This is a genomic window from Streptomyces sp. NPDC036813, from assembly GCF_055609245.1.
This window is the reverse complement of record NZ_JBVJPV010000029.1, coordinates 6,434-57,786: the sequence shown is the minus strand read 5'-3', so window position 1 is coordinate 57,786 and position 51,353 is coordinate 6,434. Positions and strand designations below refer to the sequence as shown.

The 51,353-nt window shown below is 68.1% G+C and carries 48 protein-coding genes, 2 pseudogenes and 1 CRISPR repeat array; of the genes and pseudogenes, 26 read left to right on the top strand and 24 right to left on the bottom strand.

Annotated elements, in window-relative coordinates:
• Window positions 1–95: 95 nt before the first annotated feature.
• From ACZ67Q_RS38005 to ACZ67Q_RS37995, 3 genes are all read right to left on the bottom strand, one after another.
• Complete coding sequence (locus ACZ67Q_RS38005) at window positions 96–2,057, bottom strand: hypothetical protein (RefSeq protein ID WP_471191773.1); 1,962 nt, start codon at window positions 2,055–2,057, stop codon at window positions 96–98.
• 149 nt (window positions 2,058–2,206) lie between these two features.
• A complete protein-coding gene (locus ACZ67Q_RS38000) occupies window positions 2,207–4,213 on the bottom strand; it encodes a hypothetical protein (protein WP_471191770.1) in 2,007 nt (668 codons plus the stop codon).
• Window positions 4,210–4,866, bottom strand: a complete 657-nt coding sequence (locus tag ACZ67Q_RS37995; protein WP_471191767.1) for a hypothetical protein — start codon at window positions 4,864–4,866, stop codon at window positions 4,210–4,212. Before ACZ67Q_RS37995 ends, ACZ67Q_RS38000 begins: the two co-directional genes overlap by 4 nt.
• A gap of 472 nt (window positions 4,867–5,338) precedes the next feature.
• Between ACZ67Q_RS37995 and ACZ67Q_RS37990 the strand changes: the two genes are divergently transcribed.
• Window positions 5,339–5,824: a TrmO family methyltransferase domain-containing protein gene (locus tag ACZ67Q_RS37990; protein ID WP_471191764.1), complete on the top strand. Its 486-nt coding sequence runs from the start codon at window positions 5,339–5,341 to the stop codon at window positions 5,822–5,824.
• A gap of 893 nt (window positions 5,825–6,717) precedes the next feature.
• Here ACZ67Q_RS37990 and ACZ67Q_RS37985 read toward each other — a convergent pair.
• The 3 genes from ACZ67Q_RS37985 to ACZ67Q_RS37975 all read right to left on the bottom strand — a co-directional run bounded on the left by ACZ67Q_RS37985 (window position 6,718) and on the right by ACZ67Q_RS37975 (window position 10,192).
• Window positions 6,718–6,939, bottom strand: a complete 222-nt coding sequence (locus tag ACZ67Q_RS37985; RefSeq protein ID WP_471191761.1) for a hypothetical protein — start codon at window positions 6,937–6,939, stop codon at window positions 6,718–6,720.
• 228 nt (window positions 6,940–7,167) lie between these two features.
• A complete protein-coding gene (locus ACZ67Q_RS37980; protein WP_471191758.1) occupies window positions 7,168–8,853 on the bottom strand; it encodes a hypothetical protein in 1,686 nt (561 codons plus the stop codon).
• A 142-nt stretch (window positions 8,854–8,995) separates the two neighbouring features.
• Entirely contained in the window at window positions 8,996–10,192 is a 1,197-nt protein-coding gene (locus tag ACZ67Q_RS37975; RefSeq protein ID WP_471191755.1) for a DGQHR domain-containing protein, read from the bottom strand.
• Between the two features lie 586 nt (window positions 10,193–10,778).
• A CRISPR array of direct repeats spans window positions 10,779–11,051; the repeat unit is 28 nt; unit sequence GTCGTCCCCGCGCCCGCGGGGGTAGCTC.
• Window positions 11,052–11,177: 126 nt separating this feature from the next.
• Between ACZ67Q_RS37975 and ACZ67Q_RS37970 the strand changes: the two genes are divergently transcribed.
• Window positions 11,178–11,492, top strand: coding sequence for a MazG-like family protein (locus ACZ67Q_RS37970; protein ID WP_471191753.1), 315 nt, complete (start codon window positions 11,178–11,180; stop codon window positions 11,490–11,492).
• A gap of 245 nt (window positions 11,493–11,737) precedes the next feature.
• Complete coding sequence (locus ACZ67Q_RS37965) at window positions 11,738–12,217, top strand: GNAT family N-acetyltransferase (RefSeq protein WP_471191750.1); 480 nt, start codon at window positions 11,738–11,740, stop codon at window positions 12,215–12,217.
• Here the strand turns inward: ACZ67Q_RS37965 and ACZ67Q_RS37960 are convergent.
• The 7 genes from ACZ67Q_RS37960 to ACZ67Q_RS37930 all read right to left on the bottom strand — a co-directional run bounded on the left by ACZ67Q_RS37960 (window position 12,201) and on the right by ACZ67Q_RS37930 (window position 18,569).
• A complete protein-coding gene (locus ACZ67Q_RS37960; protein ID WP_471191781.1) occupies window positions 12,201–13,031 on the bottom strand; it encodes an IS5 family transposase in 831 nt (276 codons plus the stop codon). The genes ACZ67Q_RS37965 and ACZ67Q_RS37960 overlap by 17 nt on opposite strands.
• A 56-nt stretch (window positions 13,032–13,087) precedes the next feature.
• Window positions 13,088–13,291: a hypothetical protein gene (locus ACZ67Q_RS37955; RefSeq protein WP_471191747.1), complete on the bottom strand. Its 204-nt coding sequence runs from the start codon at window positions 13,289–13,291 to the stop codon at window positions 13,088–13,090.
• 685 nt (window positions 13,292–13,976) lie between these two features.
• Window positions 13,977–14,267: a hypothetical protein gene (locus ACZ67Q_RS37950; protein WP_471191744.1), complete on the bottom strand. Its 291-nt coding sequence runs from the start codon at window positions 14,265–14,267 to the stop codon at window positions 13,977–13,979.
• A 36-nt stretch (window positions 14,268–14,303) separates the two neighbouring features.
• Window positions 14,304–15,638 carry a replicative DNA helicase gene (locus tag ACZ67Q_RS37945; RefSeq protein ID WP_471191741.1) on the bottom strand — a complete coding sequence of 445 codons (1,335 nt, stop codon included), beginning with the start codon at window positions 15,636–15,638 and terminating at the stop codon, window positions 14,304–14,306.
• Window positions 15,635–16,759, bottom strand: a complete 1,125-nt coding sequence (locus tag ACZ67Q_RS37940; RefSeq protein ID WP_471191738.1) for a hypothetical protein — start codon at window positions 16,757–16,759, stop codon at window positions 15,635–15,637. Before ACZ67Q_RS37940 ends, ACZ67Q_RS37945 begins: the two co-directional genes overlap by 4 nt.
• 245 nt (window positions 16,760–17,004) lie before the next feature.
• Window positions 17,005–17,760, bottom strand: a complete 756-nt coding sequence (locus ACZ67Q_RS37935; protein ID WP_471191735.1) for a glycosyltransferase — start codon at window positions 17,758–17,760, stop codon at window positions 17,005–17,007.
• Window positions 17,760–18,569, bottom strand: a complete 810-nt coding sequence (locus ACZ67Q_RS37930) for a GntR family transcriptional regulator (RefSeq protein ID WP_471191732.1) — start codon at window positions 18,567–18,569, stop codon at window positions 17,760–17,762. Before ACZ67Q_RS37930 ends, ACZ67Q_RS37935 begins: the two co-directional genes overlap by 1 nt.
• Before the next feature lie 621 nt (window positions 18,570–19,190).
• Between ACZ67Q_RS37930 and ACZ67Q_RS37925 the strand changes: the two genes are divergently transcribed.
• The 12 genes from ACZ67Q_RS37925 to ACZ67Q_RS37870 all read left to right on the top strand — a co-directional run bounded on the left by ACZ67Q_RS37925 (window position 19,191) and on the right by ACZ67Q_RS37870 (window position 30,027).
• Entirely contained in the window at window positions 19,191–19,538 is a 348-nt protein-coding gene (locus tag ACZ67Q_RS37925; protein WP_471191729.1) for a hypothetical protein, read from the top strand.
• Between the two features lie 182 nt (window positions 19,539–19,720).
• On the top strand, window positions 19,721–19,870 hold the full coding sequence (locus ACZ67Q_RS37920) for a hypothetical protein (RefSeq protein ID WP_471191726.1): 150 nt from the start codon (window positions 19,721–19,723) through the stop codon (window positions 19,868–19,870).
• 6 nt (window positions 19,871–19,876) lie between these two features.
• Complete coding sequence (locus tag ACZ67Q_RS37915) at window positions 19,877–20,056, top strand: hypothetical protein (protein ID WP_471191723.1); 180 nt, start codon at window positions 19,877–19,879, stop codon at window positions 20,054–20,056.
• Window positions 20,057–20,090: 34 nt separating this feature from the next.
• Complete coding sequence (locus tag ACZ67Q_RS37910) at window positions 20,091–20,321, top strand: hypothetical protein (protein ID WP_363269000.1); 231 nt, start codon at window positions 20,091–20,093, stop codon at window positions 20,319–20,321.
• 28 nt (window positions 20,322–20,349) lie between these two features.
• A complete protein-coding gene (locus tag ACZ67Q_RS37905; protein WP_471191720.1) occupies window positions 20,350–21,543 on the top strand; it encodes a hypothetical protein in 1,194 nt (397 codons plus the stop codon).
• 226 nt (window positions 21,544–21,769) lie between these two features.
• Window positions 21,770–23,401: an FtsK/SpoIIIE domain-containing protein gene (locus ACZ67Q_RS37900; RefSeq protein ID WP_471191717.1), complete on the top strand. Its 1,632-nt coding sequence runs from the start codon at window positions 21,770–21,772 to the stop codon at window positions 23,399–23,401.
• Between the two features lie 180 nt (window positions 23,402–23,581).
• Entirely contained in the window at window positions 23,582–24,589 is a 1,008-nt protein-coding gene (locus ACZ67Q_RS37895) for a C40 family peptidase (protein WP_471191714.1), read from the top strand.
• 2 nt (window positions 24,590–24,591) lie between these two features.
• Window positions 24,592–24,876 (top strand): hypothetical protein, encoded by a 285-nt coding sequence (locus ACZ67Q_RS37890; RefSeq protein WP_471191711.1) that lies wholly within the window; start codon window positions 24,592–24,594, stop codon window positions 24,874–24,876.
• A 10-nt stretch (window positions 24,877–24,886) separates the two neighbouring features.
• Window positions 24,887–26,149 (top strand): energy-coupling factor transporter transmembrane component T family protein, encoded by a 1,263-nt coding sequence (locus ACZ67Q_RS37885; RefSeq protein WP_471191709.1) that lies wholly within the window; start codon window positions 24,887–24,889, stop codon window positions 26,147–26,149.
• 143 nt (window positions 26,150–26,292) lie between these two features.
• Window positions 26,293–27,369, top strand: a complete 1,077-nt coding sequence (locus tag ACZ67Q_RS37880; RefSeq protein ID WP_471191706.1) for a hypothetical protein — start codon at window positions 26,293–26,295, stop codon at window positions 27,367–27,369.
• Window positions 27,369–29,597 (top strand): hypothetical protein, encoded by a 2,229-nt coding sequence (locus ACZ67Q_RS37875; protein WP_471191704.1) that lies wholly within the window; start codon window positions 27,369–27,371, stop codon window positions 29,595–29,597. Before ACZ67Q_RS37880 ends, ACZ67Q_RS37875 begins: the two co-directional genes overlap by 1 nt.
• Window positions 29,598–29,796: 199 nt before the next feature.
• Window positions 29,797–30,027, top strand: a complete 231-nt coding sequence (locus tag ACZ67Q_RS37870; protein ID WP_471191701.1) for a hypothetical protein — start codon at window positions 29,797–29,799, stop codon at window positions 30,025–30,027.
• Between the two features lie 801 nt (window positions 30,028–30,828).
• On the opposite strand, the gene ACZ67Q_RS37865 is transcribed toward ACZ67Q_RS37870, so the two are convergent.
• The 3 genes from ACZ67Q_RS37865 to ACZ67Q_RS37855 all read right to left on the bottom strand — a co-directional run bounded on the left by ACZ67Q_RS37865 (window position 30,829) and on the right by ACZ67Q_RS37855 (window position 31,941).
• Window positions 30,829–31,194 carry a hypothetical protein gene (locus tag ACZ67Q_RS37865; protein WP_471191698.1) on the bottom strand — a complete coding sequence of 122 codons (366 nt, stop codon included), beginning with the start codon at window positions 31,192–31,194 and terminating at the stop codon, window positions 30,829–30,831.
• The gene (locus ACZ67Q_RS37860; RefSeq protein WP_471191695.1) at window positions 31,191–31,454 is read right to left on the bottom strand and encodes a hypothetical protein; all 264 of its coding nucleotides are present in this window, start codon (window positions 31,452–31,454) and stop codon (window positions 31,191–31,193) included. The genes ACZ67Q_RS37865 and ACZ67Q_RS37860 overlap by 4 nt, the downstream gene beginning before the upstream one ends.
• 88 nt (window positions 31,455–31,542) lie before the next feature.
• On the bottom strand, window positions 31,543–31,941 hold the full coding sequence (locus ACZ67Q_RS37855; protein ID WP_471191692.1) for a hypothetical protein: 399 nt from the start codon (window positions 31,939–31,941) through the stop codon (window positions 31,543–31,545).
• A gap of 35 nt (window positions 31,942–31,976) precedes the next feature.
• Between ACZ67Q_RS37855 and ACZ67Q_RS37850 the strand changes: the two genes are divergently transcribed.
• Together ACZ67Q_RS37850 and ACZ67Q_RS37845 are read left to right on the top strand one after the other, a co-directional pair.
• Window positions 31,977–32,855 carry a hypothetical protein gene (locus ACZ67Q_RS37850; protein WP_471191689.1) on the top strand — a complete coding sequence of 293 codons (879 nt, stop codon included), beginning with the start codon at window positions 31,977–31,979 and terminating at the stop codon, window positions 32,853–32,855.
• Window positions 32,856–33,195: 340 nt separating this feature from the next.
• Window positions 33,196–33,390: a hypothetical protein gene (locus ACZ67Q_RS37845; RefSeq protein WP_471191686.1), complete on the top strand. Its 195-nt coding sequence runs from the start codon at window positions 33,196–33,198 to the stop codon at window positions 33,388–33,390.
• Here the strand turns inward: ACZ67Q_RS37845 and ACZ67Q_RS37840 are convergent.
• Window positions 33,380–33,478, bottom strand: a pseudogene (locus ACZ67Q_RS37840) (IS5/IS1182 family transposase); the annotation flags it as partial. The gene ACZ67Q_RS37845 and the pseudogene ACZ67Q_RS37840 sit on opposite strands and share 11 nt — an antisense overlap.
• Window positions 33,479–34,016: 538 nt before the next feature.
• Between ACZ67Q_RS37840 and ACZ67Q_RS37835 the strand changes: the two are divergent.
• Window positions 34,017–37,667 carry an NACHT N-terminal helical domain 7-containing protein gene (locus ACZ67Q_RS37835; protein WP_471191683.1) on the top strand — a complete coding sequence of 1,217 codons (3,651 nt, stop codon included), beginning with the start codon at window positions 34,017–34,019 and terminating at the stop codon, window positions 37,665–37,667.
• A 134-nt stretch (window positions 37,668–37,801) separates the two neighbouring features.
• Here the strand turns inward: ACZ67Q_RS37835 and ACZ67Q_RS37830 are convergent, their stop codons facing one another.
• Window positions 37,802–38,404 (bottom strand): DUF6000 family protein, encoded by a 603-nt coding sequence (locus ACZ67Q_RS37830; RefSeq protein ID WP_471191680.1) that lies wholly within the window; start codon window positions 38,402–38,404, stop codon window positions 37,802–37,804.
• 936 nt (window positions 38,405–39,340) lie between these two features.
• Here ACZ67Q_RS37830 and ACZ67Q_RS37825 point away from each other — a divergent pair.
• From ACZ67Q_RS37825 to ACZ67Q_RS37810, 4 genes are all read left to right on the top strand, one after another.
• Window positions 39,341–40,015 carry a hypothetical protein gene (locus tag ACZ67Q_RS37825; RefSeq protein WP_471191677.1) on the top strand — a complete coding sequence of 225 codons (675 nt, stop codon included), beginning with the start codon at window positions 39,341–39,343 and terminating at the stop codon, window positions 40,013–40,015.
• On the top strand, window positions 40,015–40,515 hold the full coding sequence (locus ACZ67Q_RS37820; protein ID WP_471191674.1) for a hypothetical protein: 501 nt from the start codon (window positions 40,015–40,017) through the stop codon (window positions 40,513–40,515). The genes ACZ67Q_RS37825 and ACZ67Q_RS37820 overlap by 1 nt, the downstream gene beginning before the upstream one ends.
• 603 nt (window positions 40,516–41,118) lie before the next feature.
• Window positions 41,119–41,607 (top strand): lamin tail domain-containing protein, encoded by a 489-nt coding sequence (locus ACZ67Q_RS37815; protein ID WP_471191671.1) that lies wholly within the window; start codon window positions 41,119–41,121, stop codon window positions 41,605–41,607.
• A 198-nt stretch (window positions 41,608–41,805) separates the two neighbouring features.
• The gene (locus ACZ67Q_RS37810; RefSeq protein ID WP_471191666.1) at window positions 41,806–42,432 is read left to right on the top strand and encodes a DUF6417 family protein; all 627 of its coding nucleotides are present in this window, start codon (window positions 41,806–41,808) and stop codon (window positions 42,430–42,432) included.
• Window positions 42,433–42,481: 49 nt separating this feature from the next.
• Here ACZ67Q_RS37810 and ACZ67Q_RS37805 read toward each other — a convergent pair whose 3' ends face one another.
• On the bottom strand, window positions 42,482–42,685 hold the full coding sequence (locus tag ACZ67Q_RS37805) for a hypothetical protein (protein ID WP_391691550.1): 204 nt from the start codon (window positions 42,683–42,685) through the stop codon (window positions 42,482–42,484).
• Window positions 42,686–42,788: 103 nt separating this feature from the next.
• Here ACZ67Q_RS37805 and ku point away from each other — a divergent pair, with 103 nt between their 5' ends.
• On the top strand, window positions 42,789–43,730 hold the full coding sequence (gene ku / locus ACZ67Q_RS37800) for a non-homologous end joining protein Ku (RefSeq protein ID WP_471191662.1): 942 nt from the start codon (window positions 42,789–42,791) through the stop codon (window positions 43,728–43,730).
• Window positions 43,731–44,127: 397 nt separating this feature from the next.
• On the opposite strand, the gene ACZ67Q_RS37795 is transcribed toward ku, so the two are convergent.
• A complete protein-coding gene (locus ACZ67Q_RS37795; protein WP_471191657.1) occupies window positions 44,128–44,310 on the bottom strand; it encodes a hypothetical protein in 183 nt (60 codons plus the stop codon).
• Window positions 44,311–44,710: 400 nt separating this feature from the next.
• The gene (locus ACZ67Q_RS37790) at window positions 44,711–44,929 is read right to left on the bottom strand and encodes a hypothetical protein (RefSeq protein ID WP_471191652.1); all 219 of its coding nucleotides are present in this window, start codon (window positions 44,927–44,929) and stop codon (window positions 44,711–44,713) included.
• A gap of 180 nt (window positions 44,930–45,109) precedes the next feature.
• Here ACZ67Q_RS37790 and ACZ67Q_RS37785 point away from each other — a divergent pair, with 180 nt between their 5' ends.
• Together ACZ67Q_RS37785 and ACZ67Q_RS37780 are read left to right on the top strand one after the other, a co-directional pair.
• Complete coding sequence (locus tag ACZ67Q_RS37785; RefSeq protein ID WP_471191649.1) at window positions 45,110–45,790, top strand: HNH endonuclease family protein; 681 nt, start codon at window positions 45,110–45,112, stop codon at window positions 45,788–45,790.
• A 61-nt stretch (window positions 45,791–45,851) separates the two neighbouring features.
• Window positions 45,852–46,221, top strand: a pseudogene (locus ACZ67Q_RS37780) (alkaline phosphatase); the annotation flags it as partial.
• 689 nt (window positions 46,222–46,910) lie between these two features.
• Here the strand turns inward: ACZ67Q_RS37780 and ACZ67Q_RS37775 are convergent.
• Entirely contained in the window at window positions 46,911–47,297 is a 387-nt protein-coding gene (locus tag ACZ67Q_RS37775) for a DUF4396 domain-containing protein (RefSeq protein WP_471191778.1), read from the bottom strand.
• A gap of 1,025 nt (window positions 47,298–48,322) precedes the next feature.
• Between ACZ67Q_RS37775 and ACZ67Q_RS37770 the strand changes: the two genes are divergently transcribed.
• Complete coding sequence (locus ACZ67Q_RS37770; RefSeq protein WP_471191776.1) at window positions 48,323–50,002, top strand: chloride channel protein; 1,680 nt, start codon at window positions 48,323–48,325, stop codon at window positions 50,000–50,002.
• Window positions 50,003–50,344: 342 nt separating this feature from the next.
• Here ACZ67Q_RS37770 and ACZ67Q_RS37765 read toward each other — a convergent pair whose 3' ends face one another.
• Together ACZ67Q_RS37765 and ACZ67Q_RS37760 are read right to left on the bottom strand one after the other, a co-directional pair.
• Window positions 50,345–50,914: a hypothetical protein gene (locus ACZ67Q_RS37765; RefSeq protein ID WP_471191646.1), complete on the bottom strand. Its 570-nt coding sequence runs from the start codon at window positions 50,912–50,914 to the stop codon at window positions 50,345–50,347.
• A 199-nt stretch (window positions 50,915–51,113) separates the two neighbouring features.
• Window positions 51,114–51,353 (bottom strand): SpoIIE family protein phosphatase (locus ACZ67Q_RS37760; protein ID WP_471191643.1); only part of this gene is annotated, 240 nt, incomplete at its 5' end.

The window sequence follows — 51,353 nt, the reverse complement described above, 5'->3', positions numbered from 1 at the left end:
TTCACGCGCCCACAGCCTGACATCGGAAAGGTCCCCACCCATAACCACACCAACGACCGACCTGGCCATCAGTCACGACAAGCACCGTTGCAGTACTAACGCGCTACGCGTAGTGCGCTCGGGGTTGGTCGTGCGGTCGGAAGGACGCCGGCCACGATCAGGCGGGGAATTTCCGTCGCGCTCCGGGCGTGCCGGATGATCCAGATGCTGTCATCAATGTCGCGGTATCCGGCGGAGTGGTCACTGGCGTCGCCGACGAGGAGCAGGGCGAAGGGCGGCCCGGTCGCGGTGTAGTTGGCGGCCTGGGCGAGGTAGTCCCGTTCGACAGTCTCATGGGTTTTCCACCGTTTGGTGCGCCATTTGATTTCTGCGACGAAGCGGCTCGCAGGATCGGGCGTATAGATAACATCTGCCCGCCCGCCTGCGACGTCCCACTTCTCCCGTGTCACGGTGCCTGGCGGGAATAGGGGACTGATGTGCTGGTGGAAGTCGTCCTGGAGGTGTTTCTCGTTCCATGCTGCGACGGTGCTGTCGGCGTTCTTGCGCGTCGGCCCGAGGTAGGCGGTGCGCTCGCCGTAGAGGTTGGCTTGGGCATCGAACCGGTCGTAGAGGAATCGCAGAAAGTGCTCCAGCAGGGGAGTGAAGTAGTGGCTGTCGCGCGGCTTCCAGGCCGGGCTGGTCTTCAGGATGCCCAGCAGGGTCTCTAGGTGGGCGTCCACGCGGGCGTTGCCCGTAGGGCTGTAGCCCTTGGTGAGTTGCTGGGCGAGCTGGTCGAGCCGGTCAAGCTGGTCAGGGTCGAGGTCGTCGCGTAGCCCGGTGGCATCAGAACGGAAGAGCGCGGCAAGTGCGGGACGACCCTCCAGCGCTTTTCCCGGCACCGCCTCCTCCCGTGCCGTTTCACCAGCCAACTGCTGGCGCCGCCGGTGCACGGCGTCGTACAGCGTCTGGGCGTCGGGGTGGCCGGTGAACTGGGGGTCGTGAGCGAGGGCTTGTTCGAGCTGGTGCAGCAGGCCTTGGCTGCGCACGAACGGCGCTTCCACGGTCGGGCTGATCAGTGCCGTGAGGCCCGGGGAGTCATTGGCGGGGGCGTGGATGCTGCGACTGGCGAGATAGATCTCCAGGAGGTCGTTCAGGGCGTCGGCGGGGTTGTACCAGCTGGGCTGGTCCAGGTGTGTCTGTGCGGCGTTGAGGGTGGTGACGAGTCTCGACCAGGCGGTTTGGGTCAGACTCCGGGCGCTGAGCCAGTCGAGTTGGTGCATGCGGCCGGTCCAGGCGGCGAGGTGCGCGGCCGTGGTGTCCAGCTGGTCGGCTGCGTCGGCGAGTCGTTGCCGGGCGCCGTGGTCACCCGTCGGGTTCTGTTCAAGGTCGGTGAAGGCGAGGACGGCTTCGATGGCGGCGGCGTGGGCGCGGGCGTCCAGGCGTGCCTCGTGGGTGCGGTCGAGTTCGGTGAACCGCATCAGGGCTCGCTGCAGTTGTTCGTCGGCGGTGGTGCGGTCGGCGGCCTCCAAAGCGGTTCGCTCATCGGCCAAGGCAAGTTCGAAGCTCGCGTCGGCTCGGGTCGCCGGGTTCAGGTCGGGCTGATTCTCCAGGGCGTTGAGGACGTCGAGGAGGTGGTCGGTGTCAGCGAAGTGGTCGCGGGCGATGCCGATCAGGACCGGCAGACGGTCCAGGGCGTCGGCAGGCTCCGCGCCGGTGATCTCGGTGAGCAGCGCGAGCAGACGGTGCGGGGAGCCTCCCGCCACCGCCAGGCGCAGTAGGCCGGCGATCGCTGGCTGGGCGAGGGCCGCGTCGCAGTCACCGGCGAGCGCGTCCTCTGCGAGCGTCGCTAGATCTCGTACGGTTCGGTTGCCTAGCCGGCCGGCGAGCTCTGGCCGAGTGCACACGACGTCGAGCGCGTCAGCGAGAACCCAGGCCGAGTGAGGTTGGCGTAGGCCCCGAGCCGCAGCCGCGAGTAGGGGCGCAGCCTGTTCGGCCGGGATGGTGTCGAGGCCGTGGGCCAGCGCGGTGAGAAGATAGGGCAGCTGAGGCCCGGCGACCAATGTGTCCGCCTCAGCCATGACGGCGTCTGCCCCGCCGAGGTCCTCCAGGCGGGGTCCGGCGTCTAGTTCTTCATCGCTTGCCCGGCTGGCCCACTCTTGGAGGGCTTGGTCCACGCTCGGAGCCACTGTCCTCTCCTCTCTAATGGGCCCTGCCGGAAGCGAGCAGCTTAGAACAGGTGTTCGCTAGCGCGGGTGATGATGTGGTCCTTGGGCAACAGGCCTTCGACGAGGTCCGGCTGGGCGGTGGTAAAGACGACCTGGAGTTCGGGCAGTTCCCGCGTCAAGGTCTGCAGTTCTCCGATCAGCCTGCGGGCGGCGTCGGCCGTCATCTCTTCGGCGGCGATGGAGTCGATGAACAGGATCCCGGGGTGGGAGTCGATGTGCCGGGCAGCGCCGGCCCGCAGCAGGGCGATGACGGTGGCGACGCGCATACGTAGGCGGTCGCCGCGGCTGAGCTTCTTGAAGGGGTGCTTGATGCCTTCTTTGACGGGGTTGACGTTGCCATTGCGTTTGAGCGCGACGGAGTTCAGGTGCTGCACGCCGAACTGGTCGGAGAGGCTGACGATCTCGGAGTCCATGGTCGGGAAGAGGTAGTCCGCGGAGGCCTTCACCGTCGCCTCTACGAGTTGGTGCACCGCGCCGAGGACGTCTGGGGCGGCGGAGCCGGTCGGCATGTCCGGGGACGCGGTGCCGGTCGCAGCCAGTCGTCCCTTCAGCTCTGCAGCCTTCAGCTCGAGTTCACGAAGCCGCACGTGGGTGGGGGAAGCGGCGAGGGCGTTGTTCACGGCCTCGGTGGCCTGCTGGTGCGCGGTGGCGGCGGCGTCCGCGGCGGCCTGAACGGCGATGTGGTGGGCGTTCGCGGCGGACTCGGCTTCCTGCGCGGTGGTGATGGCGGTGGTGAGCTGTTCGAGTACGGCTTCGGCGATGTCCTCGGCGACCTCCGGCAGGGGGCGTGTGCACACCGCGCAGGTGGCTCGGTCCCGTTCGGCTGCCCGGCGCTCGTCACCTACCGGCTCTTCGCAGCGCGGGCAGCAACTTGGATTGAGACGTCCTAGCACCCGGCGCGCCTGCCATGTCTCCTCAGCGTCGAGCTGAGCCTGTTCCGCCCCCACGCGTGCGGCGATTGCATCGGCCAGGCCCTGCGCGGCATCGTTCAAGCTCATGCGGAGTCGGTGCAGTTCGTGTGCCGCCTGATCCGCCCGCTGCAGCAGCGGGGCGATGTCGGCCTCGGGAGCACCGCGCAGCTCCTCGATCTCCTGCTGCAGCATATTCAGCTGGACCTGCCACTGGTCGCGCTCGGCCGACCGCGCGTGCAGATCTCCCTCCGCCCGGCGCTTCGCCTGCCGCGTTGCCTTTGCCCGTCCCTTCACCGCGACGGACAGCTGGGCGTGGGCAGTGCTGTACGGGATGTCGACGAACAGCTCCAGCAACTTGGCGGGCAGGCCGGGCGCACTGACATCGCCCAGCAGAAGCTCGTCACCGCCGGCGTTGAGATAGCACGCACCGAAGTAGGCGGGCCATCCGTGAACCTGGGGCGCGCCCTCTCCGTCAGCACCGCCGGTGGCGCTCCACAGGCTGGTCCGTTCCATCCGTAGGGCATCCAGGAAGAAGGAGCCGATCACACGCTCGACGTCGTCGGCTCCCGAGCCCTTGGCGACCAGACGCAAGGGGTTGTCGTCCGCGGCAGTCAACAAGGCCTGGACGGTATCGGCGGTCAAGATGTCGACGCTGATCGGCGGAAGCAGACCGGGGATCTGCTCCAGAGTGATCCGAGTGGGCTTGCCCGCCACCACGAGGTCCAGACGCAGCGTGCGTACCCAGGATTGGACGCCCGGCGGCAGATCGCGCGGGGCGCCGCGCAGCGGCCACACCAACAACTCCAGCAGGCTGGTCTTACCAGCGCTGTTCGACGGGTGCACGATGGCCCAGATTCCCGGCTCGAAGGGCCAGTCGATGGTAAACGGCGCACCGTCGTACTTGGTCCCGTCGACGCGCAGGCGCAGAATGCGCAAACGCCGGTCCGCAGGGGCGGGCGTCGTCAAGGCGATGTTGGCCTCGGCAAGGGACCGCTCGACCTCGTGCTTGGCCACGTGCAGTCGGGTGGCGGCTTGGGTCAGAAGATCGTCGGCGGTTGGCACAACCGGTGGCGAAGCCTCGGGGTCCGGCTTGGTCACGACGCCTCCTGTCCGTCGGCTGGTGCACTGGGCTGGGGGGGTGCAGCGATGGCCCGCAGCGCTCGCAGCCTGGCCCGCGCCTGATCAGTGATCGGTGTGATGTATGACCCGATCGGGGTGTCGGCGTAGTCCCGCAACAGGTACTGGCGTTTCTTCAGCTGTGACCCTCCCAGCCCGTCAACCAATGCCACCACCTGCTGGGTCCGCTTCACGTACCAGGCGAGCGCTGGAGCCTCGGCCACGATGTTCACGGCAAGAGTGCGGCCCGCTTGCAACAGGTAGTAGCGGTGCTCGGCGACCTTCCGCTCCCGCAATACCTGCGTCTTTTTCAGCAAGCCCCGTTCGACCAGTACCGCGAGAGCGTCGTCGAGTTCCTCGAAGGCGCCGAAGCGGTGCCGCAGCATCGGGAATCGACGCAGGTCCGGCTCCTCGGAGGAGAGGATGTCTTCGGCCAGATCAAGCAGTGCCGGCTCATCCGGAGCCTTCTCGTACTCCGTCATCAGCTCATATGCCAGGTAGTCGGGGTAGCGCACCCAGAAATCGAGCTTTTGCAGCCGCACCTGCGCGCGCACCACACCCACGCACTCGGTCGGCACCTCACCGTCCACACCGGGTCGCGGTTCAAGGGCCGCCGCGTTGATCAGCAAGAGCATGCGCACCGCGTCCTGCCACCGACTCGCCCGCCGGATTCGCGATCCGCGCGTCATTCATCCCCCTCAAGGCCCGTTGTCCCCCATGACCGCCCGACGGCCCGCCCATGCCAAGCCCGCGCCCTCATGGCCCATTGGAAAGGGCTGGCAATGACCCTTCCCTAGTTGCGTAACCTTCTGCACACGCAGCGTAAAGCAAGTTCGATCACTGCGTCGACAGTGCGCACATTGTGGATCATCTCAACGGAGGCACTTTTCGCCAATGCTGCGAGAGTACGAGACCCCGAACGTCTACGCCCGGGGTCTCTCTGCGCTCTGGGATGTTCGACCGGTTAAGCCACCCGCCGACCCGAGCGACGTGGGCACAGGCCCTGGACGCGATGGAGAGCGTCCAGTCGGGCAGAGCACGCGAGGCAGCCGTGAACATGCGCCGAGTGCTGTCCCTCGCCGTGCCGCGAGCGGAGAAGGGGAACACGTGTCCACACAGTCCATCGAGGTGCCGGTGATCGCCGAGGTGGTCGGGGGCCACAAGGGGCGCCTCGACGACTTCAAGGGCGGTGTGGAGTCGATCATTCGGCTGCGCCCGGAGTACCCGGAGGAGACCCTGCAAGGAATCGAGGAGTTCTCTCACCTCCAGGTCACCTGGTTCTTCAACTTCGGCTCTCCCGAAGACGTTGCCCTCCATGCGCGCAGCCCACGGGACAACCCGGCATGGCCGGCCACAGGCACCTTCGTGCACCACAACCATCGGCGCCCGGCCCGCCTCGCGACCTCCTTCCCGCGGTTGCTCCACGTCGACGGACGGGACCTGCACGTCGCCGACCTCGACGCGGACGAGGGTACGCTGGTGGTGGATCTGGTGGCGGTGTTCAAGGAGTTCCTGCCGCGCGGCGCCGTTACCCAGCCCGCGTGGCCCAGTGAGATGCTGCAGGACTACTGGAGGGACGCCGCCGAGCGTTGACTCGGGGGACCTTCCGCAACCGTGACTGACGGCCGGGCCGTAGGTGTCCGAGCGGGCGCCAACGACAGCTGCGCGCAGTGCCGTACCGCGGACCGTCATCGCTCGGCGCCTTCGTCGGCGACCGTCTGCCGGGCTCTCGGCGGCTGCAGCCCAGGCCTCCGAGGCTGTTGCCCGGCCAGAACAGCCCAACTGCCGTCATCAGGAAGGCGTATTCAGAGGGCCCTGAAGAACTCAGTCGGTCGGCTGCCTGGCAGCTTTTTCACACGCCGCCTGAGCGGGATCCGAACGAACTGGCTGAGAGTTCGCCCTGGCCAACATCCGCGAGTTCTTCATCAGCGACCGTGACCTGAGCAGCGTCGCCAGTACGTACGATGAGTTGATAGCAACCCCGCGGATGCGGGGACGACACCGGCATCACCCGGCTCGGCGACAAGCACGGTGAGCAATCTCCGCGGATGCGGGAACGACAGTTCGTGCAATCTCCCGAATCTCCGACGTGCGGAGCAACTCTGCGCGTGCGGGGACGGCGCCGCGGCGACGCCTTCACGATTGATCTGGCAGGAGCACCGTCCCCGCGGGTGCAAGGAGGACACGGTCGTGGGCGGCTCCGCCCACGCCTTCGGGCCGCGGGGGCACGACATCGGCAGGACGTTGACGAAGAATCCGATGAGGGAGCAACCCCGCGGGCGCGGCGATGATCCGGTCCTGCTCGGGATCGGCGTCCGGCTCGGCCTCGCACCACCGTCAAGACAGCCTGAACCCGGTCGATCGGGGCCTGGCCGAGCTCGCGGTAGAAGGCCATGCGGCGGGCGCCGCTGAGCGGCTCGGCGATGCCGGGTTGCTCGTCGGAGTGGCTCTCGGCGCGTTCCCGGGCTACAGCAGTAGGGGCGCAGTCAGAGATACTGCCGCAGCCAGTCGGGCATGCTCGGCTCGTCAAGTCCCCAGGACTCCACGATTGATTCGTCCTTGTCCCAGACGTTCTCATCGCCATCGAAGAACTTCTGCCGGTGGCACTTGTACTTGACGACGGTGTCGCCTTCGAGCCGGTACTCGTGCCAGTAGTAGTTCTGCTTCCCGTAGCCGTTCCACTCCCGGGTCGTGTAGATCTTCGTCATGAAGGCGGAGTGTAGCCGGGGCGCTGAGGCGGCTTGCTCAGCGGCTGAAGCCGGCCGTGGCCTCTTTGGGCGGAGCTGTGAAGTACGGGACAGTCTCGATCTCCGAACCGCACTCCTCGCAGACCCGGGTCTCGACCGTCTCGGTATCGTTCAACGTGCCGGGCGGAAGTCATGGCGTGGTGCCCGGTCAAGGCGTGATCTTGACCGGGCACCGGGCACAGGCCTGCTTCAGTTGGTCTTCGTGTTGGTCAGGTGGGTCCCGATGTAGCCCACGATCACCTGACCTGTGATGCCTTGCGTGTCGTCCAGGAAGTAGATCCTCGGCGAGGTGCTGCCCTTGGAGCCGAGTTTCAGGTGGGCCTGCATCTCCTTGCGCCCCGAGGGGTCCACATCCTCGGGCACCGCGAAGATCCGTTCCGCGCCCCACCGGTTCATCGTCGTGTCGGACTCGGCTGGGGCAAACTGCTTGAGCGGCCAGTTCACCGCCCCCGGCCGATCCGACGTGCAGTGCTGGTAGAAGCCTCCGTTGAAACCCTCCCGGGCAGCCTGTGTGTAGGAGTCCAGCGCCCGGAGCGCGTTCCACGCCTTCGCCGCCCACACACGAGCCCGTTCCCCCTCGTCCAGTTCGAGCGCCTTGCTCCTGTCTGCAGTGACCAGGACCCCCTCGAAGTCGTCCAACCGCTCCCACAACTCCTCGAACGAGTCCGGCACTCCCCGGGGCTGGTCGACGACGACGGTGTCGTCGTAGCGGCCTGCATCGCGGAGCCGACGCCGCAAAATGTCCGCCTCAGCTCGCGCTCGCTCCACGTCGTCCAGGGCACGCAGGGCCTCCTCCATGTCCCCGTCCGCCCGTTCCATTGCGGCGTGAAGCTGCTCTTCCAGCGAGGCCACGGTCAGTGTCGACAGCTCGGCGGTCCGTGCTGCCTCCTTCAGCTCCTCGTCCGCTTGGGCGAGTAGGGCCTTGAGGTCTTCGACGTCCTTGCGCATCACCGTCAGCTCGTCGGACGGCCGTACCGTTGCCAGCGCGGCCTGCCGCTCCTGGCGGTGGCGCCGACTCGCGTCGTCGGGGAACGCGAGGGTACGCAACGCGTCAGGCAGCGGGGCCTCGGTGGAGATCCGCTGGACGGTTCGGGCGAGGCCGCGCCAGGCGTAATCCTGGGAGTCGCTCATCCGGGCCACGGTCAGGAACCGGTGACGGGAGGCATCCTTCGGCCATGCCGGATCCACCTCGGTCAGAAACGTCCGTACCGCGCCCGGGGCGACGCGGTGGTACTCGCCGATCGCCGCACGGAACGCATCGACGGCTTCTGTGTCCACGAGGAGGTACAAGGCAGCAGCGCCGGCACAGTCGCGCATTGCCTTCGCCATCCGCTCCGACCACAGCGGATCGGGGCGGAGGGGCCGAGCCGCGACGATCACGGGCATGTGCCGCGCGGGGTCGCAGAGCACGTCGATCAGAGCATCGACTCCTTCAGCGCTCACACTCTGGGCATCCAGGGTCAGCGGTGCCAGACCGTCGATGGGCTTCAGGTCCCGGACAATGTCGCGAACCAGGCCCGGTCGTACGGGGGTCAGTGGCGTGTCGTCGTTGGGAAAGACCTCCAGGCTGACCGAGAGCAGCGCAGAGGAGTCCTCGGACGCAACGGCGGTGATGGTAGTGCGCCACGTGGCGTCGGGCTTGTCCTCGCGCAGCTGAAGGCGTATCGCGTGTTCCGCGCCGTCTGCAAGGTAGGCGGCATGGTTGGTCAGGACCGACATCTGGTCGAGATGGTGATGTCCGGACGTGAGGGGAGCGCTGCCGAACTTGCGGGTCAGCCATCGAGAGCTGATTCGGCGAACGTCCCGGAAGGGGTTCTCGGAGTGCGGGACGGTGAGGATAGTTCTGTGGGCGAGTGGGTTGCCGCTGAGGTTCATGACGGTTCAGTTCCTCCTGGCGGAGACGCTGGCGGGTCAGCGAACAGACTGATCGCGGGGCTCGGGCGCATGGTTGTGCGGTCGAGCCCCGCGAGTGGGTGAGGACAGCGTCGGCACCATGACGTGGTGCCGACGAACCGTGTCAGAGCTGGATGGTCTCCGCAGGGGAGGGCAGGCGGCTCTGAATCAGCAGGCTCAGTCGCCGACGGCCGGCGTCTCCGCTGAATCCGGAGGCGACCGATCCCACGCGCCAGAAGTCAGCTCCCGAGCGGATCATCCGCTGACCGTCGTTGTCGACGGACTCGCCTTCGAGCGTGGGCAGTTCGGCCATCACCTCAGCGTAGCCCTCGGGCTGGCCGAGCCGTCCGCCAGTGCTCCGGACCACCTCGACCACCTGCGGCAGTACGCGGTGCAGGGCCACGGCCCCGTTGCCCTTCTGAAGGACGAAGTCCGACGCCTCGTCGAAGGGCTCGGGCATGACCTGCTTGATGCCGGTCCAGTACGCGTTGAGCACGGCGGCAACCGTCGCGGCATCCGCCCGCTTGAACGACGGCATGTCGAGCACGGGCTTGAGGGAGCGCGCGAACTGCGGCTTGGGGATGGTCACTCCGTCGCCGCGGGTCTTGCGCCGGTTGGCTTCCTGGAATCTGCCCTTCCAGGGGCCGTCCAGCTTCTCCAGCTCGTCCACCACGGCGTAGGCGCGGGTGATCCAGTCCTTGTCCTCTGCCGCGAGCATCTCCCTCAGCTCGGGGTCGTCCTCCGCCATCTTGGTCAGCAGTTGCCAGGCGAGGTCGGTCTTGACGCTTGCCGCGTTGGTGTTCACCTCGTAGAACTCGCGCATCTCCTCGCCCGGGTCGAGTCCGAGCGTGAGGCTGATGGGCACGGGAAAGTCCTCGAAGTCCTCCTGCTCGCTCAGCAACTGGTTCAGGCCGCCGGCGCGGTGCTGCCCGTCGTAGATCCACAGGGAGAGGTCGTCGGTGAACTCGATGCGCCCGGTACCGATCCAGTTGCCGCCTTTGAGGACCGCGTTCTCGTACCCGGACTGGTCGGCGTCCACAACGACGACCACACGCTCCGCGTCCATGTCGTCCTTGCGGATGTTGACGAGGAGCGGGTTGGGCATCCGCCCCCGCTTCTCGTCGTAGTACCGGGCCGCTTTGCGAACGCGCGCGGTGACCGGTGCCCGCTGGTAGCCCTCTCCGGTGTCGGGGTCGAAGATGTCGACCTCCTGGTGGTCCGACACCGTGACGGCGTCGGCGAACGCCTGGAGCATGCGCGTGCCCCGCTGCACACACAGAGCTCCCGCGATTCGAACAGTTGCCTTGTCCTGCTTGTCCATGCCGCTCCCCAGAGACCCACGAACGAAGATGACAATCCATCAGTCAAATCTAGATGCTAGATCTGAACTATAGATCCGTCAAATAGATCTGACGAATAGATCCGGACAGCGGCCCTCGCCGATCCTCGCTCTCGCTGCGCTCTCGACCGGGGATCGCCCGGCAGACGGTTCGTGACCGTCGGAGGGCACGCAACGGTGCCGACCGGATCAGCCACCGGAGCAACACCCCGCGGATGCGGGGACGACGGCGGCAACGTGGCGTAGATCATCGGTGCCGTCGAGCAACCCCCGCGCCCGCGGGGGTAGCTCCGCCATGTGGCGGGCGATGTCGTGCGCCTGCTCGTCGTCCCCGCGCCCGCGGGGGTAGCTCCTGAAAAACGATCGGCCCGGATGATCGGATGATGTCGTCCCCGCGCCCGCTGGGGTAGCTCGGCGGGCAGCGCGCCCGACCGCGTAGGTGCACAGTCGTCCCCGCGCCCGCGGGGGTAGCTCAACCACCCTGATCAGGAACTTGCTTGATCGCCGGTCGTCCCCGCGCCCGCCGGGGGTAGCTCCGCCACGATGGCCGTCACCGCCTCCGTCGACATGTCGTCCCCGCGCCCGCGGGGGTAGCTCCGCATATATGCACGTGTTGGGCTGACCGGGCCGGTCGTCCCCGCGCCCGCGGGGGTAGCTCGGCGGCGCGGCGCCGGCCGGGTTGGTACGTGGCGTCGTCCCCGCGCCCGCGGGGGTAGCTCCCAGGCCATCCGCGAGGCGGCCGGCGACGTCCAGTCGTCCCCGCGCCTGCGGGGGTAGCTCCGACCTGTACGACGAGGCGAGCCTGGCCCACCTGTCGTCCCCGCGCCCGCGGGGGTAGCTCCGACGTCACGCAGGCCATGACCGCGACGTCCACGTCGTCCCCGCTCGCGGGGGTACCGGCCTCGTCGCGGCCGATGGCCTGTTCTGACCGACCCCCCGTACGCACAACCCCTCTGGAGAGAGCCTGATGGAAGCGAACACCTGGGAGACCGTCGAGCGCCTGCGGAACTGGCTGGATTCGGAGAGCCCGGTGACGGGTGACACCGCGAAGGTCATGCGGGTGCTCAAAATCGGCGAGGAATTCGGCGAGGTCGCCGAGGCCCTGCACGGGGCGATGGGCGCGAACCCGCGGAAGGGCACCAGTCACACGTGGCACGACGTCCACGAGGAACTGTGTGACGTTGCGATCACGACACTCATCGCGCTCGCCTCGCTCACGCCGGACGCGCAGAAGCTGTTCGAGACCCGACTCCAGCGCATCGCTGACCGCTCGCTGACCTGAGCAGTCCCCTCAGCGGCCCCGCTCGTCTGCTTCCCCCGAGGCGGATGGGCGGGGCCTTTCGTCAGCGGGTGAGGGTGGAGACGCGGGCACCGAGGACGTCGGCGATCCTTAGCAGGTCGCCGTAGCGGGTTTCCTGGCATTACGTCAGAAGCTCTGGACGCCGCCCCGTTAGGGCGTGTATCGGAAGTGGATCTCGAGTGGAGAAGTAATGGGTGTGGGCGCCTTATGCCCCTATACTCTGACGGATGCAGCCCACGACGATCAGGCGCGCCGTCGCGCAGGATGCGCAGCGGCTTAGCTCGCTGATTCAGCAGTCCAGCGCCTATCAAGGGCAGTATGCCTCGATCATCTCCGGATACCGGGTCACAGAGGAGTACGTCGCCCGCCATGGGGTTTTCGTGGCCGTCGATGCATCCGACCAGATACTGGGGTTCTACTCCCTCGTGCTGGAGCCGACGGAGTTGGACCTGGCATTCGTCTCCGATGAGGCGCAGGGGCTGGGTATCGGTCGGCATCTGGTCGAGCACATGATCGTTCAGGCCGGGGAAGCCGGGCTGACCAGTGTGCGCGTGGTGGCCCATCCGCCGGCAGAGGAGTTCTACCGACGCATGGGCGCGAAGCGCGTGGGGACAGTTGCTCCATCGCCCCCGAAGGTTGCCTGGGAACGCCCGGAGCTGCAGTTCACCATCCCGACGGCGTTGCAGGCAATCACAGCCACTCGTTGATGGCCGCGACGATGACAGTCCCCTCGTAGCGCACCGCGAGCTTGTCGTACCTCGTGGCCACGGCCCGGTGCCTTTTGAGGCGATTGATCCCGCACTCGACCGCGTGCCGGGCCTTGTAGTCCTGCGGGTCAAACTTCGGCGGTCGGCCACCGCTGGAACCGCGCTTCTTGCGGTTGCGGACCTGGTCGACCTTGTCCGGGATGGTGCAGAGGATTCCGCGCCGCCGCAGGTAAGCGCGGTTCTTCCGGGAGGCGTACGCCTTGTCGGCGCGCACCCGACCTGACCGGGTGCGCGGCCTGCCCGGCCCGGGACGTGGGACATGGACCTTGTTCAGGACGGGCTCGAACAGCGGGGAATCACCCCGCTGCCCGGCCGTGATCACGATGGACATGGGAGCGCCCGAGCCCGTGGTCGTCCGGCTCGACGGCGACGCCACCGGGCGGCTCCTTCTGCAGCTCCCCCTTTTCCTCGCTCCGGCGGCGTGCTGGTGGGCTCGGCACACCGCGGAGTCGACGTTGATGTCCCAGGTGATCAGCTTTCTCGCATCGGCCCGGGCTGCAGCGCGGTGAAGATTCGATGCCAGGTGCCGTCCCGCTGCCACCGGCGGAACAGGTCGTGCGTCCGGCCCCACGGGTCCGTACTCGGCTGGCAGGTCCCGACAGGGGATGCCGGTGCGAACCCGGAACCGTATGCCGTCGATCAACTGCCGCCTGGCCCACGTCAGCGGCCGTCCGGGCTTCTTGCCCTCACCACGCCATGCTCGGCATCGCCCGCCTGCACAACCCCGCCCCGGCCAGGTAATGAGAAACGGCATGAAAGCGGCTCCACCGAACGCTGATGGAGCCGCTTTCATGTGCTACTACGCGCCACTCAGATGCACGGGACGCCTCCGGTGTACCCCTGGTACTTCAGCTGACCGGACCGGATCGCGTCGTGCAAACAGAGGTCGATGTTGGGTTTCGGAGGCTTCGGGGCGGCGGCGGTAGCAATCGCCGAAGGAGTCATCATGACTGTCGCTCCCACGATCACCGCCCCCGCCAAGGCTTTGCCGAACGTGTATTTCCACGGTTTCATGCCGTTCTCCTTGGGCCGAGACGAGAACGTCGCACGGTCCAGGACCAGATCAGCCCTCGGATGACAAGAATCACCGCGACGAAAGTGCCGCGCGTCTATGGCGACTGTCAGCACCCCATCTTGACAGTGGCATATGCCGAAACATGCCGTCAACGGTAGAGGCGCCCTCAATGGCGATCTCGACCGCCTCTAGACATCAGCCCGGAGCCAATGGGGCTTGCCGCAAGTGAGCGGATGCCCCGGAACACTGCGTGGGGGTGACTGGGGGAGACACGTGTCTCCATCTAGCTGCAGCCAGCAATTCGGCACGCTGAGCGTGGTGACCGGAGGGAGCTCGACGAGCTCGCCGTCAACATCGTGCAGCATCCCAGAGACCTGGATGGTCGGCGGAAGGCCGACCACCTCGGTCTGGGCCTCGGTGAGCTCCAACGTGAGGCCCAGCACGGTCCGGGCGGAGGCGTCGACCAGGCCGCAGCAGGTAGGGACCGCGTAGCCAGAAGCCGCCCGTGGCCTGCGGCCGGTACCGACCGCCGCACCGGACGCCAACGGCCGGGCCGTGTCCCGGCGCCTGAACACCCAGCCGTGAACATCCGACCCGCCGGCAGCTCGCAGTCCTCTACCTCGCCAGCCTCCAAGTCGCGGCAATCTTCCTCTGGGTCCGAACGTCACGGTACGGCCGGATCACCTATGTCTCAATTGATGCGATGTCACCCGCCGCCAGCAGTCCGAAGAGCTGGAGTATCTCCTCGCGGGCGACATCGTGCATTTCCCCCGGAGTTACCGAGTCCTCATCCGGGTTCTCCCAGACCAGCAGACCGCCGCCAAAGGCGCTGAGGCACCACCCGCTTTCATGGGTGAGTGAGACATCGGGGTGCTCGTCATCGGCCTGGGCCAGACCGTCCAGTACTCGCCTCATCGTTGCCGAGTCAGGCTCGTCGACCGTTGCGCCCATGACGTCGTACATGAAGTAGCTCATTGATCAATCCTCATGTGGTGATCCACGGGACACTGCCTAATCGTTCTTGGCCATGTCCCGGATGCGGCCGAAGTGGAGTTGGTGGGCCACGGTGACCGTGGTGGTGGGCCCGTTGCGGTTCTTGCCGATGATGAGGTCGACCTCGCCCGCCCGTGGGCTTTCCGGCTCGTGGGCGTCCTCGCGGTGCAGCAGGATGATCGCGCTGGCGTCCTGCTCGATCTGTCCGGAGTCGCGCAGGTCCGAGTTCTGCGGCCGCTTGCCCTCGCGGTGCTCGCTGCCGCGGTTGAGCTGGGCGCAGCAGATGACGACTGAGCCGGTTTCCTCCGCGGTGATTTTCAGTTCGCGGCTGATCTCGGAGACCCGTTCGTAGGGGCTCTGGCGGCCGTTGCGCTGGTCGGTGTCCATCAGTTGGAGGTAGTCGATGATCACCAACGGTGGTTGGCCGTTTTCCCGGGTGAGGGCCTTGATGCGGTGCCGCACGCGGCTTGGTGTGACGCGGGGGGCGTAGTCCGTCCACAGCGGCAGTTCCGACAGGTCGGGCAGGGCGCGCATCATGCGGGTCCAGTCGTCGTCCTCGAGGGCCGGGCCGCCGTCCATCAGGCGGTGCAGGCCGACGCGTGCGCGGGCGGCCATCACGCGGTTGAGGACTTCGGCCTTGCCCATCTCCATCGAGTGCAGAAGGGTCGGCCGCCCGGATGCGGCGTTGGCGAGGGCGACGCCGAGGGTGAGGGCGGATTTGCCCATGGCGGGGCGGCCGGCCACCACGATCACGTTGCCCGGCCGCATCTTGACCACCATGTCGAGGTCCGCCAGCCCGGTCACGGCCGCAGCCTCGATCGGTTCTTCCAGCGTCTTGAGGTGGTCGAGCAGGTCGTCGCCGAGGCGGCCGAAGTGCGCGTCGGCCTCACTCTCGCCGATGGCCAGGGCGTCGAGCTCGGCCTGGTGGGCGCGGATCGCGTCGGGCACCTCGATGGGCGCCACCTGCCGCGCGGTCTGCTGGGCACGGGTGAGAGCGGCGGTGTAGCGGCGCACCGCGAGGTAGCCCTGCACCAACTCGGCGTACTGCTCGACCAGATCCGGGCCACACGCGTCGGAGGCCAGCCGGGAGAGGCGGACCGGACCGCCGGCACGCCCCAGCTCACCGGTACGGCGCAGCTCCGCCTCGACCATCGGCACACCCGTCGCCCGGCTCGCCCCGTGCAACCGGACGATCGCCGACCACACCAGCTGATTCGCCGGCGACAGTGCCTCGCCGTCCTTCAGCACCCGGGCCGCATCGGCCACCGCGTCATAGGCCCCGGTCGCCATCAGGCAGGCCCCCAACACGCGGGCCTCGGCATCCGGACTCTCCATCAGCAGCTGATCGCTCATCGCGCCGCCCCCGCCCCCACCGTCACGCCCGGGTGCGCGCAACGGCGCATCGGCCCGTCATCGTCGTCGTCCAGGACCCAGCCCTTGGCGTCGCAGGCCGGGCAGGCGGCCACCAGGGCCAGACGCACCGCGGCCTCGCCGGCGCCCGGCGCGTTCTCAGCCTTCGGCTTGACCACGCTGTACAGGCGCAGGTCGTCGATCCAGCCCGGCAGGCACTTCGCCCAGGACGTCGCCCCGGCCGTGTTCTTCAGGATGTCCGCCTCCAGCAGCGCCCGCTCGGCGTCACCCATCTCCGCCAGCCCCGGCCAGCCCTGCGCCCGCATTGCGCGCAGCAGGCGCGGCGCGCACCGCACGGCGGTCGCCCGGCCGGCCTGCCAGCGCTGCATCCGCTGCAGGAAGCCCGCGGCCGCACCCAGCTCCTCGTCTGTGAACTCCGCAGCCGTCTTCGGCTGCTGCTTCCTCTGTGACGGGAGTGACGGCTCGGGGGCAGTGAGGGGGTTGGGGGAGGAGGAATCCTCCTCCTCCGGGGGGTGTGGGGGGTGGGAGACGGATCGCGGGTTTTCCGCCTTCCGGCTCTGACCAGGCGAATCGCGGGTTTCCAGATCGCGGGTTTTCCGCGATTCGGGTCCGGACTGCTGGTTCTCCGCGATTCGGCTCTGACCAGGCGAAACGCGGGTTTCCCGCGATTCGGTGGCGTCCGAAGTGCGGGTTTCCCGCACTTCGGGCCTGACCTGCTCTGTTGCGGCGATGCCCAGATCGATGTACTGCGCGTTGTTCGCAGGATTGCGGTAGACGCGGGTGACCCAGGTAGGGCGCTGAGAGGACTCATCGAAGACGGAAACGCGGGCCAGGTGGCCGGCGGCCGTCAGGCGTTTCGCGATGGCGTTGTAGCGGTCCTTGCCCATCTTCCAGCCACGGGACTGTAAGTCGGAGCGGATCGCCTCCATGGTTGATGGCAGGCGCGGGTCACGCAGCAGAAGTTCAGCCAGGACACCTAAGTCTTCCGGCTGGAGGCCAGGCGTGCGGACCAGCTCACGCCGAAGGATGACCTCCTCCGGCGGCTCCCAGCCCCGCTCAAGACGGCTGGCGCCGAAGTCATCGGCAGTCATCAGTTGGTACATCTCCCCAGGTAGGGGAGCCGCGAATAGCCAGTGTGACCTGTCCATATCCCAGAGTAGTGGCGTTGCGCGAACTGCTGCGCATACTCTTGGGTATAGGTGACCACGCGGGCCGCATGGCCCACGGCATCACCCGGCAGTCGAGGTCACCTCGCTGCTCACGACTCAGGCTTTCTCAGGGCTGGTGAGTCGATGCTGAGAAGCGGTCCCCGTTGTGGCGACGGGGACCGCTTCGGCATTTCCGGCCGTCATTCTTCCGCGGTCCATCGCCATCCGGTGGCGTGGAGTGCTTCTGCCTGCGCCCTGACGATGACGCGCAGTTGGTCCACGCCCACGGTCTCCTCGTAGTCGGCCTGCGCGGTGGCTTGGGCAGAGTGCTTGCGGTAGTAGCCGCCGGGCGTGGCGATCATCCAGCCGTCGGAGACGGCAGCGCACATCAGTGCCACCGCGATTGTCTCCCAGGCAGCCACGGGGGGCCACGCTCCAACGGCCAGGAGTAGCGGCCTGCGCACCGTCAAATGCTGGGCCAGGACCGGAAACCGATCTTCGTCATACGCGGCCAGCAGGGTCTCGTAGGTGAGCGGCCCTTCCGGCGGATCGTAGGGACCAGCCACGGTCGAGCCGTCTGGTAGCAGATCCAGGCCAGCCGAGACGCACCATCCCGCAGTGGGGTGCTCTTCCATGGCGAGGATCTCGCGAGTAAGGGTGCCCTCGGTGACCAAGTCGTCGGCGTCCAGGGCACGGACCAGTTCGCCCGTTGCCCGCGACAGGGCGAGGGTCCTCGTCGCGCCGGCGCCGCTCCGGCTGCCCATTCCCGGGGAAATCCACGGCTCCTTCGGCAGACGGTTGAGGGGCTTGCCAGTCGTGCCGTCTTCCTGCACGAGCCATTGCAGATCCCACCCCTCGGGCAGGTGCTCGCGTTCCGCCCGCACGGACTCGTAGGTCTCCAGCAGATAGGCGTCGCCGCCGTCGTACACGGGCGTGATCACGCTGATGATTCGCATTACCAGGGCCTCAAAGGGGTCACGTAGTGGAGCTTGATGCGGTCGGCCGGAAAGGGGATGTCCGTGACCTCCACGGCGTCCCCGCTGGTCGAGTAAGAGATCTTGCGGACGTGCATGATCGGCACACCGAGCGGGATGTCCTGCCTCTCCATCTCTTCGGCCGACGGCATGTACGCCGTGACCGTGTCCTCGATCCGCTCCACCTCGACGCCCAGGGTGTACAGCTGGTGCAGTGATCCACCGGGCCACGGCTCACGGTCTGGGTCGAAAAGCGCCGGGTTCTGCACGGCGAGGTCATGGGGCATGTACGACACGGACCGGCTCTCGCCTGCCCCCTCTCTGTGCCGCCGGGTGCCGATACGCCGCAGGACGAGGGCCCCGGGCTCCAGGCCGAGCACCTCGGCGACGTCGGCCGGCGCGGGCAACACGTCCAGCTTGACGTGATTCTCGTACATGGCCGACACCGGGATCTTGGAATCCAGCTCCGCGACGCCCGCTGTTCGACGCTCCTCCTCCGGCAGCAGAACGCGATCCTTTTCGATCTGGTACCGCGTGGTGCTCCGGACCTGATACATCGGCGGCACCCGCACGCGCGTCGTGCCACCAGCCTTACCGGAAAGCACGCCGCGCTCCTTCAGGAGCTGGACGGCCCGGGAGGCGGTGTTTTTGTTGACCCCGAAACGCTCAGCCAGGTCTGCGGTCTTGGGGATGGGATCGCCGGGGCTGAGGTCGCCGTTCTCGATCAGCGCCATGAGCCCAGCGACGACCTTCTGCGCACCTGTGGGGGCGCTGCTCGTCTGCTTGGTCATGGAGTCACCTTCCCAGATTCGACCCGTCACATCAACACCTTCCTAGGAAGGCGTTGACGACCCATCATCGATGTGCCACGATCACTCTACCTTCCTAGGACGCACCTTACGCACTAGGAAGGAACGCCCTCGGTGTGTCGGCTCACGTCCTGATCCGGCTCGGAGAGGAAGCGATCGTGGCTTGAGAACTCAACAGGGAACATCCGGATCTATGACTAGCCGACGTCTTCGAGTAATCGAAGCCGTCGTAGGTGAGTCCTCTGGTCAAACCGGCCCAAGTCCGCAGGGTGATGCGGACCGCCAGCCCGCAGGCGAGATTGCGGGACAGGCAACAGCGACAAGCCAGCCCTGCCGCGCTGCGCAGCATCGACTGCAATGAGCCAGCACCTTGTCCCATGCCGTCCTCACGGGCGGACAAGTGATCCAGCACGCGGTGACACAAGGGCAAAGATCGCGGACCCCGGGGGAAGCATCACGACCGGTTCGAGTCCGGTCCGGGGTACTGCGGCAACCCGCCGCATCGTGGCCGGCGATCCGGCCGCGAAATGGGTGACGGCCCCGGAAGGTCGGAGCTCCGGGGCCGTCTGAACACAGGAAGCGGAGCCACCTGTGATCACTAGCATGACATGTCCCGCGCCCAACACGGCCGTACGGGAGGCCGAGCGTCGTCTCGGCCAGCACCTCCTCGCCGTCGTCCACGCCCAGGACGCCGTCATCCCCGCCCACCGCCGAGTGCCGCGCACCGTCGCGGAGATGCGCGCCCGGCTGACCGCTCGGATGGCGGACGACGCGTGCCCGCTGTGCATGCGGTGGCAGTGCGACCCGAGCAACTGCCCGCCCGCGTCGGCGGCACCCGCCCCGGCCACGGTCACCGCGTCCGGGGGCGGTCAGTGCTCCGCCTGCGGGACGTGGTTCCTCGGCTGGAGCGGCGGTGTCTGCGGCCCCTGCCAGGCCGCCGGCCGCGGCTGATGCCCCACCTCATACACACGGCCCGGGCCGCGCAGCAACGCGCCGCCCGGGCCGCCCTCACCGTCGGCCCCGCGCACCCTTCCTTCTGCTGCCGGCCGCCGCGCTCGCCGCGGCGGCCGCGTGGGAGACAGGGCACCGCGTCGCCGACCTCCACCCCCCATTCCGCCTGAACGGAGACCACCGTGGACCGCTTCGAGGAGATGCTCGCCGCCGCTGAACAGGAGCGGCGCGAGCTGGAAGCGATGGACGCCAAGTACGAGGAGATGGACTTGGCCGAGTACGCGGCCGAGATGGCCGAGCTGGACCCCCGGGAGAACGGCACGCGGGACTGACCGCTCGTGCCGGACGACCTGTACGACCGCTACCAGCGAGCCGCCCGCGCCTACAAGGCACACCGCGAGGCCTGCGCCCAGTGCACCGACATCGCGCCGTGCCCCGACGGGATGCGCCTGTACGCGCCCCTGGAACGGCTGCAAGACGCCTACCTGACCGCGCTGCGCCGCCGCACCGGCCGCTGACCCACTGCTCTTTCATCCGCGAGACGAGGCATCGATGGACAACCAGGCCAGCCGGACCGCCGGCACGCACCACTTCATCCTCACGCTCCAGATGGCCACCGGAGGCGGCTTCTACATGGCCACCTTCAACGGCGACGTCACGCCGCCGCCCGGCTGGACGCGTGCCCAGATCTACACGGAGCTGCGCGCCGACTGCGCACGCTCCAACCCCCAGCTGAAGGACGCGAACACCGTCTTCTTCGCGCTGGAACGCAACGAGCTCTGACCGACGCACGAAAGAGAGGAGAAAGAGCGTGCTCAACACGTCGAAGTTGCCGACACTGAGCGGCCGTTCCCCGCGCGGGCTGGTCCTGGTCGTGCTCGGGGTCATCACCCTGGGCGTGGCCCTGCTGTCGGTGTACGTCAGCTACACCATCCTCGAGCCCCGCTTCGGCGCCTGGGCGGTGCCCACGGTCGGCGCGCTGGACGCCCTGTGGTGCGTCTTCCAGTCCACCGAGATCCTCGCCGGGAACAACCTCAAGCGCGCCCGCCGGGTGCAGGTCGCGGGCCTGGTCCTGACCCTGGTTAACGCCGCCATCCCGACTGCTGATCTGGTCCAGGCCGGGCACGGCGCGGTGGACCTGGCGGTGGTGCTCACCCCGGTCGCCATCGTCGCCACCAAGCTCGCCTGGTGGATCACGCTTCCGTCGCTGGGACGCAAGGTGTCCGAGCAGACCCGGCAGACGCTGGGCGGCGAGCGGCAGCAGGTCGCCGACCGCCTGGAGGCGATGGAGGCCGAGGCCGCCAAAAAGATCGAGTTCCTGGCGGCCGCGACCAACCTGGAAGAGCGCGTCGCGGCAGCGGAGACCACCTACCGCCTGTCCGTGCTCAAGCGGCAGCAGCGGATGGTCGAGAAGCTGCACAAGCAGGCCGAGGCCACTGCCAAGACGGTGGCGGACAAGCCGCTGCCCGCAGCCGTCGACGAGATCGTCTTGCCCACCCTGGAGTCCTGGGCACCGACCGTGCCCGCCCTGCCCGTCACGGCCCACCGTGACGCCTCCGGCTCCAACACCCTCGCTCTGGGCGCCGGGCGTGACGCCTCCGGTGACGGCGCCGAGGGCAGTCACGCAGGTCAGGACGCATCCGGCAGCGGCCGTCACGGTGAGCGTGACGGCGAGCGTGACGAGGACCGTGACGCCGTCGCGCTCGCCGACCTCGCAGCCGTCGCGGGCGTGCCCACCCCGCACGTTGGCGAGCAGCTGAGCGACGGCCAGCTCGACGTCGTGCTGCGCCACCTGCGCTACCGCGACGAGCCGCCCATGTCCTACCGCCAAGCCGGCGCAGCCTTCCGTGACGCCGGGTTCGTCGCCAGCGAGAAGCGGCTGCGCAAGGCCTGGGGCGCGCTGATGTCGAACGAGGAGGGCGTCCAGAGCGACACGGCCGGCGCTGCGGCCGGCGGCGAGGACGACCGCGACGAGCCCGAGGACGCTGACGCGGACGCCACCTGACCCCTGTCCGGCACCACCGGCGAGGGCCAGCCCGCGCGTGCGGTCTGGCCCTCTCCGCGACTGCCGGAAAGCGGAACGGAGTCGAGTCCAGCGTGCAGACCCGGTGAGTGACCCAGCGAGCGGACAGCGCGTTCGCAGACCTGGGGAGCAGACCCGGCGAGCACCAACAAAACCCCACGAAACAGAGCGCGCGCTCGCGTGCTCCCGATTAGGGAAGGGAGGCGATGTGGGGAGCAAGAAGAACACCAAGCAGCAACAGGAGGACTTCTACGGCGAGATGGCCGGCGCCATCGGCGGCCTGGTGATCATCACCGGCATCCTCGGTGCCATCAAAATCAAGCTGGGCCTCAACTGGCCCGTCACGATCCTGCTGGTCGTCGGCGTGCTCGTAGGCATCGGCTACGGCATCTTCAAGGCACGTGCGGCGCTGCAGCGCCGCTGGTCGGGCCAGAGCACGCCCGCCATGCAGCTGAAGCAGAAAGCGCCCGCCCAGGGTGGCGCCGCAGCGGAGACGGCCGTCGAGAGCGTTTCCGCCCACCCGGAGCTCACCGCGGCGCTGCGCACCGCCGGTGCCATCGGCCGCGACGAAATCATCCGGGCCGACGAAGTGACCGTCTCTCCCGTGCCGACGGGCAAGCAGTACGACTTCGTGCTGCCCGCCGCGCGGACCTACAGGGACGTCGAGTCACGCCTGGAGAACGTGGCCGGCTACCTGCACAAGACCCGGCTGCATCTCAGGATGGACCGCAGCCGGGACAGCGAGCGCCGCGTCCGGCTCCTGGTGCTGGACAACGAGCCGTTCTCCACGGAATTCCCTCCGCCCACCCGAGAACAGATCAAGGCCTTCCAGGGTGTGCCACTCGGACACGATGTCACCGGCCAGCTCGTCGGTGTCCGGACCTTCAGCAAGGCGTCCATGCTGGTCGGCGGCATGAGCCAGATGGGTAAAAGCACGCTCATCAACGGGCTTATCACCTGCCTGCTCATCGCATACGGAGATTTCGATCTCTATCTGCTCGACGGAAAACTGTGCGCGCTGATCAAGTACGAGAAAGCATGCGTTCGTTACGAAGCGTCCGATGACCCGGTGGTCTTCGAAAGCATGCTGGACGAGCTGAACCAGCGCGTCACGGAACGCTACGCGGAGAAGCAGGAAGCGCTGCGTAACCGGCAGCCGGAACCGAAGTTCCGCCCCGTGATCTTCATCGCGGACGAGGTGGCCGACTTCTTCGCCGACGACAGCACGCCCAAGGGAAAGGAGCGGGCACAGCGAATCGAGGAAAAAGCGCGCAAGCTCGCAGCTAAGTCCCTCGAATCGGAAATCTCCACGATCTTCCTGACACAGCGCCCGGACAAGGACGCAATTCCGGTAAAGGTCCGCTCTCAGTTCAACTACCGGATCAGCCTATACGTGGAATCAGCGGGAACCGCCAAGGTTATCCTCGGCGACTCGTACTTCAGTACCGTCGCCCCGATCGATCCCACGCAACTCAACCCCGAAATCAAGGGGCAGGGAGTACTATTCGCAGGCGGCAGGTCCACGCTGATCCGCGGATTCAATTTTCCGGACGCGTTCATGTGGGAAGTCGCGGACGAAGCACAGGCACGCCAGCAACAGAAGATCGAAGCCGACCCGGAATCTCCTCTCGCGAAGGCAATCAGCTTCATGCAGAGCAAGGGGCTTGACTTCATCTACACGGCCGAGCTGGCACCTGTGCTGGGCGTTGAGGCGAGCACTCCTCAAGATGCGGGAGAAAAGGTCGCCGAGCTGCTCAAGGGAGTCAAGCGCGGCCGCAAGTCGAACGGCCGCGGCTACCAGCTGGCGGACCTCATCGCCGCTGCCAAGGCCCGGTCGTGACCGTCACCGGCCCCGTCACAGGCCCCGTCATCGCCCCCGTCACCACCCTGTCATCCGGGCCTGCGGATTGACGGGTCCGGGCACGTCGATGACGGCCCCATGACGGGGGCTCTGACGGCTGGCATGACGGCCCTGAACAGGGATAACACCCAAAACAGCCAGGAAGGGGGGAAGTAGCGCTTGCGCCCCACCACACCGGTCATCGTCGGCATAGGAGCGAGCGCGGCCGTCGTCGTGGCCGCGCTCGTCCAGGCCGCTGGCGACGACCCCCTCAGCGCGGGCTCGGCAGCCCTGAGCCTGTCCGTCCCCGCCGCGTACAAAAACCTGATCGAGGAAGCAGGTCACACCTGCCCCGAGATCAGCCCGAACCTGCTCGCCGCACTCCTCAAACAGGAATCCGGATTCGTCCCGGACCGCACATCCCCGGCGGGCGCACAAGGCATCGCTCAATTCATGCCGTCGACCTGGGAAACTCACGGACTCGACGCCAACGGGGACGGAAAGCGTGACATCTGGGACCCCGAGGACGCCATCCCGTCCGCAGCCAAATACCTGTGTGACTCCGCCCAGGACGTAAAAAACGTTCCCGGCGACAGGACGGCCAACATGCTCGCCGCCTACAACGCAGGTGCCGACCGCGTAAAAAAGTTCGGAGGCGTCCCGCCCTACAAGGAAACTCAAAACTACGTCAAGGTGATCACCGCGACCGCCAACGCGGCGCCCCCGACCGGACCGGGCGGAACACCCGCCAATTCGGGGCAGGCATCCACCGCCCTGGCAGCCGCACAGAAAATGCTCGGCACCCCCTATTCATGGGGCGGTGGAAGCGCGAGCGGCCCCAGCAAGGGAACATGCTGCTCCCCGAATGGCCGCTCCGGTGCCCCTGTTACCGGTTTCGACTGCTCCGGGCTCACGCTCTACGCCTACGCGAAAGCCGGTATCAGCCTGCCGCGTACAGCAGCAGCCCAATACGCAGCATCCGAACCGGTCGACCCGGAGGATATGCGGCCCGGAGATCTCGTCTTCTACGGCTCCAGTGCATCGAGCATTCACCACGTCGGCATCTATGTCGGCGGCGGCTGGATCATCAACGCGCCCCGGCCCGGAACCGAAGTCCGATACGACCCCATGGACATGATGAGCGACCTGTTCGCCGTCGCCCGCCCCACTCACACACAGGAGATCTGAAGATGCGTAACCCCATCATCCTCGCCGCTGACGCCAACGGTGATGACTTGTCCGGCGGTTTCGCCAAGTTCTTCGCGACTATCTCCTCGACGGCCGGCGGACTGGTCACCAAGGCCATCGCCGCCGTGATCGCCGTCATCGCCCTGCGGATGATCGGCCAGCTGATCAACCACCCCCAGCAGGCGCTGAAGAAGGGCTCCCTGGCCGTCGGCACCCTGTTCGTCGCCGTCGTCTTGGCCCTCTACGGCGACGTCCTCTTCTCCACCGTCACCCAGGCCAAGGGCTGAAGGGACTGACATGCCTGATCCCTGCGCGAAAATCCACGGCCCTGGCAAGGAGTACTGCCTCAAGGGCCGGCAGGACGGCGGAGGCCCACCCACCACCGGCCACAACGACGGCAGCATCGTCGGCGGCGCCTCCGACCACGTCAAGGACCTCGCTGAGACTTTGATCAGGAAGATCAACGGCTTGGTGGCGCCGAACGGCACGTGGGCGCCGAAGAAGCCGGACAACTCGCTGTACGAGCCGCTGCTGTGGCTCGGCCAGCACCTCGCGGTTTCGATCTTCCTCTGCGTGGTCGTGGTGTGCGGCCTGACCGCCTGGCAGGGCATGCCGCGGCTGCGGCAGATGGGGATGTCGCTGGGGTGGACCCTGGTGGCGGTGGCCAGCATGGCCTCCGTACCCGGCGTGGTTGTGCTGCTGAACCAAGCTGTGAGTGCCTCGTTCACAGCCGCGTTCAACGGCAACGAATCATCCCTGTTCAATGTCATCCGCCATGACCTCGCCAAGGCGGACAGCCTCGGTCCCCTGGGCTCGCTGCTGATCATCTCCATGTTGGTGGTGGCGCTGGCGTTCGCGGCGCTGGTGTACATGACGCGCCAGCCCGGGATCTTGGTGTTCGTGTGTCTGGCGCCGCTGGTCCTGGCCTCGCTGGCGCGCGGGGGTGACACATCGGCGGTGTGGCGGTGGGCCAACAGGCTGTTGGGGCTGATCTTCTGCCCGTTCGCGCTGCTGGTGCTCACGCCGTTCACCGGCCTGGCCAAGGGCAACCTGATCCTGGACGGGGCACTGCTGGTTGCGGCGGACGTCATCATGCTGCGGATGATCGTCCACGGCGTGCCGTACATCGGGCCGCGGATGGCCCGCATGGCACGGACGATGGTGGAGCGCAACACGGACAACTGGCTGGCGCTGGGCGTGGTGCGTGCGGGTGTGCCGAACTTCTACGAGGAGGAGAACGCCCCGCGCGAGCCGCGCACCGTCGCCACCCCCGGCCGGGCCGTCACCAGGGATCGGGACGTGTTGTTCGCCGCCTACGGCGCCGCCCGGCCGTCCCGGCCGGGACGCCCGACCGTCGAGTCGGCGGTCGCTAAGGCGCAGGCCCCACGGGACGCGGAGCGTTACACGCGGATCATGCAGGCGCGCCAGCAGGCACGTCAACAGGCGCGGGCCGCGGCGACCCCGCAGAGCCCCGCCGCTCCCAGGACAGCAGCCCCCAGGCCGCCGGCCAATCGGCCGACGCCCCCGCCGCAGCGGCCAGCCACGCCGCCTACGCCCTGACACGGGGAGCACACAGGCTGCGGCCCCGGCCACCGCACAGGCGGTGCCGGGACCGCAGCACCGTCAGACATCAATCGCCGGACCTTCACCGCGAGGTCCGGCTCCGTGGGCCGGGATCGGCCACCTACTTCGAGGAGGATTCCGTGTATTCCCTGATGCCCGGCTACCGCGTTCCCGCGCTGCAGCGCGGTCTGTCCCCCGCCGAGACGATCCTGACGAAGGTCAACGCCGGTGTCGGCGGAGCCGTTCTCGCCTCGGCGGTGGTTTCTCCGCCGCCGCTGTGGGCGTTCGGCACGGTTGGCGCCATCGGCGCCCTGGTCAACGTCGCGCCGGGACCGCGCTCGATCGGCCGCTGGGCGGCCGTCGGCTACCGACGTCTGCGCGAACGCACCGCCCCCGAAGGCGCGTTCCACGCGCCCGGGGAGACGCGGACGTGGTCGCTTTACCCGGACCACGGCACCATGCAGGACGCCCAACGCCGGGTGGCGTTTCACGAGGCGTTCTCCCGCTCGCTGGTGTTCGCCAGTGGCCAGGCCCGCCAGGCCGGGGTGCAGGTGCACGTCACCCATGACGCCTGCAGTCAGGGCGAGTTCACCGAGCACACGCAGACGGTGTCCGTCCACGTGCCCAAGAACCTGGCCGGCCCCCGTGTCCTGGACACGATGGAGGACGAGTTCGCCTCGCTGGGCGTGCTCGACCAGGTCGAGCTGAAGCCGATCCCCAAGGTGGTCGAGCGCGGGCCGGGCTGGGTGGTCCTCGAGGACGGCCGCTACGCCTCAACCGCCCGCATTACGGCCTGGCCGGACGAGACCGACGGCGACCTGATGCCCCGCCTGCTGCTCGGCAAGGGATTGACGATGGACCGCTCGCTTGCCGTGCTGTACCGGCCGCTGCCGGCGGCGCAGTCACGCAAGTCGGCGAAGTGGTCCGTGGCGGCCGGGGAGGCGTGGACCAACGACGAGATCAAGGCCGCGGCCTTGCAGACGGCTGCCAGCACCGCGCGCAGCGCGCTAGTGCAGGGCGCCACGCTCGTCGACCTCGACGCCTACCTCACCGTCTGGGGCGAGAGCCCGGAGGCGGTGACGGATGCGCGCTGGCAGGCCTCGCTGACCGCCGACCGCCAGCGCATCCAGCTCGACTGGCTCGCCGGACAGCAGCACCGCGCGCACGTGATGACCACCCCCCACGGAGCCTCCACCAGGAAAGGGGCCATCCTCTGATGATCCGCCTGCCCTCCAACCACGCCGCGATCACGGCGCCGCTGGTCACCTCCAACGCCTCCTTTCCTGGCATCCCGATCGGCCGCTCCCTACTGGACGGCCGCCCGTTCCACCTTTCCCCCGTCCTTGTGGACGACCGCCTGCTGCCCTCGACAAACAGCCTTGCGCTGGGCGGCCTCGGCTCGGGCAAGTCGACCACAGACAAGATCCGCCAGCGCCGCGAGATCCTTAGCCACGGGCACCAGACCGTCGTCATCGACTCCTTCGGCGAGGACACGACCAAGGGTGAGTGGGCGCGGCTGACGCTCGACCTGGGCGGGCAGGTCATCAAGGCCGGCCCGGGTGGCTTCGCCCTCAACCCCTGCTCCCCGATGTTCCCGCCCGAGGTGCGGGAGCAGCTGGTGCGCTCGCTGATCGCCGCCGTTGAACCGGCCGCGCTCACCCCGCAGGCCACCCATGCTCTCCAACACGCGTTGAACCACCCCAAGGCGACCTCGCTGAATGGACTGGTCGACGCGCTCGTGCTCCCGGAGGCGGGTAGGTGGCCGACGGAGAAGCTGACCGAGTGGGGTGAGGGCGTGGCGATCGCTCTGTCCCGCTACACCGAAGGCAGCCTCCGAGGGCTCTTTGATGGCCAGGACGCCAGCCTCCCGCCGACCGATCTGCCGATCCTGTCTTTCGACTTCACCGAACTGGACCGCAACTCACCGGCCATCCCCGCTCTGATGGCCGCGGTGGCGTGCTGGGTCGAGCACGTGTGGCTTCCCCAGTCCACCGCCGTCCACCGGCACCTGGTCCTCGAGGAGGCCTGGCAGATCCTGCTGTCCGCGGCCACCGCTGAACTGATCCAGCGCCTGCTGAAGAACAGCCGCAAGGCCAACCTCAGCATGGACGTCGTCATGCACACCCTGTCCGACCTCGGCGACGGCCCGGCGCAGGACTTGGCCCGACTCTGCGAGGTCGCCCACATCGGCCGCCTCCTTCCCGAGGAAGCCGCCGCCGTCGGCGCACTGCTGGGCCTGCCTGCCTGGGCGATCGAGAAGATTCCCAAGCTGGGCCAGGGCGAGGCGGTGTGGAAGGTCGGCCCCGACTACGTCGACGTCGTCAAGACGGTCATCAGCGAACACGAGGCCAAGCTGACCGACACCTCCAGCCGACGCCGCAAGGCCCGACAGGCCCTAGCCACCGAACAGGAACCGGCAGCGACCGAGGCCAGCATCGACGCTGATGCCGATGACGCCGTTGTTGAGCGCGAGTACCTCGATGAGGACCAGGGCGATGTCATGCCGGCGTTCATCGAGCAGCAGCTCGGCGACGTCACCGACGAGGGAGACGAGGCTGACTGGGACTGGGAGATGCCTCCCAATGTCGTCGACGTCCGGCACCAGGAAGTCGTCCAGGCCGCGATGGCAGGCAGGTGCAGTGAAGCCGCCCAGCTCGCCGCGATTGGCGAACGCGAGGACATCAACGCGCACGGGATCAACAGCAACGAAGCGATCTCCTGGCTGGTGACCCGCGCGCGCGTGGCGGAACTCTGCGGAAGCCCTGACCAGGCGACGCAGCTCCGCGCTACCGTCGCCCGCATGGGCAAGGACGTCGACTGGTTCCAGAAGATCCCCGATCGCAGCACAGACAACGCCGTCTCCGTGCCACCGGCCCGGAACAGCGCTCCGCAGCCGCCCAGCCCCGCTCCGGCAGCCGGAGCGAGTGGTGAAGACGCGGCTGCCGCAGCGTCGTCGCCGCGTCGGCGGACCTGGCCCTACGTCGCCACCGTCGCGGTCCTGGCCATAACGGTCGCGGCCGTGTGGAAGAGCGCTACCCTCCAGCAGGACCACGACGAGCACCAGGCGAAAGCCGCCGCCTACAAGGGAAGGAGCGGGGCGAAGCTCAACATCGATGGTGTAAACGCCGACATCGTTGCTCACTGGATCAATCGGGAACGCGTCATCCTGGAGCTGAGTTCCTACGATGATCGAGACGCCAAGTTCCTGAGGATGGACGTGGGCGATAAGAACGCCAGCAGCCATCAGGAAGACGGCTACTTCCCCAAAGATCCACAGATCGAGCTGCCGGTCAACGATCCGCTCGCCGACGTTACGGTCCGTGTGTCGATCGGGGGGAAGACCTGGAAGGAGGGCATGCGGGCGTATCACCGCACTATCCGCCTCTCCCCTTCCGGAGTCGCGTACGACGCCGAGACCGGCCAGCGGCTCCCCTCCGACCTGTAGCCGCTGCATCCCCTGACCGATGGCCCGCACCCCGAGGCCGCTTCTTCAAGCACGTGGGTGCGGGCCATCGCCATGCCCACAGCAGTGACGTCCGGCTGCTCCGCCCTGCCCTCACTCTCTGCACCCCCGGAGCGAGGACGGGACAGGCCAGCCGGCCATCCCCCGCACACCCCCTGCGTTTGAGAAGGAGATCGTCGTCTTGTCGAAGGCCCCGGCTGTCATAGGTGTTCTGACCGAACCGCCCGCCCCCACCTGGTGGAGGGCCAACCGCCACAAGGTGCTCGGCGTGGCCGGCCTCTTGCTCGGCTACTGGATCGGCACCCACACCACCGGCAGCGTCGTACAGCAGCCGGACAGCTCGCGCCCGGGACACACCGCACCCGTCAGCCCGGGACCGAGCGGCACACACACCCTCGGTCTCGCCGCCTGACCCTGTCCTATCCCCACCGCGCCCCGCCGATCGCATCCGCGACGTCGGCGGGGCGCGGCGTTGCTTGACCTGTTGGGAGGAGATCCGTCGTGCTCACGTCCCGCCGTCCATCACCCAGACCGGCGCCGTTTCGGCCGCCACGACCCCGGCTTCGAGGCGGTGATGCGGCAGCACCCCCGCCGGCGGCACTGCACGCAGGAGCGGACTCCACGGGGAGGCCAGGGCCTTGCTGAGTACGACCGAGGTGCCTACCCCGGTCACCTGCTCACCCGCCGCCAGTTACGCGAGAGCGAGGTCAGCCCCGGAGGACACGATCTCGTCGGCATTCTGCGATGCAAGCGATGCCGCACCCGGCCGCTGTGGTCTTGCAATCACCCCGGCCGCGCCTGGCTGTACGACCTGCGACAGGCCCGCCCAAGCGGGTGCCCACGCGCGCCCAGGAATGGGAGCTGGACCGCGCCATGGCCGCCCGGCAGACCTGTCCCGCAGGAGGCCAGGACCGCGCTCAGCCATCGCCGCGGCCGCGTCGCGTTGCTGTCCCTCCAGAAGGTGCTTGAGCAGATGGAGGCGGATCACCGAACGAGCGAAGAGTGGTCCGAGCTCTGCTCAGGATCCGCGCGCCGGTGACCAATTTCGTCGGCGGCTCGAAAGGCAGTGAAGCACCCTCTGCCGCGTGACCGGCCCTGCGTAGTGTTGCGGCCGCGGCAACTGGGGTCCTGACCACGCATGTGGATGGCCGGGTCGCCGCGTGTCGACGATCTGGAGCTGACCTGGCTCGGTACCGGGATGAGGGCCGCTCGATCAGCTCGTCCAGGTCTTGATCTGAGCGGCGACTTCGCGCACCGGGAGCCCATCGCGGGCGGCGCGGGCCAGCGGGAGCACACTATCCAGGCCAGGGCTCACAGGGAGGCCGCACGCCGACAGGTAGGCCGCGGTCACGGTTGCCGCAAACAGCAGGTTCCTCATCTCCAGGCTCGGGTTTCTCGCCAGCTCGCACAGCAGCGCCGCGGCCTTGTGATGGGGTTCGGGGTAGACCTCGTGGTCAAGGATTTCGGCCCGGTGACGTGCTTCCGCCGCCACGGGCACGCCGTAGTCGACGACTTGAGGGTCCCCCGGGATCTGCTGCGCCACGGCCAGGATCCACGCCAGATCGATGCGGAGGTTCACGCGGCGTCCCTCGGTGCCGTCTCCGCCGGGGCGTCCGGGAGGCCGGGGTACCGGTCCTCGCCGACCTCCGCATCGAAGGCGTCCGTGTACGCGGCCAGGAAGGATGCAGCTCCGGCCATGAAAGCGGCCCGAGCCTGGTTCACGTCGGCCTGGATGAGGTCAGCCACATACCCCTGAAGGCTCAGCCCGCGGCGCTTGGCCCGGTCCTCGGCAGCTGCTTTCAGATCTTCGTCCAGGCGGATGTTCGTCTGCTTTCCCATACCAGCGCTGTAGCTATGTGCCGGTACCAGTGCCTAGCAGCTCAGGGAGGTCGGTCCTCTCTGCCCGGACCCGACCGGGAGCTTGGGATCATGCCGGGGCAAGTGGGACGGGCACGCCGGGAGGGGCAACACCATCGACCTTGAAGACCGCGTCAACCGCGTGTTCAACCCGGACCTGCGTCCCCTCGTCAGCGAGGCCTACCGCTGCTACGTCTCCGGCTCGGCCCGCGGCGCGATCGTCCTGACGTGGACAGCTGTCTGCGCCGACCTCATCGCCAAGGCCCAGATCCTCCACGAAGAGGGTGAGAGCCAGGCCCTCGTCGCCGACGTCGAACGAGCGCAGGGCAGCGCGGAGACCGAAGCGATACCGATCATGCTCACCCTGGAGAGGACCCTGCTCGACACGGCGGAGAAGCTCGAACTGATCGACTTCACCCAGTGCAAGCAGCTCGAGCGCATCCGCGATGACCGCCACCTGTGTGCGCACCCGTCCGACTCCTGGGCGAACTTTACGAGCCGACGATGGAGTACGCCCGCGCCCACCTCGCGGCCGCTCTGGAAGCCGTGCTCATCCATCCTCCGAGCCAGGGGCGCAAGATCGTCGACAGCTTCCTCAAGTACGTCGTGGACCCCGGCTTCGTCTATGACACCGAATTTCTCACCCATACCTTCTTCGACCGCGTCCGCCCCAGCGCCAGGTCCAAGGTCGTCGAGGCCGCGGCCAAGTTCGCCGTCCTCGCGCTCGAGGACCCCGCGATCCAGATCACACCGGAGGCCTTCGCCGACCGGATGGCCAAGTGCCTGCGCAGCTTCGCCGAACGCGATGCTGACCTCGTCAAGAAGGCCGCCGCCAAGCAGATGGCTCGCCTAGAGACGGCCGAACCCTCCGTCCAACTCCTGGCACTCGGCCGGCTCGGCGACCTCCCCGCCTTCTGGGCCTCCCTCGGCACCCCCGTGCGCAACCTCCTGAACGCAAAGATCGAGCCGATCGGGAAACGACCGCCGTACCAAGAGATCACCACCGCCGAGACCAAAGCCCTGGCCCTGGTCGCGCACCCCGAGCTCCGAGCGACGCTGCCCGCGCTCACCGAAGCGTTCGTCAATCTCTGGTACATCCCCCGCGCCGACATCATCGAGCAGCGCCCTGACCCCTACTTCGCGCCATTCCTCCCAGCGCTGTTCAAGGACGTGGGCTCCTTCGACCAGAGTGGAACGACAACGGCCAGTGCTGGGGTCGTGCCATGCCCCATTTACCTCGTCGAGCTCTACACCCTCACCAGCCATCTCGGCGACGGACGTAGGCGCCTGTGGGCGCCGATCCTGGAAGACGTCCGGGGCGATGAATGGCTCTTCAACCTCATCGCCTCCAGCATCGGATCGACTGAGAGCCACACGGTCTGACCGGTCCCTGTCGGACTGAACGGACTCAGGAACCGCTCCTGACGGACGGAGGCCCCCTGCGCTGCCGATGGGGCAGCGCACGAGGCTTCGCCGGCGGACCGCCGTGTCGCCCGACGATCCGACTTCCCGATGATCAGGCGCTTGAGCTTGAGCTGGGTGCCTTTTCTCGATGTTCTTTTGCTTGAGCGGGAGGTCCAGGGCCCGGCACAGATCGCGGGCGCGCATCGGTCCAGCAGCGTCGGCGAAGACGTCGAGGATCTGCTGGTAGACCGGGTGGGCTGGCAGGACGGGCGGCTCTTCGGCTGGCTCCGGGGTCGCCGGCGGGAGGGCGAGGAGCGTCTTGCGGGTTCACCGCCAGGCTCTCGATCTCCTCCTCGAGTTCACGCAGGCGCACGGTGAGTTCGTCCATCTGCGCACGGATCTGCGCTGCATCGCCGACGTCCTCGCGTTCGCGTGCGTCGATCCGCTCCACAAGCGGCGTGACCTGGGCGTCCACGCGGTCACCCGCGCCAGGTGGGCGTGGTCTGGCCAGTGAGGCGGCGCGCTATCACCGCGATCACCGGCTCGATCAGCGCCCACCGCTCATCGGACAGGTCGCTCTTGTAAGGCTTGCGGTCGCTCACACAGACAGCCCAACAGGACCAATCAGCCCGACCGGGCCGAACCGCCCAAACCCGCTCGATCAGGCGACCACAAGACCGCCATACCAGCTCAGAATGACCTCTCATAGGCTCCGAGTCCCAACTGAAGCAGGCACAACGACTTGTGGTGCTCAAGACGCCTCATTCGAACCTCGACTCACGCATGCCTCCTCAGCGCAGGGCGGCCGACGGGTGCCGCCCGGCATCACGGCCAGAATCTGTGCAAGAACGTCCGCGGCCGCGCGACGGCGTGCGGGCTGCGCTGACCAGATGGCCGGTAGCACGACGCCGACGAAAAGGCAGGCGAAGACGGCGACTAGCAGGACAGGAAGACCCCAGGGGATCCCGAGCATTGAGACTCCTCGCGTACTGACAGCGGCGCGGACACTCCGACACTGGCATTCGTCCGGGCTTCGCCGGTCAGACGCTGAATAGTTCTGAATCTCAGAGTCGTTGACGCAGGTCAGAACCTACGCTGGGAAGCATCGCGGTGAAAACGGGGTTAAGGACGGAGTGAGTGATGGCAGCGGGGGAGCCGCCTCAGGCGGTGGTGAGCTTCTGCAGACAACTACGGCGCCTGGTCCGCGAGTGCGGCATTGCCCAAAGCGACGTGGCCAGGGCCCTCCACCGCAGCAACGGCGCAGTTTCAGCTCTCCTCAACGGGCAGCGCACCACCCCGCCGCCCTGGGACGACGTGGCACGCATCGTGGAGTACTGCGGGAGCCACCGTGCGGGTAGCCCTGCGGCAGTAAGCCTTGACCTGTCGTGGTGGCGGCATCGCCACCACGAGATGCAGATCAGCGCCGAAGAGCCGCGGAGTGAGAAGCGTCCCCGCCCCTTACCGTTTCCGCCACCACCGGAGCTGGTTGAAATCCCCGACGACTTCGCTAGCGCTGTCGACGTACTGACCGCCGGCCGAGAGGACTTCAAAGGACTTGCGGCGGAACTGCTGGAGCCGCTCACCCTGAGCGGCGCTGCGTCCAATGGCCTGCCCGCAGTAATGGAGGGATTCGGTGACAGAGTCCGCTCCAGCCATGGGATTGCACGTACCGCACTGCTGGTCGCAGCCGACCGGACCATCTTGATCACAGCGTTCTGCGACGCCGTGGCCGGCTCCGGCATCCACTACGGACCCGAGCTCGGATACCAGCAAGGAGACATGACCACCCAGATCGTCGCCGAACTCGAGCAGGTAGTCCTCGGCACGGACCGGGTCAGAGACGCCGGCGAACTACGCCGGGAGATCACTGCCGCTTATACCTACGCTGCCAGCATCGTGCATGGCGAAGGCAGCCCCCAGGACCAGTATCCCGAAGACCTGGCGCACCAGGCCTGGCAACGCTACGAAGCCCTCATGGCCTCGGCTACATGGGACTGTCCTGAGCTACGCCTGACCTCCAACACCGAAGACCCGCCCGAGGTCGCCGAGGAGGGGCTTCAGCCGCCCGGGCCCAGCTGTGCGCTGCAGCCGCTGTCGCACTGGTTAGGTCAGTTCGCCGCCGATCCCGCCCCTGCCCACCGGTACCGCAGACTGCTCCGCGCGCCTGTCGCTGACGCCGACGATGACGGCCCGGTGATGCCCACCCTGCAAGACGGATACGTCGACCCGGCCTTCCGCCTGGCGCACGAGCATTCCAGCAGCCGGCATCTGTCCAGCGACGAGTGGTGGCTCGCGCAGCCTGAGCGTGAGGACCTCGGTGAGTTCCTCGCCGCCCACCTCCTCACCGCCCACGCCATCAGTGCCCCCTTGGTCATCCTGGGCCACCCGGGCTCGGGAAAGTCACTGCTGACCAAGCTCCTTGCCGCACGGCTACCTGCAGCAGAGTTCTTCTGCCAGCGTGTCGAGCTACGCCACATCCCCGCGGACCTGGACATCCAAGAACAGCTCGAAGAATCCCTCAGACGCTCCAACGGCACCCTCACCCCCTGGCCCGAGGCCGCCGAACCCGGCACGGTCCGGGTCATCGTCCTGGACGGTTTCGACGAACTCCTGCAGGCGGCTTCTGCCGACTACACCCGTTACTCCAACTACCTGCACGACCTGGCCGCCTTCCAACGACGCGAACATGAACTCGGCCGCCCCACGATTGCAGTCGTCACCAGCCGTACCGTCGTCGCCGACCAGGCCCCCACCCCACGACTGAGCACCGTCATCCGCCTGGAACCCTTCGACGAGGCCCGCATCGAACACTGGATTCGAGTCTGGAACACCGTCAACCGCCGCTACTTCACCGCACGCAACCTGCAGCCCCTGGATCCTGAAGTACTGCAGCTGCACGGCGACCTCATTAGCCAGCCTCTACTGCTGCTGATGCTCGCCCTCTACGACGCCTCATCAAACGCCTTACACCAGCTGAAAGGCGAGGGCATCGGACGACTCGGCCTCTACGACAGGCTCTTGACCGAGTTCACCCGCCGCCAGGTGGCCAAGCACAATGGCGCCCAGCCCCCCGCAGCAGAAGCCGCCGTCGTCGCACACGAACTGCAACGCCTCGCCGTGATCGCTGTCGGCATGTTCAACCGGCGAAGCCAGGGCATCACCGCGTCCGAAGCGCACGCCGACCAGATCGCTCTCCTCGACGCAGACGTTGCCCCCTCACCGCTGCTCTTCGGCCGCTTCTTCTTCATCCACGAAGCCCAAGCCGTCGTCACCGGCCAGCACAGACACTCCTACGAGTTTCTGCACGCCACCTTCGGCGAATACCTCACTGCCCGACTCATAACCGACGAACTGAAGCACCTCCTGCACGCCGACTCCGCGCAACGCACCGCTGTCACCGTGGACGACCGGCTGCATGCTCTGATGTCCCACGTGCCGCTCGTCGACCGTGCCGAAGTGGTACGCAACCTCAGCGATCTGATCAGCGGCCTCAGTCAGCAAATGCGCAACCAGCTCACCACCCTGCTGATCGGCCTGTTCGAAGCAGCCTCCGACAACACCACCCGACCCAACCAGCTGCCTTACGAGCCTCTCCCCGCTCGCCGCGCTGAACGAGAGGCCGTCTACAGCGCGAATCTGCTCCTGCTCGCCGTACTGGCAGAGGGCAGCGTCCGCGTCTCACGCCTCTTCGACTCGCGCGACCCGGTCGACTCCTGGCGACGCCAGAGCATGCTGTGGCGATCCCAGCTCAGCGAGGCGTCCTGGACCACCCTGACCGGCACCCTCACCACGGAGCCGTGCACGGACTCGCACACCCGCAACCCCGACGTGCTCATACGCCTGATCCCTGCCGACCGCGCCGACCACCTTGTCTGGCCTGCGCACCATGATCCTCAAGCGCCGAACCCAGTCCCCTACCGGCATCACGAGCCGACCAGTCTCCTAGACCTCCACAGGACCGCAGCCTTCACACACGACATCAGTTCGCTGCATGTCCTGCACGCCGTGGCCCCCCTTGCGCAGCACTTGCCGACCGCCCTGGAGACCTACCACGTCACTGACAACCAACACACCCGCTCCCTCGCACACACGCTTCTCGCCCTGCTCGATCCGCCCACCCCCACCCCGTTCGCTGCCCCTGAAGCGCTAGTCGACCTCCTTAACGCTTTGCCCGCCCAGGAGCGCACGGCGGCAGCGGATATCCTCGCGCGCCTGCTCTTCCACGCCGTCCCGCACCAGTCCGCCCACGCTGTCACCGGTGTCCTGGACCAGCTCACGTCCCTACGAGCCACCGGCTCACGCGGCCTGAAAGCAACCACCTGGCTGATCCTCGCCCAGTGCGCCCAAGCCATCGTCGGACACCCAGACGCCCCTCACGCGCAGCTCGACGCAGTCACCGCACGCTTCGGCCCCCAAGCCCCGGCCCTCGAAAGCGCCACCGCCCTGCAGCGGCTTCAGTGCCTGCTCATCGAGGCCGGCACAACAGCCACTTGGAACGCCGTCGAACGCCCGGCCGCCACCACCGTACTCACTACCGCCCTCGAACTCCTCCAGGAAGTCCCACCGGCCAGCAGACCTGCACACACGGTCGTTGAACTCCTTCGCCTCGCACAAGACCTCAACGCCGCAGACTGGCTGGCTGAACACGCAGAGCCCCTGCTGGAAACGCTCTCCACCGAGGGACTGTACAGACTGCGTCCGACAGACATCAGCTGGCTTCGTCCCACCATTCACAGCGCGAGCCTGCTCACTGAGCTCGACGAGATCCGCAACTGCTGGCACCGGACGTGATGCCCTCTGCCTACCAAAGGGCACTGCCCCGGTACTCGGCCGATCCCCCTGATGCAGACACAGAAACGGCCGCCGAGGTTCGACTGTGAGTGGACCGACGAGCCAGAATCTTCGACGTGAACAAGACCAACAGGTCAGGTGTTGGCGCATTCGTCGATGACGGCACAGGCGAGGCGGATGCCGCCCAGGTAGGTGGAGATGCCGTCATCGCCGTGCATGTGGGGCGCGTCCTGAAACCACTGCCGCCACAGGCCCCCCTCCTGGAGGAGGCGGCTGGCCCGGTCGCCGTGCAGGACGGAGTCGGTGTACGCCAGGGCGCCCATGGCTGTCGGCTGGTCGTAGGCCAGGTCGGGCCGACGCAGGTAACGATCCAGGTAAGCGGCGAGCAGGTCAGCGTCCCGTGCCGTGCCGAAACTCGCCAGCGCCACGCAGTAGGCCCCGCCCGCGCAGCAGACCTCGCTCTCCAGTAGCAGCGCTCCCAGACACTCGCGGAAGTGGTCGCGGCGCGAGACGGCGGCGAGCCACGCCGCGGTGCGCCGCTCCCGCCAGCTGCCCTCGAAGAGGATGGTGAGCTCGGCGTCGGTAACAGCCCTGGCATCAGCGGCCAAGGCATGAACGAACGGCTCGTACTCCTCGCGCGGCATACGAAGTACCGCTCCGCCGAGCTTCAGGTAGCGGCGCGCCGGGAGGCAGTAGCGGCGGTACAGAGCCTGTATCTCGGGGTCGTAGCGGATCACCACCCCATCCTCTCGCGAAGAGCACGCAGCTGAGGGCGTGGGGCGGACTACGCCAATACTGGGGCTTGCCTTCGGTCTCACGGCCGCCGCTGAGCGGCTCCGGCAGCGTCGGCTCAAGCGACTGCTCGCCGAGTAGCCCAGCCGCCGCCGCAGCTGCTCGCGACGCTCCCCGCCCCCTGCTCCGCACCGCCTGAGCAGGGGGCGGTCCTGCGTCGCAGACATCCAGCCTCGCAGTGCGCCAGACGCCCGCGCCCGGTCGCGCTCGCCGTGGTCGGGCCGTAGACCGGATCTATGGTGCTGCGGCCGCCGGTGGAACCGATGCTGGCGCAGGCCCGTGACACGGTGCCTGCGCCCGGCGCGCTGCCCGGCCGTCTGATGTTCCAGCCGAAGTTCGATGGCTACCGCGCCCTGCTGTTCACCGGCCCGGTGCGGCTCCAGTCCCGCCGGGGCAGTCTGATCCAGGCCCGTTTCCCCGAGCTGGTGCGCGGCTGCGGTCCTGCCCGGGGGCCTGGTCCTCGCTGGCGAGCTGGTCGTGTGGGCGGGGGAGGGGGGGTTGTTCGAGGCGTTGCAGCGGCGCGCGGCCGCCGGCCCCCCGCGGCGCGCCCACGGCTCGCGGAGGACCTGCCCCCCCACCTGATCGTCTTGGCCGTCTGCCATGTCGAGGGCCGCGAGTTGCCGGATGTCCCGGACGCCGGGCGACGCGTCCAGCTGAGGCTGCTCTTCACTGGTCACGAGCTGCTTGTCCCTGGACGCTGTGTTTCGAGACGGGCGACCCTGCGACATCTTCGCGGTGGGAAATTGCCAGCGGAAATGCGCCAGTTACCTCAATTCATCCTCTGAGCTTCATTCTTCGCTGTGAAACCACGAGGCGCCGCCCATAGTCTTCACGCGTTCGACCGTCCACGGGGGGCGGTTACGACAGAGAGGGTGCTACCTGTGAGCATCCGCACCAAGAGAAATCTGCTGGCTTCCGCGGCGGCAGTGATGCTGTGCGTGGGGTTAGCCGCGCCGGCTGCGGCCGCTTCCTATGAGGAGCCGACGCCGGCGGAGGACACGCAGATCCACACCGCTCCGCCGGCGGAGCCGGAGGAGGCCGTCACCGACGTGCCCAGCGGGGGCAACGGGCTGCCGGACGAGCCCACGACCACGCCGGCTCCGCCGAAGGACTGGCCCAATGCCGAGTACTGCGGCCCGTCGCACGGTGTCTACCTCCCCTCGACCCAGGGGCCGCAGTATCACGTCGGCGTGGGGCCCACGAACTCGAACTTCAACGGGACCTCCCGCACGGCCCGCTCGACGTTCACCTCGGAAGTGACCAGCGAGGTGGGTATGAGCGTCTCGTACGGCCTGCAGGTGAGCGTCGACACGCTGATCTCCAAGGTTGAGCAGAAGTTCGACGTCAATGTCTCCGCGAAACTCACGGCCAGGCTGGGCAACTCCATCAGCGTGGACACTCCGTCCCACAGGACCACGCACGCGAAGTACGGCGTGTACCGGCTGAAGCACACCGGCGTGAGCTACATCCTCTACAACACCTGCAAGACCTCGACCCGCAACACCGTCACCAGCTACACCCCCTTCCGAGTCGGCTGGTACCTGTGGGAGTCCTGATGCGCGCATTGCGGCCGACGTGGACCCGGCGTTGCGCCATCGCGGTGGCAGGCGCTGCGCTGTGCGGCCTCGGGCTGGCCGCCTGCACCGGCTCAGACACGGCAGACCACCCTTCACCGAGCAGGACCACGGCAAGGCCGTCCGCCACCGGCACACCGACTGGCCAGCGGGCTGAGCACATCGAAGGGGAAACCGTAAGCAGCGCTCCGAAACTCGCATCTGGCAAGCCGCTGGCCCAAGTTGCCTCGTCCAGGGGGAACCGTCAGATCGAACTCGGCAAGGTCGCGGCAAAGCCCCTGGCAGTGATGGTGAACTGCCAGGGCAAGGGCACGCTGACCGTGACGGTGCAGCCCACGAATCTCAGCTTCCCTCTCGAGTGCGTGGCAAAGGAAGTCAGCAGCACCTACAACGAACTACAGCTCAGCCACGCGCGCCCCAACGCGACCGTCTCCGTGACGGCGCCATCCTCCGTCACCTGGTCACTCACCGCCGGCCAGTAGAGCTGAAGCAGACGGGCTGAGGAGGGGGAAGCAAGAGGCCGTCCTCGCTTCCCCCTCTGCAACGCGGCGGCAGGCCGCTCACGAGTCCTCGCCCAGGCAACGCGAGCAGACACCAGTCTTGCCACTGCGGTCAAGGGAGCACCGGGCGGGACGGCCGCCCTCCCGGCAGACTGGCCGGAACAGAGCTGATCACCGTGCTGGCAAACCTGCCGGCGTTCGGTGGGGACGCACCATCGAACGCCGGAGGAGTCGGCCGGCTCCCTGCCAGAGTCTGTTGTTACTCACTTTCGGGTGAACGCGTTCCGGCCGGTGGGGTGGCGGGATCTGGCGGTCCGCCACCTCGGCCCAAGCGCTGCAACGCCTGTGATCAGAATTCGGCGTCAACCAGGTGCATTCAACGCATTGATGGTCATTACAGTCGAGTGTCACAGAAGTCTGTTGAAACCGTAATGAGCCTTCTCATTTCCCACACATGCCCGGGGTGTGGCGGCACGGTGTGCGGGTGCGGCCGACCGGCCTCACACCAGCACAACGCACCCGCCGGACCTGCGGTAACGCCGCCTGTCTCCGGTGTGGGGTGCGCACCCTTGAAGGGGGACCTTGGTGTCCGTTTCTTCTTCCGCCCGCCGTCTGACCGCCGCCACTGCCGTGGCCGCCGCCCTGGTCGGCGCGGCCGCGCTGCCGGCCATGGCCGCCGACCACCACCACGACGGCTGGCGTGAGCGCTCCGCGGTGTCCATCAGCGCGGTGCAGTACGACTCCCCGGGACGCGACGACCGCTCCAACCGCTCCCTGAACGCGGAGTGGGTGGAGATCACCAACAGCACCCGCCGGGCGGTGAACCTGGACGGCTGGACCCTGTCCGACGAGGACGGCCACACCTACACCTTCCACCACTACCGCCTCGACGGCCGTTCCACCGTCCGCGTCCACACCGGCGAAGGCCGCGACAACCGGCACGACCTGTTCCAGGACCGCCACAACTACGTCTGGAACAACGACCGCGACACCGCGACCCTGCGCAACGACCGCGGCCGCTTCATCGACGACCTCTCCTGGGGCCGCCACCACCGCGGCGGACACCACCACTGACCGCAGCGGCGTGAACTGACGCTCAAGGCCTGCCTAGGCGTCAGCACCTCGTGGGGCCACCCCTGGTCGGCGGGGGGTGGCCCCACCTGCGTGACTCGCCCTACCACGGGCGCAGAGCCGCCACAGCCCCATTCGCTCCTCACGGCATCCAGGCTCTACCGTCTGCCATCGGTGGCGGATCTGAGGTGAGGGTGAGGCATGAACGCGCGGCAGGCACGGCTGGACGCCCTTCGCTCCCTGCGTGATCGCGAGACGGAGTCTGGCTACGGCTGGGTGCTGTCCACCGATGTCCCGCCCGGCCTCCAGCAGTCCCTGCAAACGGCGGCCGCCCAGGGCCTGGTCGAACTCGCCGACCGGGAGATGCGCGCGGAACTGTCCGCCTACGAGGGGCGCCCGGTGCTGTGGGCCGCCCGCCTCAGCGAGCAGGGCCACGACGTCCTGACCTACCTGCACGCCGCCCCCGACCCCACCCCACACTGCACACCACCCGCAGCCACAGAGCAGGTGATCGCGCTGCGGCCCGCGCAGATGGACGCCCTGCGCGTCTACGCGAACCTCGCCCCCGACCTGCGCGTACCGCCGGCCGAAGGCCTCGTCGAACGGGTACGCACCGCGTGCTTCGACAGGCCGGGCAACCGCTGGCGCATGACCCTCACCCCCGCACAGATCGACTCGGTGGCCTACGCCTTCTACCTGCGCGCGCTGACCGGCTCGGTGGCGGAGGCCAACTGGTTCGCCCGCGAGTACGGCGTCGCCTACCGGGTCGATGCGGCGACCGGCCGCCCGGGCACGGTACGCCTGCCGTCGGCTACCGCGTCGCCGTGATGGCGGCTATCGCCTGAAGCCGCCTGACACCCAAGCCCTTGATCCGGTCCTACCCCCACACCTCCGGGCCGCCGCCGCGCCATTCGATGTCGTCGGAGCGGATGACGTCGAGGTCGTCGATGCCTTCCATGCCGGCGTCCTGGAGGAAGGCGACGACGTCCCGGAGCCGGTAGGCACGGCCGAGGATCGTGCCGTCCGCACGGACGCGCCGGCCGCCCTGGTTGTCGGGTGGATACACGATCACCTGCACCATGCCTCCAGCCTCCCGCCGTGCCCCATGGAGCGCATGGTGTGCTGCGTCGGCCGCGTGGGCTTCGTAGGCTGGGTGTTGCTCGGGGCTACCACGGAGGACTTGTATGCCCCGGACGATCTGGAGCGGTGCGATCAGCTTTGGCCTGGTCACGGTGCCGATCAACGTGGTCGGTGCGACCGAGGACCACAGCATCCGCTTCCACCAGTACCACCGCGAGGACGGCGGCCGCGTCCGCGTGAAGAAGTACTGCGACCTCGAGGACCGCGAAGTCTCCAGCGCCGAGATCGGCAAGGGATACGAGGTCACCCGCGAGACGAAGCACCAGCCGGCACAGATCGTGCCGATCTCCGACGAGGAACTGCGCGACCTGCCCCTGCCGACCGCGAACGCGATCGAGATCGTCGCGTTCGTCCCCGCCACGGACATCGACCCGATCCAGGTCAGCGACGGCTACTATCTCCAGGCCAACGGCCAGGTCGCCGCCAAACCGTACAAGCTCCTCGTCCAGGCCCTCGGCCGCTCCGAGAAGGTCGCCATCGCCAAATACGCCTGGTCCGGCCGCGAACGCCTGGGCATGCTCCGCATCCGCGACGACGCCCTGGTCCTGCACGCGATGCGCTGGCCCGACGAGATCCGCAACCCCGCAGAGCTTCTCCCGCCGCCCGTCCAGGTCTCCGACGAGGAGATCGATCGGGCGCTCGCCCTCATGGAGACCATGACTATCGAGGACCTCGAGGAGCTCGACGCACACGACGCGTACACCGAGGCCATCGCGCAGATCATTGAAGCGAAACGGGACAACAAGTCCCTCCCGCAGGCGCCGGAGGTAGAGGAGCCGGCTCAGGTCCTTGACCTGATGGCTGCACTGAACGCCTCGGTGGAGAAGGCCCGTGAGTCTCGCGGCGAGCACGGCACGCACGCCGAGGTCCACGAACTGCCGAAGCCGAAGAAGAAGACGACCGCGAAGAAGACGCCCGCCAAGAAGACCGCAGCGAAGAAGACGGCCACTAAGAAGGCAAGCACCCGCAAGCCACGCAGCGCCTAGCTAGAGCCTGTCCCTTCGACTTCACGTTGATCAGACCACGTGCCAGGGTGGTGGCCATGCCACAGCTTGGTCACCGCCTCCGGTCCTTGAAGTTCACGTTCGGGCTCGCTCCGACGAGCTTCCCGGCATGTCTGGAGACAGGTGCCCCGCCTCTGGAACATGCCCTGTCAGACAAGGCGACGCTCTGCGGCATCCCGCGTGACAAGCTGACGACGTATCGGCACCTCTTCGTTCCCAAGCGGTCCGGGACGTGCTCGGAGTGCCGAACGAAGGCAGTCGTCGCCCTTGTCCGGCCTCTGATGGAGGATCATCCCCGATGAGCGGGCGTTCTTCCGTGGGCGCGTCCAGATCAAGAGAGCGGCGAGGCGGCGTGCAGGCTCGTAGGCAATGGCGAGCTCTAGCTGGGATCCCGTTCGGCGGCGCGGCAGGCCGGGCAGACGACCAGAGCGTGCGGGCCGTAGCGCACGGTGAGCCCTTGGCAGCGTGCGCAGTAGCCGACCTGGTTCGGCCGGCACCCGAGGAGCACCGCCGCGGTGGCTCGGTCGGTGGTGGGGTCGATACGTCGGGGCGCATCGTGCATGCTCACGACGCTACGGCGCCGCCGCCCCCACTGCTCGGCGGCACCGGCCGGGCCGGGGGTCTCACTCGCCTGGCGGGCGGGTGCGGCAGTCCGCCGCCTTGCTGCGCGTCGCGGGAGGGAGCCAGTGCGCTGCGGTGCGCGATGCGCAGACCGTCTTGCGGCCACTGATACGCGACGGTGCCCTTCGAGCCGGATCCTTCCGCGTCCACGAGCACCTGGTAGATGACGCGACCGTCGGGCCAGTCCTGCCTGGCCCGTACCTCGGCCCACCGACAGCGGCCCGCGACATGACCCACAGGGCGGGCGGATCAGACGAAGGCCAGGTCCGTCCTCCGGGCGCCAGGGTGGGGCCGGCACCGCATCCGGAACTGCACCGCTCATGAGCGTGCTCTGCGTGGGATCAGGAGGCGGCCTGGGCGTCGCGGGCGCGATGAACGGCTGCATACAGCGCTGATGCGGCCGGCGTGCGCTGGCCGTGCCAGTGGGGATGGAAGAACACCTCGCCGGACAGCTTCACGAGCCGTCGGCGCAGCACGGTGCGCGGCTGAGCGGCGAGCTGGCGGTAGGTGGCGTGCCACTGTTCAACCGCCCGGGCAAGGTCGTCGGGAATCGGTCGCATGGCTGAATTCAATCATATGTTCGATTTTCTTCGCTTCTCGACACACGCCGCTGCGCCCGAGTCGACCATCGGACTTAACCGCCCATCGAGTGGAGCCACCGCTGCTTCCCGGGCGCGTCGGCTTCCGGGGCCGCTACGAAGATCACGCCCAGTCGGTGATCTTCGAGAGGACCCCTCCTCGTGCGCTTCCCCCGTACCGCCGCCATCGCCGCCGCCTTCACCGCCCTCCTCCTGCCCGCCACCGCCCACGCGGCCCCGGCCGGCGCCGCCCTGCGCGATCCGGGCCAGACACTCACCGCCCCGGTACGCGACGTCCTTGCCCAGCTGCCCATCGCCGCGGAGGACCGCACCGGCTACCAGCGCGACGCCTTCAAGCACTGGGTCGACGCCGACAAGGACGGCTGCAACACCCGGGCCGAGGTCCTCAAGGCCGAGGCCGTCATCACACCCGAGCAGGGCCCGAGCTGCACGCTGACCGGAGGCGAGTGGTACTCGCCGTACGACGACCGGTACATCGACGGCCCGCGCGGCCTGGACATCGACCACCTGGTCCCGCTCGCCGAGGCCTGGGATTCCGGTGCCTCGCAGTGGTCGCCGGCGGAGCGGGAGGCGTATGCCAACGATCTGGGCGATGACCGTGCACTGATCGCGGTGTCGGCGGCGTCGAACCGGTCGAAGGCGGACCAGGATCCCACCACCTGGTTGCCGCCGGCCGAGGGCTACCGCTGCCAGTACGTCACCGACTGGATCGCCGACAAGATGCGCTGGGGACTGAGCATCGACGAAAGCGAACAGGCCGCCCTGTCACAAACCCTGAATCACTGCTCCAACGTGCCGGTCACCGTAGTGCTCGCCCGCTGAACGGCGGCCGGGCGTTCGCCCCGGCTCGCTAATCAGCGACGGCGTCCATCAGGTGGCGTAGGACCACGCCGCCGACCTGTGCGGCCAGATCGGCGAGACGGCCGCCTTCGACCAGGCGGTCAAGGTCGCCCGCGCCTACGCCGCCAAGCACCCCGACACCCTGGTCGTCACCACCGCCGACCACGGCCATACCAGCCAGATCGATCGTGCCGCTGGAGGCCCCTCCACCCGGCCTGTCCTCCACCCTAGTCACCTATGAGGGCCAGCAGCTGAAGGTCAACTACTCGACCAACACGCCGGGCCAGTCCCCGGAGCACACCGGCACAGAGGTCCGCATTGCCGCCCAGGGCCCGCAGGCATTCCGCGTCCTCGGCGTCACCAACCAGACCGACCTGTTCACCACGATCAGCGAGGCCTTGCGCCTGCGCTGAACACGATGAGGCAAAAGGAGGGGGAGGCGCCACGCAGAAGGGCGGGGGAGCAGTCCCGGGCGAAAGGCTGCTCCACCGCCCGTCCGCCGAGCCCGGCAGCGGGGCACGGGCAGACGGTTGGGCCGTGTCAGGCGAGGGCGACCAGGTCGCGGTAGTCCTCGCTCCACGGGTCCTCGTCCGCATCGGGCGGGAGCCCGTATCCGGGCGCGTGGTCAGGATTGAGTCGCCGGGCCATGGACACGCCGCTCGCTGCGAGCGCCAGGGCCCCCCGCGCGCTCCACGACCATGGAGGCGAGCGCGGGGAGTCGTGTCGCGAACGCGCCGGCGAGTTCCTCGACCATGGCCCGGTCCGGGGCCTTCGCCGGGAGGGGTACGTTCGCGCATGCCACCCACGAAGCTGGGGGAGTGCCCAGCTCTTCGCTCGTAGCGACCGTTCCCCGTCCTCCGGCGCGCCGAAGGATCGCGGCGATGATGCGTGCGCAGCATCTGTCCGTGGGACACGGCGGCGAAAGCCAGACCGTTGGGCTCGTGGTCGTGGTCGTGGTCGATGTCGTGGGTCTTGATGAGGTCTTCCGCGAAGCGCACCGATCCGGAGCGCATGCGACGCAGCTCCCCAGAAGTCGGGTCAACAGCCCGATGTCGAGCAGTGCGAGAGGAGGTCGGTGTCGGACACTGCGGGCGCTGAGGCGTTACATGGCTTCCTTGATTCCGGAGCGGATCAGCCAGGTGTTGACCGGCCAGGCGGTGAAGAAGCCGGCGATCATGCCGATCTGCATCAGGAACCAGTACACCGGGTCGTTGGGGTGGAGGTGGTGCGGGGCGGGGAAGAGCACGAAGGACATGAGCGCCATCCAGCCGAACAGGCCGACCTCGAAGGCGGTCAGGGACAGCACGTCGGCCTTGGCCGCCGCGATCAGGCCCTTGCGCAGGCCGAGGCCGCGCATGGGGGCGATGGCGAAGTACTGGAAACCGATCCCGAGGGCCAGGGCGAGCACGTAGTCGCCGACGTACTCGGCTGGCAGGGCGCTCCCGCCGATGGTGATGCCGAGGCGGAAGACGGCGAATTCAGCGACGATGTCGCCGAGCGTGCAGCCGGCGCCGCAGTGCGAGACGCCGAGCGCGGTCGTGGCGTAGGGGGGGATTGTCGGACGGCTCGCCGTGCTCCTGCTGCCAGCGATGCGTGCGAGGACGGCCCCATGCCCGGTAGGCGGCTACGGCGGCCGGGCCGAAGTAAAGGGCTGTCACCGGCCAGACAGCTTCCATGACGCCCATCTGCTGGCGGTAGCCGCGACCGTAGATGTCGAGAAGGATCCACCCCGCGCCGGCGAAGGCGACAGCGAGGGCGACCCAGGCCAGGGCGGTCAACCAGCTCGGTGGCATGGTCGGGGGCCTTTCCCGGCGCCCCGAGGTGCCGGGCGGCCGACGGTGATCAGGCGTTCTGCAGGGATGGCTCCCCGGTTACCCCTGGGACCCACGGCGTAACGCTGCGGCTCGTCCACCCGCCGACCCCGGACGCAGACGTCCACGTGTGACCTGCGCCCACCACATGCCCAGTGCACTGAGTGCCGCGCGGCCTTCTGGGGTGAGTCGGTCGGCCCTCCGTCGGACGTCGTCCAAGAATGATCCCGTGCGTGGTATCCCAGGCGGCGCGCTGGGCGCGTACCCGCGTGCCCAGGTCCTCGTAGTGTGCGATGACCTCGCCCGTGGCCGTGGGAGGGGCTCCGCCGACCCTGCACGTGGCAACCCGGCCAAGATCAGCCAGATGGCCGACGGTGTCACCCGGACCACCGTCACCACCCGTGATGCTGCCGGCCGCGTGACGCAGCCCCGGGTCCCCGGTGGAGTCGGCACGGCAGTGCCCGCGCAGACATCTCGTGACGGTTGACATCCATGTGGTCCGCGCCGGCACCCCTCTCATCGCTCTCACCGTCCCATGGCCGGAGGCCGGACTTGACGAGCTTTGCATAATGCAAAAGTAAGGGAGGAGAACTAGATGAGCACAACACCGGCAACCGAGGGGACGCGCGTGCCCATGACAACCAGCAGCGGGGCGGCGACCGACCCATCTCTCGGAGGGCTGCGCAGCGCCCCGTGGGGACTGATGGTGCTCGCCGTCGTGATCGGTGCCGGAGCGGGGGCGGGATCGATCGTCTTCCGCTGGTGCATCCAGACCTTCACGCGTCTGTTCTCCGGTCATGCCGACTACGCGGCCGCACCGGGCGCGGATCACCCGTACCTCTCATCCCTGGGTCCGTACTTCGTGCTCCTCGCCCCGGTGGCCGGCGGACTGCTCTACGGGCCCCTGGTGAACCGGTTCGCCAAGGAGGCGCGCGGCCACGGTGTGCCGGAAGTGATGCTGGCGGTCGCTCAACGTGGCGGACGGATCAGTCCGAAGGTGGCAGTGGTGAAGACGCTCGCCTCCGCACTGACCATAGGCTCCGGCGGCTCGGTGGGCCGGGAAGGGCCGATCGTGCAGATCGGTTCCGCACTTGGCTCGACGCTCGGCCGGGTGACGAAGGTGTCCGAGGGACGCATGAAGCTGCTGGTCGCCTGTGGTGCGGCCGGAGGCATCGCCGCGACGTTCAACGCGCCGCTGGCCGGCGTCTTCTTCGCCATGGAGCTCATCCTGGGCACCCTCTCCGCGGAAGCATTCGGCGCCACCGTGCTGGCCAGCGTGACGGCGAGCGTGATCGGCCGGGCCGCGTTCGGGGACGTCGCGTTCCTTAACCTGCCGAGCTTCCACGTCGACCACCTCGCCCAGTACGGCCTGTTCGCCCTGCTCGGCGTGGTCGCCGCCGCCGTCGGCGTCGGCTTCACCCGGGTGCTCTACCTGATCGAGGACGCCTGCGACTGGGCCTGGCGGGGCCCGGAGTGGCTGCGCCCGGCAGTTGGCGGGCTCGCCCTGGGCGCCGTGCTGCTCGCCCTGCCGGAGATGTACGGCGTGGGCTACCCGGTGCTGGAGAAGGCAACCGAGGGCAAGTACGCCGTGACGTTCCTCATCCTGCTGCTCGTCGGCAAGATGGTGGCGACCAGCCTGACCATCGGTATCGGCGGATCAGGCGGGGTGTTCGCGCCGAGCCTGTTCATCGGGGCGATGCTGGGTGCCGCGTACGGCGTGGGTGTGCAGCACCTTCTCCCCGGCGCGGCAGGCCCCGCCGGGGCGTACGCGCTGGTCGGCATGGGCGCCGTGTTCGCGGGAGCCGCGAGGGCGCCTGTCACGGCCGTGGTCATCCTGTTCGAGCTGACCGGCCAGTACTCGATCATCTTGCCTCTGATGCTCGCCATCGTGCTGGCCACGGCCATCAGCCGTCTGCTGACCCGCGACACGATCTACACCCTCAAGCTGCGGCGGCGCGGCATCGACCTGGAGGGACCGGCGCCCGGCGCCCGAATCGGCGGGCAGCGGGTCGGCTCCGTCATGGACCCGGTGCCCTCTCCCCTTCCGGCATCCACTCCCTTGACCGACGCCGCCGACCTGCTCAGCCTGTCCGGTCATGGTGCCCTCCCCGTGGTGGACGCCTCGGGCCACTACGTCGGCGTCGTCACCGCCCAGGCCGTCGCCGAGACCCTCGCCGAGCAGCCGTCCGGCGCCCCGCTGGACGTCGGCCGGCTCGCCCAGACCCCGGACCCTGTCACGGTGGACGAGCCGCTCGCCCGTGCTCTGCGCCACCTGGTCTCCGCCCCCGGTACCGGCCTGCCGGTCCTCGACCACGCCGACGGCACGCCCGTCGGCTGGCTCAGTCATCAAGGGGCGCTCCGCGTGCTGCACACGACGTCGTAGACGCCGCGGCGGACGGACGAACCGCGTACGGCGGCGTCGCACCCAGAACACGCAGGCACAATGGCGCAAGGGTCCGCTCCGCCCGGCTGTGGACGTGTCCCACCGGGACGAAGGACGATACGACCCGGTGCGACACATGGGACAAAGGAGGCCGGTGAGCAGGTGATCATCGGCCGCGCCGGGCTCGACACACCGTGCCGCAGAACCACCCCGCGCCGATGGCTGCCCCACGCCTCGGTCCGACCCGAGGCGTGAGCACACGGTTCCCAGCCCCGTTCCGCGGTCAACTGTTCGGCCAGGCACCACGGGTGGCGCCGGCTGCCGCGTCCCCGGCGACGTGGATCAGGGGGAACTCGACCGACCGGCACTGATCCGGTGCGAGCGGACGACCGCGACCACGCACACCGTGACGAGGGCAGCAGCGGTCGTGCCCAGATCCGTCAGCGGGCCGGTCCACAACAGCGACCCCTGCGCACCGCGCGGTGGGATCACTCCTTCGGGGTCGTAGACGACGGCGATCGTGTCCCCGGGCTGTGTGGCGTCCTTGCACCCCCGCCAGATGCGGACATCGGGCGGGACACCGTCCGCGCCGGCGACCGAGCAGAGGTTGCGTGCACGGTCCTTCGGGCTCCCGCTTTCGCGTTCGACGGACGTCACTTCGGTGAACTGCAGGCGTCCCCGTTCCGCCAGAACCACGCCTGCCGCGGCCGGAGGAGCCTGCAGAGCCAGACACACGCCCAGCAGGGCGGCGATCCCGACCAGAGCGCGCCCGGCTCGGATCAGGGCCAGATACAGGGCGGTCGCGGCGGCGCACACGAGACCGGCCTCACCACCGGCGAGGGCCGGCCGGCCCATCCACGCGCCGGCGACTGTCAGACCGACGATCCCGCCCGCTGCCGCACACCCGGCCACGACGCCTCCCACCACCAGGCGCCACGGGGGCGGCCCGACGAACTCCGCGGGCCCCCACACCGTCGTCCTCAGATGTGCCAGAAGATGCGATTCAACCGTGACCGGGCGCCGACACCACCGACGCGTGTGGCCTTTCCTCATCCTTCGTCCCTCCGAGCGAGCCACCTGGCCGGGCCGTTTCGCGGGGGCACACACCCTCTCACGCCGGCCTTCCGTCGCTGTCCGCCAACCTTCCGTCGCTGTCCTGAGGACCGTGCCATCGCAGAAGCAGCATGGCGGCATCGTCGTGCGGAGGCCCTCCGCAGTGCCGGACCACGTCCGCGCGCAGCGCCTCCAGGGCGCTGCGCGCGGGCGGGGGTTTGAGCAACTGTGGCCGGTGCTCGAGCGGGTAGTACCGGCGGGGGGCGCCACGGGCGTCGGGGACGCCGGCTGTGTACAG

Coding starts and splice junctions, on each gene's coding strand:
- ACZ67Q_RS38005 (WP_471191773.1), bottom strand. CDS start 2,057: ATGGCTGAGGCGGACACATTGGTCGCCGGGCCTCAGCTGCCCTATCTT.
- ACZ67Q_RS37995 (WP_471191767.1), bottom strand. CDS start 4,866: ATGCTCTTGCTGATCAACGCGGCGGCCCTTGAACCGCGACCCGGTGTG.
- ACZ67Q_RS37985 (WP_471191761.1), bottom strand. CDS start 6,939: ATGACGAAGATCTACACGACCCGGGAGTGGAACGGCTACGGGAAGCAG.
- ACZ67Q_RS37980 (WP_471191758.1), bottom strand. CDS start 8,853: ATGAACCTCAGCGGCAACCCACTCGCCCACAGAACTATCCTCACCGTC.
- ACZ67Q_RS37975 (WP_471191755.1), bottom strand. CDS start 10,192: ATGGACAAGCAGGACAAGGCAACTGTTCGAATCGCGGGAGCTCTGTGT.
- ACZ67Q_RS37970 (WP_471191753.1), top strand. CDS start 11,178: ATGGAAGCGAACACCTGGGAGACCGTCGAGCGCCTGCGGAACTGGCTG.
- ACZ67Q_RS37965 (WP_471191750.1), top strand. CDS start 11,738: ATGCAGCCCACGACGATCAGGCGCGCCGTCGCGCAGGATGCGCAGCGG.
- ACZ67Q_RS37960 (WP_471191781.1), bottom strand. CDS start 13,031: ATGCCGTTTCTCATTACCTGGCCGGGGCGGGGTTGTGCAGGCGGGCGA.
- ACZ67Q_RS37955 (WP_471191747.1), bottom strand. CDS start 13,291: ATGAAACCGTGGAAATACACGTTCGGCAAAGCCTTGGCGGGGGCGGTG.
- ACZ67Q_RS37950 (WP_471191744.1), bottom strand. CDS start 14,267: ATGAGCTACTTCATGTACGACGTCATGGGCGCAACGGTCGACGAGCCT.
- ACZ67Q_RS37945 (WP_471191741.1), bottom strand. CDS start 15,638: ATGAGCGATCAGCTGCTGATGGAGAGTCCGGATGCCGAGGCCCGCGTG.
- ACZ67Q_RS37940 (WP_471191738.1), bottom strand. CDS start 16,759: ATGTACCAACTGATGACTGCCGATGACTTCGGCGCCAGCCGTCTTGAG.
- ACZ67Q_RS37935 (WP_471191735.1), bottom strand. CDS start 17,760: ATGCGAATCATCAGCGTGATCACGCCCGTGTACGACGGCGGCGACGCC.
- ACZ67Q_RS37930 (WP_471191732.1), bottom strand. CDS start 18,569: ATGACCAAGCAGACGAGCAGCGCCCCCACAGGTGCGCAGAAGGTCGTC.
- ACZ67Q_RS37925 (WP_471191729.1), top strand. CDS start 19,191: ATGACATGTCCCGCGCCCAACACGGCCGTACGGGAGGCCGAGCGTCGT.
- ACZ67Q_RS37910 (WP_363269000.1), top strand. CDS start 20,091: ATGGACAACCAGGCCAGCCGGACCGCCGGCACGCACCACTTCATCCTC.
- ACZ67Q_RS37890 (WP_471191711.1), top strand. CDS start 24,592: ATGCGTAACCCCATCATCCTCGCCGCTGACGCCAACGGTGATGACTTG.
- ACZ67Q_RS37885 (WP_471191709.1), top strand. CDS start 24,887: ATGCCTGATCCCTGCGCGAAAATCCACGGCCCTGGCAAGGAGTACTGC.
- ACZ67Q_RS37875 (WP_471191704.1), top strand. CDS start 27,369: ATGATCCGCCTGCCCTCCAACCACGCCGCGATCACGGCGCCGCTGGTC.
- ACZ67Q_RS37860 (WP_471191695.1), bottom strand. CDS start 31,454: ATGGGAAAGCAGACGAACATCCGCCTGGACGAAGATCTGAAAGCAGCT.
- ACZ67Q_RS37850 (WP_471191689.1), top strand. CDS start 31,977: ATGGAGTACGCCCGCGCCCACCTCGCGGCCGCTCTGGAAGCCGTGCTC.
- ACZ67Q_RS37835 (WP_471191683.1), top strand. CDS start 34,017: ATGGCAGCGGGGGAGCCGCCTCAGGCGGTGGTGAGCTTCTGCAGACAA.
- ACZ67Q_RS37820 (WP_471191674.1), top strand. CDS start 40,015: ATGCGCGCATTGCGGCCGACGTGGACCCGGCGTTGCGCCATCGCGGTG.
- ACZ67Q_RS37810 (WP_471191666.1), top strand. CDS start 41,806: ATGAACGCGCGGCAGGCACGGCTGGACGCCCTTCGCTCCCTGCGTGAT.
- ACZ67Q_RS37805 (WP_391691550.1), bottom strand. CDS start 42,685: ATGGTGCAGGTGATCGTGTATCCACCCGACAACCAGGGCGGCCGGCGC.
- ku (WP_471191662.1), top strand. CDS start 42,789: ATGCCCCGGACGATCTGGAGCGGTGCGATCAGCTTTGGCCTGGTCACG.
- ACZ67Q_RS37795 (WP_471191657.1), bottom strand. CDS start 44,310: ATGCACGATGCGCCCCGACGTATCGACCCCACCACCGACCGAGCCACC.
- ACZ67Q_RS37790 (WP_471191652.1), bottom strand. CDS start 44,929: ATGCGACCGATTCCCGACGACCTTGCCCGGGCGGTTGAACAGTGGCAC.
- ACZ67Q_RS37770 (WP_471191776.1), top strand. CDS start 48,323: ATGGTGCTCGCCGTCGTGATCGGTGCCGGAGCGGGGGCGGGATCGATC.